We start from the raw sequence: 56,813 nt of genomic DNA, 5'->3' as shown, positions 1-56,813 counted from the left end.
CGATCACCCGTCGACAGGTTTTAGAGGAACTTCAAGACAATAATCGCGGTGATTTGCACACCTTTAGCGATCAAATGATAGCTAATCTGAACCAAGACAAGCATGCCTTTAACTTTGAGGTGGAACCAACCATGATTGATAATTCTGGTAACCTTACCCAAGGTGTTCTTGCGGAGATGGTTAAGGAAGTAGTTTATCGAATCATGGAAAAACAGGCGCAGAAGGGCTTAGTGATTGAAGAGATGATGTTTTACTTTCTTCAAGCGGCTCAGATTGATGATAAGGTAACGATTACCCCGAGTATTATTGCTGAGACCAGACGTAGAGCCCATCTGGACCTTATGGTTACTCATGGGAATCATGCCGTCTGCAAATCAGTTGTTGTGGTTAAGAAAACATAGTAATGAATAAAAAATAAAAGATATAAAGAAAACGGAGAAAACAATGATTACATTAAAATCAGCACGTGAAATTGAAGCAATGGATAAGGCAGGAGATTTTCTTGCCAGCATCCACATTGGTCTACGTGACCTCTTGCAACCAGGAGTGGATATGTGGGAAGTAGAAGAGTATGTGCGTCGTCGCTGTAAAGAAGAAAATGTTCTTCCTCTTCAAATTGGAGTTGAAGGAAGCGTTATGGATTATCCTTATGCTACTTGTTGTTCCCTTAATGATGAAGTAGCACACGCCTTTCCACGTCACTATACTTTAAAAGATGGCGACCTTTTGAAAGTTGATATGGTCTTGTCAGAACCTCTTGACAAATCCATTCTTGATGTATCAAAATTGAACTTTGACAATGTTGCTCAAGTTAAAAAATACACAGAATCTTACACTGGTGGTTTGGCTGACTCATGTTGGGCTTATGCGATTGGGACACCTTCTGATGAAGTTAAAAACCTTATGGAAGTAACTCGTGAGGCTATGTACCTTGGTATTGAACACGCGGTAGTTGGTAACCGTATCGGTGATATCGGTGCAGCTATCCAAGAATATGCTGAAAGTCGTGGTTACGGGGTTGTTCGTGATTTGGTTGGACATGGTGTTGGACCAACAATGCACGAAGAGCCAATGGTTCCTAACTATGGGGTAGCTGGACGTGGTCTCCGCCTTAAAGAAGGAATGGTCTTGACCATCGAGCCAATGATTAACACAGGAACTTGGGAAATTGATACAGACCTTAAAACGGGTTGGGCACATAAAACGCTTGATGGCGGTCTTTCCTGCCAATACGAACACCAATTTGTGATTACCAAAGATGGTCCAGTCATTTTAACTTCTCAAGGCCAAGAAAGAACTTATTAGTATGAAACGACAAGGCATAATGGCCCGTCTCCTAGATAGGCTTCAATGGCGACCTTTGCAGGTTTACCTTAGACATTATCGTAGTGCAGAGATAGATATTTCTACCATTGCCGTGGCTTATTATTTGATTTTGACGGTCTTTCCGCTCATTGTCATTGCAGCCAATGTCTTTCCCTATCTGAATATTGATACCACTGATCTCTTGAATTTTATGAGTGAGCATCTTCCCAAGCAGTTTTATGCTCCTGCAGCCAATGTTGTCAAGGATGTCTTCTCCACACCTTCTGGACAATTATTGGGAGTGGCCTCTTTGACAGGATTTTGGACCATGATTAAGTCCTTATCATCACTTCAAAAGGCCATTAATAAGGTATATGGTGCCTCAGAACACCGAGATGTCTTTATCAGTCATATCATTGGTGGACTCTTGAGTTTGGTTATCTTGTTTTTGCTGACCTTTGCGCTTATGTTATCCACAATTGTTCAGTCGGTCCTTCGAGTTATCAATCAGACCTATCCTATTGGGTCTAATCTGACTCAATTGATTTTGAATAGTATTCAGCCCTTGAGCGTTGCAGTGGTATTTCTGGGAGTCATGGTACTTTATTTCATTCTTCCAAATGTGAAGATTCGAAAAATCCGTTATATCATGCCGGGGACTATTTTTACAACCTTGGTGATTGGGTATTTGAGCAATTTGTTTGGGACCTATGTGATTCGTACGCTGAGTCGATTGGTTGATATCAAGTTATTCGGGTCAATTATGATCTTCGTCTTCATGCTTTGGTTTATCTTTTTAGCAAGGATTTTGATTCTAGGGGCTATTTTTAACGCAACCTATCAGGAACTTAAACAAGGTGAACTACACAGCCGAAGAGGAGATGTGCTTACCATTATTCATAGTTTTTCAGGAGATGGTAATGATAGCACAAAACACAAAAAAGACGAGGACAATTCTTAGATGCTAAAGAGAGCTTGGCGAGGTCCAGGCTCTTTTGGCGGGAATGAGTCCTTGTCAAAGAAAAAATAGAAAGATTGTAGAGGAAAAATGAAACATCAAACTATTCGTGATTTAACTCATATTGCTATTGTGGCAGCACTTTACGTGGTCTTGACCATTGTGCCACCTTTTAATCTGATTTCGTATGGTCCATACCAGTTTCGAATTGCAGAAATGTTTAATCTTTTGGGATTTTATAATCGCAAGTATATCATTGCTGTGACCTTGGGATGTTTGATTGCCAACTTCTTTAGTTTTAACATGATTGATGTGGTCGTTGGTAGTCTCTCAACCTTGGTTTTTGTTGGCTCAGGTGTCCATTTCTTTGACCGCTTTAAGAATCAAGATATTTTTGGAGGCCTTTTTGACAAGGCCCAGATCTATTTTGCCCTTTATTTTTCATTTTTCATGGTGACTATTGCTGCTGAGTTGACCTTGGTGGCTCATGCTCCGTTTTGGGCAACTTGGTTCTCTGTAGCTATGGGAGAATTGGCTTCACTCTTGGTCGGTGCCATTCTTATCAAAAAATTAGCCAAAGTGATTGATTTTGTTTCCTAAATTAACGTCTGTAAAGGCGTTTTTTGTTGCTTTTATGATAAAATGTTCCTATGGAAAAACGAATGAAAGAGCTGGTTGCCAAACTTAACCAGTATGCAAAAGAGTATTATACTGAAGATAATCCCTCGGTATCAGATGCCGAGTATGATAAGCTCTATCGTGAACTTGTAGCTTTAGAGGCTGAGCACCCCGAGCTTGTTCAAGCAGATAGTCCGACTCATCGTGTGGGAGGTTTGGTCCTTGATGGTTTTGAGAAATACCAACATGAGTATCCCCTTTATAGTTTGCAGGATGCTTTTTCTCGAGAAGAACTGGATACCTTTGATAAGAGAGTTAAGGACGAATTTCCTAATGCTGATTATATGGCTGAACTCAAAATCGATGGTCTTTCTATCTCGTTGACCTATGTGAATGGTATTCTACAAGTCGGTGCGACACGTGGTGATGGTTCAGTTGGTGAAAATATCACTGAAAATGTCAAGCGTATCTCAGATATTCCACTGAAGTTGGATCAACCGCTTAATATTACTGTGCGTGGGGAATGTTATTTGCCACGTGCTGAATTTGAACGCATCAATACCCAACGCCAAGAAAATGGTGAGGCAGAATTTGCCAATCCTCGTAACGCTGCTGCAGGAACCCTTCGTCAATTGGATACTAAAGTGGTGGCTAAGCGTCGTTTGGCGACTTTCCTTTATCAGGAAGCCAGTCCGACGGAACGCTTGACGCAAAATGATGTCTTGAATGAGGTAACAGAACTTGGTTTTTCAGTCAATCCACGTCGTATTGTCACTTCATCGATGGATGAGATTTGGGACTTTATTCAAGCTGTCGGTCAGGATCGTGATTACTTGGCCTACGACATTGATGGTGTTGTCATTAAGGTCAATAGTTTGGCCATGCAAGAAGAACTAGGCTTTACAGTTAAGGCACCACGTTGGGCTATTGCTTATAAATTCCCGGCTGAGGAAAAGGAAGCCGAGCTTCTTTCTGTGGACTGGCAAGTGGGTCGAACGGGTGTGGTAACGCCGACGGCTAATTTGACGCCGGTACAATTGGCAGGGACCACAGTTAGTCGAGCCACCCTTCACAATGTGGATTATATTGCTGAAAAAGATATTCGTATCGGTGATACCGTTATTGTCTACAAGGCAGGTGATATTATCCCTGCTGTACTCCGTGTAGTAGAAAGTAAGCGTACGACACAGGAGCCGATGGAAGTGCCGACGCAATGTCCATCTTGTGGCAGTGGTCTCTTGCATTTTGAAGATGAAGTTGCCCTTCGTTGTATCAATCCTTCTTGTCCTGCTCAGATCAAAGAAGGCCTGATTCATTTTGCCTCCCGTGATGCCATGAACATCGCAGGTATGGGACCTTCAGTGGTTGAAAAGCTCTTTCAAGCTGAATTGGTAAAGGATGTGGCTGATATCTATGGATTGAACAGCCAGGATTTCCTCCAGCTAGAAGGCTTCAAGGAAAAATCTGCCGAGAAACTTTATGCTGCCATTCAAACGTCAAAAGAAAACTCTGCTGAGAAATTACTCTATGGTTTGGGCATTCGTCATGTCGGTGCTAAAGTAAGTAAGCAGTTGCTGGAAGCTTTTGAAACGATCAAGGATTTGGCAAGCGCTGATGTTGAGGCCATTGCAGCTGTCGATGGATTAGGGGAGGTTATCGCCAAGTCTATTCAACGTTATTTCGTCAAGGAGGAGGTTAAAGTTCTTTTGAAAGAACTAGAATCCTATGGCATTAATATGGCCTATCTTGGGCAAAAAGTTGCAGACAATGCCATTTTGTCTGGAAAGACGGTTGTTTTGACAGGTAAATTGGAACATCTTAAACGTAGCGAAGCAAAAGCAAAACTAGAGGCCTTAGGTGCCAAGGTGACAGGATCTGTCTCTAAGAAAACAGATTTAGTGGTTGCCGGTAGTGATGCTGGAAGTAAGTTGGAAAAAGCACAAAGCCTAGGCATTGATGTAGTGGATGAGGCTTGGTTGCTGAATTTATAGGAGTTCAATATGAAACAAAAACGTGCCCGCTTAATTTATAATCCAACATCTGGGCAAGAAATTATGAAGAAAAATGTTGCTGAGGTATTGGATATTTTGGAAGGTGCTGGTTTTGAAACGTCAGCTTTTCAAACAACACCAGATGAAAACTCAGCCAAAAATGAGGCCACTCGTGCCGCTAAAGCAGGTTTCGACTTGGTTATTGCTGCCGGTGGTGATGGAACGATTAACGAAGTGGTTTCTGGGATTGCTCCGCTCAAAATGCGCCCACAAATGGCAGTGATTCCAACAGGAACAACGAATGACTTTGCGCGTGCTTTGAAGATTCCAAGAGGGAATCCTGTTGAAGCAGCCAAAGTCATTGCCAAAAAACAAACCCTGCAGATGGACATTGGTCGTGCCTATGATGATAAATACTTCATCAACATTGCGGCTGCAGGTTCCTTTACCGAATTAACCTATAGTGTGCCTAGTCGATTGAAGACGGTTCTTGGTTACTTGGCTTATCTGGTTAAAGGAGCTGAGCTCTTGCCTCAAGTTAAGAAGGTTCCAGTTCGCATTACACATGATGAGGGCGTCTTTGAAGGGGGCATTTCTATGATTTTCGTTGCCCTGACTAATTCGGTCGGTGGTTTTGAAACGATTGCTCCGGATGCTAAACTGGATGATGGTAAATTTACCCTAATCATGGTTAAAACAGCCAACCTTTTTGAGCTGGTTGACCTTATTCGACAGGTTCTTCAAGGTGGAAAACACATCTATGATAAGAGAGTTGCTTATATCAAAACCAGTTCGCTAGATATCGAGCCCTTAGGTGAAGATCGTATGATGATTAATCTCGATGGAGAATATGGTGGAGACGCCCCTATTCATCTGCAAAATCTTAAGAATCACATTGAATTCTATGCAAATATTGATGAAATCTCTGACGATGCCATCACGCTTCCTGACACCGATGAATTGGCTCTCGAAGCCATCGCACAAAAATTCAGTAGCGAAGCTGAAAAAATTGAAAATGATTAAATGACAGACAGAATTTCGGTTTATGCTAACTTCGATTGTAAAGCAAGGATTTATTGCAAATCATGTGTCGCCTTCTTAGTTTTTGACACATTTAAATCGTCTGTCTACCTTCTAAAGCAACCTGCTTCAGGTTGCTTTTTTAGTATTTCTATAGAAAATAACGTTTTCATTTGTTACAATAGTAAAAACCAGTAAATTTTTCTGGAGTGTATCTTGGGGAGGGGTGAGAAGCTTAATAAGGAAAAGGACAGTCATTTCAATGATAATGACATAATAAAGAGTGAGAATTCTTTTGAGTCGGCTTTTAGTGACAAAGGACCTGAGTTCGAGTCTGCTTTTCAGGAGGAAAAAGCTGAAAAGCGGTATGTCTTTCTCACTTTTGTTTCTCCAATGATACTTTTACTCGTAAGCTTGGTATCAGCTATTTTATCTTGAAAGCATCAGCCAGTAATCTTGTATTTAGCTGTGATTATTGCCTGCTTCGTGCTTTCTATCATTATCCTCAGGCTAGGGCTAAAACTGAGAAGGTTTCTCTGGGCGTCCATTGTTCTTGCATTGATTGGGCTAATATTCATTGCCACTTTGGGCTGTTCTATTTATCGAGAAACCATGAAAAAATACAGGGTGATTCAGCAGGCATCTCAGTCGGAGAATAAAGCTGATAGTGATGATCCTCAGGATTACGAGGATGCGTCTGCAGCTTATAACTGGACTGAAGAAGACTTTGAGAATTTGAAGCCTAAGAAAGATACACTGTGCTCAATTATTAAACGCCACGGAAAGCCAAAATATGTCGTGCTGGAGTCCAGTGGTTTAAAGGGAGAATATAGCCGGGGAGATGAAAAAGAGTATATTGATCTCACTTTTGTCAAAAATAAAGAAGGTCAATATGTTTATGATGGTGGGACAGCGACTTATCCACCTGATGGCGTCACGGTAGTTGATAATTATAGTAGTGACTGGACAAAAGAACAGCTTAACCGGTTACGCACTAAAGACCAAGAAATTTTTGGGCCAGCAACACCCTTGTCTGAGGTAGTGAGGGAACACCCTCAGGCAGACAGTGCACAGAGGCGCATAAGCGTGCATTCTTCAGGAGCTATGCATAAGACAGTTGATCTTGATTATACTGATCAGAATAGCTCTATTGAGAAAGCAAAATTTTCAAGACTATCTTTTGAGTACAATGAGGAGAAGAAGGATTATTATCTGAGTTATAATTCTGCTTCTCGTTACTCTTGGTGAAGGACTTATGATAATGAAATAATTATTCATTAGACAGCAATTTTTTTAGTAATAAGAGATTCAATTATAAAGGGGGATTTTATAATGACAGCATCAAAAACCAAACGTCTCTTGTATTTTATGTCCGAATTGGAAAAGGGAAATGACATTTCAAAAACGGACTATCTGGCTCGCTTTGGCATTAGCGAGCGTACACTTAAAGAGGATGTTAGCGAACTTAAGGACAATTTGTCAGAGCTACGTCCTAATATGAAAGTAAAATATTCTAGGAAATATGGTTCCTACCATGCCCAATATGAGCAAGGATATGGTAATCTGAAATATAATCAAGCAGTTATCTTGTCTAAAATTCTTTTGGAGAGTCGTGCCCTTCGAAAAGATGAGGTATCAGAAATTATTAACATCTTTGTTGAGAGGGCTGTAGATGACAAGGAACGCAGACGTATCAAGCAATTGACTGAGTTAGAGCTAGATAGTTATCAAGAATTGAAGATTTATCAAAATCAAGATAAGTCACTCTTACCAGCTATTTCAGCGATTTTTGATGCCATTGTGGACCAACGGCCCTTGGCTTTCAGTTATCGTAAACCTGGAGAAAAAGTGGAGGAATATAAGGTCTTTCCGATTTCTGTTATCTTCGACAACCACTATTTTTACTGTATTTCCTATAAATTGGATGATAACTTTACCTGTGATTATCAGTTCTCTGAAATCCGTTATTTCCGTGTGGATCGTTTCCAGACTATTCATAAATCGGAAAATAAGGTCGCATTCACGCTTAGTCCAGAGCAAGAGGATCGTTTGATTACAGACGAGCAAGTGCGCTATCAGGCTTTCTCAATGCTTTCGGGAAATGAATGGGTTCGCATTACTTTTGAATATACGGGTCTCTACCGTGATGTCTTGGAGTCTGATATTCCCAAACTAAATCTTCTTGAAGAGACGACTAATGACGGTGTTGACAAGGTTCGCTATGAGATTGAAACCTTTAGTTTATTGGGTTTCCAAAAGTATATCCAACGTTTTGATGGAGATTTCGTTTTTCTAAAGATTGAAACAATAGATAACAAGTGAAAAAGGTTTTCAGGCGACTGAAAGCCTTTTTGTTTAGGACAAGGAGATTCTATTTGTGTTAAAATAGATTTGTGGAAACGCTATCATTTTCATAAGGAGGGAAAGTATGAAAGAAAAGAAAAAAGAAATGCAAAGACAGGTTATGACTCTCTTGGGGATTTTGATTTTTGCCTTTGTCAATGTGTTTATCTTTGATGATAAGATGGGCGCTGGATTTTCTGCCTTTTCAACCATTACCCTGATGAGTATCGGACTATTGTCTAAGCGCACCAGCCTGCGAGTTTTGGCCATTATTTCCTATCTTATCAATGTTGTTGCGGCTATTTTTGGTTTCAATTATGTTGGTTTTCTAACAGCCGTTCAGGCTATTGAACTTATTTTCGTCATTTGGTATCTTTACCCACGTGACAGTTTTTTAGGACGGGATATAATGGATAAGTACACCTACCGTTTTCGTTGGATTCACCTGCTTCTCACTATTTTAGTGTCGATTGGAGGCTATATTGTCTTTGCGGTTGTCTCTAGTATTTGGAATGGTTCTTTCTTGGAATATGGTGGGAACACAGCCCTTATCTTTGCCATGCAATATTTGCTTTTTATAAGTATCACTAAGTCACGGCAGGACGAACCGACTAAGATTGCTCATTATTTTCAGAAGGAGCGCCGTACGAGGGAAATGAAGGTGGCAATAGAAGCTGAACGTTTGGCCAAAGAGAGAGCTCTTGCAAGGGCTTTTGAGGTACCTCTGAAGGCTCCTAGTCAAACAGCTGAAAAATTTGGTAGTAACATAATCAAATTCGCTTCCGTTTGGCTTTTGGTGATGGATATGTCCATTTTGGCTTATTTCTTCCGTCCCAATGATGTTGGTTTCGGTTTTGGTGCTTTCTTTGTTCTCTTGACCATTGTCTTGTCTTTGATTTTCAAATCGGAGGAAGACAAGGAGGATGTTTTCTCTATCATCTACCACAAGATTCGTCCTATCCAACCTATTTTCTTTATTCTGCTCTTGATTGCTCACGCTCATAAGTTTAGCTACGGTGCTGCTTACGCTCTCTTGTTCTCAGCTGCTTATTTCTTCTGGGCAATCAATAAGATTAATATGAAGACCCTCTTGACCTTTACGGTTGTCATTTATTTCTTCCCAGTCTTTGGTTACCTTTCTAACCCTTACCGACTCGGTGCTGAAAACCTTAAGATGGTGGGTGAATTGGTGACAGATCGTAATAAGTCCAATACCTTTTATGTTGGCTATTATTGGTCACTTCTAGGATTGCAGGATGATGGTGAGTATGAAGGTGTGCCTCTGTCTTGGCAGGCTGCTAAGTTTGTAAATACTGAGATTTTATCTGGTAATGAGAGTAAAACCTCAGGTTTTTTCTATGAAAATAATCATGGCGACTATATCTATGATTTACACCTAGCCAATAACAAGGGGATAATTAAGGTAACAACGGGCTCTGGAAAGGCTAAAAAAGAATTCCAATTCATGGACTTTAGCAGAACCTATTATAAGTATGAAAAATTGAAAAAATCGGATAACCAAAAGCGTTACAAAAATTTTTATGAGGTGGGGACTGTTACAACTGAGTTGGGAACCTATAATCTTTATCTCGAAATGGACCAAGATTGGGTTGATGACTATCAAAAAGACCCGACTAATGTTGACTACCGTTTACTTATCTTCGGCGACAAACTCACACCAAAAGAAGCTTACGAAAGAGCATATCATTACTAAAAACAAAAATATCTCTGCACATTGCAGAGATATTTTTGTTAGTCTTTGTATCCACGTTTGGATAACTCTCTTACAAGGACAGCTCCCAAGATTGCTGGTACTAATTGTCCTAGGAGGAGATTGAAAACGAGAGCAAGATAAGGAAGTTTGAGCAAGGCACTAAGCCAGATTGGCACCACTAAGGATGGAACGAGTAGGATTGGGAGAATGATAAACCAGCTAGACAGCTTAGTTTTACGGATGAGATAGATGCTACCAGTTGCCAGAAAGCTGGCACAGAATCCCCCGACAACATCAATCAATCCTAGACCACCAAATGAGTTAGCAATAGCATTTGCGAGACTGAGTGGGACAACCAAAAATGGGAAAATATAGGTTAATCCATATAAAGCCGTGGCCAGACGCATTTGGACAGCACCAAAGGAAATGGCTTGTGACACAAAGAGAATAGCGATGTAAAGAGCCATGATAATAGCTGACAGAACGAGTTTTTGAGTGGTATTCAGTTTAGTTTTCATTAGTTCTCCTTAATTGGGTATAGTAAAAGAGTAGTAGTTCTACTCTTTTTAGGGATTTAGGTCTAGAGTTATTTTATAAGTCAATCTCTAAGACAATAGGCGTGTGGTCTTGGCGATCACCAGAGTCAATCATGTCTGATTTTGTGACCTTATCGGCAATACGGTTTGAAGTTAACCAGTAGTCGATTCTCCAGCCTGTATTGTTGATTTTAGATGTTTTGCTACGTTGGGCCCACCATGTATAGGCTCCTGTAACGTCGCCATTGAGGTGACGGTAGGTATCTGTGAAACCTTTGGTAAGGAGGTTGGTGAAGCCAGTACGTTCTTCATCTGTAAATCCTGGTGAACGACGATTACTTGAAGGATTGGCCAAGTCGATTTCCTTGTGGGCAACATTATAGTCGCCAGTCGCAAGGACTGGTTTCTGAGCGTCCAATTCAGCTAGGTAATCCGCATATTTTTCATCCCAGATTTGACGTTCAAGCAGACGTTTGAGGCCATCGCCAGCGTTTGGTGTGTAGACCTGTGTCACAAAGAAATTGTCAAATTCGAGAGTGATGATGCGCCCTTCACAGTCCATAGTTGAAGGCGCCCCGATTTCAGGATAAGTAATGACTGGTGTCAATTCTTTTTTATACAAGAACATGGTTCCAGCATAACCTTTACGGGCGGGTTCAACAGATGAACGCCAAGTATTGTCATAGTCAGGGAAGTAGTCTTCCAAGATTTGCAGATGCTTTTTGGTAGGACCTTTAGCAGATAATTTTGTCTCTTGAATAGCAATGATGTCTGCATTTTCAGCGACCAAGGTATCGATGACTTTGCGTGATAATTGAGCGCGTGCAGAATCGCTAGTAAGAGCGGCATTTAGGGAATCAATATTCCAAGAAATTAATTTCATGTGTACAGTTTCCTTCTTTGGATTTTTCTTATCTATTGTAGCAGAAAATAAGATGTCAGGCGAGTTATGGGATTGTTAAGAACAACTTGGAGGAGTATAATTTATCTTATATTGAGAGGTGACAATCAATGAAAAAACAAACACGCATTTATTATTTATTTTGGGTTCTCTTTTTGCTGCAAATCATCCTTACAATCATGATTTGGTGGTCACAGGGGCTAGTGCTTCCTCTGGTCGTTTTTCCGGGGGTGAGTTTCTGCTTCCTGCTTTATTTAAGGTACCTCTTAGGCTACAGCCTTAATCAGTCTCCTTCAGAACCCTTATTTGTCCTCCGTAGGATTGGCCTTGGGACCGGTTTAAATCCTAGGAATCCACTAGGCTATAAGATTAGTATCCTACTAGTCATGGGTATTTTGATTTTCCTCTTTTGTCTGGATTTGTTCGCTCTTCTAAATCCTTAATCGTCTTGTTAACAGCAAGTTTCATATCCTTAACACTATTGTCATCAAAGGCATTCTATGATAGGATGAAAGGTGAAATGATAAAGAGAAGAGGAAAATCATGCGAAAGCTGTCAGAAGCAGAATGGATAAGCCGTTTTGAGCAAGTTCAGGGACGTAAGCCAAAACCTGATGAACTACAACTGGCTTATCAGTCTGGACTTATTGAAGTCTCGAAAAATTACAATTATATCTATATTCTTCTGGGCTCTCTATTAGCAATCGTTGTTGCCATAGGAATTAGTCTGATTTCAGGGACAACACATCAACATTCTGAGGGACCTTCTACAATGGCTAGCACGCTTTTCGCATCAACGGGAATATCAAGTGACAATTCTAGTGCTTCGGCGAGTGAAAATCCACGTTGGACCAATGATAAAGGAAGTCGTCTTGCTAATTTAATGGTTTCTTGGGGTAACCAGATGAATCAACCTGGTTATCAGGAAATTACCAAAGAAGCCTCCACTATTCCTATCCATTGGGGGTCAGACCGTGATCAGGTTGTGGACGCAACCTATGCTGCAAATGGGAATAGCAGTTCTGAGTACACTATTGTTTCAGTATATGAGCGTTGGCAGGGTACGACCGTTCACCGTTATTTCTTCTCCATAAAAAGAGATGGAACACCAGTTGTTCTTTATTCATCAACTACTAATGGTAGCATTTACTACGTCAAAGAAACAGGAAATGAAAATCTCAAATCAGCATACGCCGATATTGTCAGCAACTAAAAACTAGATTTCCAATTGGAAACCTAGTTTTTTAGTGTGAAGAAAGGCAAGATGAGAAAACTCTATGTACCACCTGCCTAGTTAGAGTTACATATCTTTGATATTCACTTTTCTAAGTAGTGTGTTATTTAACCTTTTTAGCCAACATAGTCGCAAATTGAAGGGCAATTGGATTACCATATTCATCTAAGCGGTGAAGGTGACCAATATTTTCATTGTATTTGACAAGCTCCCAGTCGCTATAGTAGTTTTTCAATTCGCCTTCTTCAAAGGTAAATGGGAAAGGCATGGTACAAGGGTGCTCCTCAGTATTCATGGCGCAGACAATTAAATTGTAACCACCAAGGGCAGTACGCTCTTGCATATTCTTGATGATAGCCGGAATTTGGTCAGGATTAAGGAACATGAAGACCACTGTTGAGAGAATAAAATCAAAGGTTTCTGATTCTGGAAGAGCAGCAAGGTTGATATCGTAGTAACCAGCTCTAACATTGTAATTTTCCTCATCAGCGATCATCTGGATACGTTGGGTAGCTTCATTATTAATGTCAACAGCAGTGACATCATGTCCAAGTGACGCTAAATAAAGAGCGTTACGACCATGACCACAACCAAGGTCTAGAGTGCGACCAGGTTTGATATAGCCAGATTGCACGGCCTCAAGAACCTCAGAGTGGGCCTTAGTATCATACTTTTTAGCCATGTAGTCTTCAGGTTTGCAATAAAAAGACAGGTAGCATTCTAAATCCTCTGAAGCAGCAGCGATGCGGTGCCAAGCCTGAGGTTCTACAAAAGGAATATCTGTTTCAGGTGTGAAGAGATGTTCCGCAGTAACCTGTCCTTCTTCATCTAATTCGTAAAAATGAAGAGCCCCAGACAGGATGGTCAGTTTAGCCCATGTTCCTACCTTCGTATTATGTTTTTGAGTCACCATTTCTGGAAGAGTAGTGGCTGTCCAGTTTGGGAGACGTTTATAGCAAAGAAGTTGCTGATCTATAGTCATTTTGTGAGTTCCTTTCAATAGGTATGGTTCTATTATAGCAAAAGTTTGGAAAAGAAAAAAAGTCTAGCTGGGGGAGCTAGACGCTTTTATTGTGAGAGAACTGATAATCTAGGAATGGGGAAAAGTGTTTGGGGAAGATAGGTATAAATGTTAAGAAGGGTTCCTAGACTATCAAAAAACGTTCATGAGAACAATAAGTTTTAAATGATAAAATATTTATCTCAAACTCATTCGTTCTCTCTTTACGCTATCTATTCTACCAAAAAAATCAGCAAAATACTTACATAACACTAAAAAGCGTAAGAAAATATCACGAACAGTCAATTAATGGTCTTGAATGGTAGCTTTGTACAATCTATTTTGAGTGATTACTATTACAGTATCCTAAGAAATGTATTTATGGAAAGTAGATAAAAGAAAAAACGTCTAACTAAAGCAGCTAGACGTTAATTATAGGAGAGATCTGGAAATCTAGGAATGGGGGAAAAGTGTTTGGGGAAGATAGGTATAAATGTTAAGAAGGGTTCCTAGACTATATTTTATTCTGTTTATGAGAATAGTGAGTAAAAACTTATAAAAATAACTTTTTGCCTCATCCGGTCTCTCTTTACATTTTCTATTTTACCAGAAATATGGAATACAACTTTACATATTCTTAAAAAGTGTAAGAAAAAATCATGAACAGTCAATTAATAGTCTTGAATGGTCATCTCACTTTATTAAAAAAGCAGATCCCTCAGGTTCTGCTTGTAAATGATAATAATGGTTTAATACCTTAAACAATCTTACCATAGAGCTTCTTAACATTGTTAATATCAATAGGTTGGATACTTGTTTTTCCACCCTTAGGTTCCATAACAGAGGCAACTGCACTATTATGATCAAGTCCAATCGCATGTCCCAGTTCGTGTTGGGCAGTGTTAAGGAGTTTACCACCATTTTGTTGGTAGTAGTTGTTTTTAACATGGAAGCTATTCAGGTAAACGGTAGCATTGTTATATTGCTTGGTTGGGACATAATAAGTAGAGTAGGTAACACCAAGAGGAGATGCTACATTTTCTTCATAACGTTCATCAGCAATAATGTTAGCTTTTAGTTTATCGTCGGTAAGTAGGAAGTTAAAGGCTCCAGTATTGTTCCAAGAGGTAATAGCTTCCTTGTAAGCAGTCACAATCTCTGGCGTTTTAGCTTTGATGAAGATGGTTGCTTCATTACTTGACCAATGAGGTGTGTTGTAATTTTCTTTGACAAGAACGTTGTTCTTTTGCCATACTTGCGCCACTCGGTCAACTGGTTTAGTAGCTTGGCCTGAAGCCGTGGGCTTATTTTCGGTAGTCACAGGCTTCTTAGGCTGAATAGTTGCAGTTGTTGAAGGCTTGTTTGCAACTGTAGCTGGTTTCTTGGGTTGGTTAGCCGTAGAACTTGATGTTTTAGGTTTAGAAGTTCCAGTAGTCGTTGGTTTTGTCGTGTCTGTTAATGGTTTTGGAAAATAGGTAGACAAAATTTTATGAACATTGCCATTGTCAATTGTCGTTGAAACCCATGTAGCACCATCTTTTGACCAGGTTTGTGCTTGTGCGACAGTTTCGGTCTTTGATGTTGCTTTATTTTCTTGAGATTGAGAATGACTTTCTGAACTTGTCGGAATCTTAGTCTCATAGGTTCTGACTCCGGTCTGACGATTAACAGTGCTACTTGCTGTTTGACTATTTTGAGCTAATTCGTCAAAAGTTGGAGTAGTTGAGGTAGATTGATTAAAATCATTTTCATATGTATGTTGGTCATCCACAGAGGTGTGTGAGATTGTGGTGACGGTAGCAGGTGCTTCAGAAGCAATAGCAGAATGTGTTTGAGTGCCAGTACCAGGATTTGTACTTGTCTCAAGTTCAGCAAAGGTCAGTGCCTGAGTGGAATCTGAGACATAAGTCTGATCAGCAGAAGCTGTCTGAGAATGTCCCAAAAGAAAAACACTCATGATACCAACAGTTGCAAGGGTTAACAAGGTCTTCGAATGGAATCCTTGCCTTTCAGTAAAACGTAACATAACTTTCTCCTTTTTAATATAAAACAAAAACAGCCCTAATGATACCATCTGAAAATGAATATAAAGTGACAACAATATAACAATTGTTATATAAATAAAAACTTGGTCGTTAAAAAAAGACTTTATACAGAAAAAAAGAATAATATCCGCTTAAATATGATAAAATGACAAGTAGGTATGCTAAGTGCATTAGAAAGAAAGAGGGAAATAAGATGCTTTCTATTATCATCCTGGAAGATGATGCCTTACAGCGTCACCGTGTTGGTCGCTTATTGGACGAAGCGGTCGAGGAGTCTAAGGCTGTTGTTAATGACATCACATTCTTTGAGAATGGTCAGGAATTGTTAGATGCTGACAGAGGTTCAGGTAAATCCATGATTTACCTTCTGGATATTGACCTCAAAAATCAGACCAAGCAGGGACTAGATATTGGTTTGGAGATTCGAAAAGAAGATTTGAAAGCACAAATTGCTTTTGTAACAGCCTACTCGGAGTTTATGCCCTTAACTTTTCGTTATAAGATTCAGGCCCTTGATTTTGTGGATAAATCCATGGAAGATATGGATCTCAAGAGAGCTTTGGTAGAGCTTTTGGATTTTGCCCAGTCACAGGTTGAGCAAGAAACGAAGACACAGAGTCTCACTGTTAAAACGGATAAAAATGATGTCAGTATTCCTTATAATGACATTTTGTATATTGAGACAGCTCCTGTTCCACATAAGTTGATTGCCCATACCAAGACAAACCTGGTTGAATTTTATGGGAAAATTGCAGAGGTGGCAAAACTGGATGATATATTCTTCCAAACCCACCGCTCTTTCGTCGTTAATGTCAGCAATGTGACAAGTGTGGATCGTACAGCTAATATGGTTTTCTTTGATGACGATGAGTCTTGCCTCCTTTCGCGAACACGTAAAAAAGAACTTTTGGAACGATTGAAAAATCGTTAAAGTATCTAGCCTATCCTTCTTCTCTAATGGTTATTAAAAATTTTCTGAAAACCGAGATGATTATTCAGTTTTATCTCATCTATTGACGGGAATTGTGATAAAATAGTAGCGTGGCTTTTATCATATACCTATCATGACTAGAAGGAGGTGGCTAACTATCATATGATGATTGATTTTCAAATTGCATTAGAGTATCTTTTGCATTTTATCGTCATACAATGGATTTATGAACAGACCAGTTTGGTTAGAGTTCCCCGACTGATTCTCCCCTTGGCTTTCTTAGTAGAATTCCTAGGAGGATTACTCGGTTCCTCTTTCGGGGTCGGCTTGTCCTTTATGACGCCTTTCTATCTTCTTTTCTATGCCTATTTCTTTGGCAAGGAAAGAACGGCCAATATGTTGGCCTTCTATGCCTTCTACCCTTTAGTCATTTATCTGTTGATATTTAATGGTTATTCTTATTTCTTGATGCCAGCCTTTAATATCACTTCAGATTTTCTCAACAAGAGTTACCTTTATTTTATTTTCTTTGACCTTCTAATTGTTCCAACCTTTGTTGCTCTTTCCAAGCTCCTTAATATTGACTTTAAATCTTTAAGGGTCTTGGAGAGAGACCGTAAGTTTAGTCGAATTATGTTTTTCACTAACTTTATCTTGATTAGTTATGTGATTTTTAACTATGCTGTGGTTGTAGCTTCGCAATTCTTTTCACTCTACTATGCTGGTCCTATCGTAACCTTAGTTGGTTTTGCATCTATCCTTTTTGCTGTATATAGTGTCAATAAGTATGCAGATGAGTACTTTGAAAATCAGCGTCGAAAAGAAAATCGTCGTCACTTGGATGATTTAGAAAAGTATTCTGAGCAAGTTGAGAGCCTTTATGAAACACTACGTGGTTTTCGTCATGATTATACCAATGTTCTGATTTCGCTTAGTGAGGCGATACAGATGAGAGATATTGACCAGATCAAGATGATTTATGACACTGTCCTTAAAGATTCAGCATCAGATTTGAAGCAACAGAAATTTGATTTGGCGAAACTAACACATGTAACCAATATGCCACTCAAGAGCCTGTTATCTTCTAAACTGGCTGAGGCGTTTGATAAGGGAATTCATTGTCATGTTGAGGTCGAAGAAGGTGTTTTCTTCACAGATATGCGTGTCTTGGACTTGATTACTATTACATCAATCCTCTGCGATAATGCTATTGAGGCAGCTGTTCTGTCAGAAACACCAAAGTTGTCTATTGCTATCTTTAAGATGGAGGGGCAGTCGGTAATTGCTGTTGAAAATTCCACTAAGGAAGCTTCTATTGACATAGCTCCTTTGAAGCAAAGAGGATTTTCGACCAAGGGAACAGGTCGTGGTTTAGGCTTAGCGAATATTGAAGAAATTCTCTTCAGATATGACAATGTGTCACTCGAAACGGAGTCAGCACAGCACCGTTTTGTGCAGTTATTGTCCGTTACACCAAAACAAGATTAATTGGGGATTTAATAAGAGTTTTTAGAATTCTTGTTAGTCCCTATTTTTATGTTTTGAAATATGTTAAAATAGTAACGTTAATCATGTGTTTTTTAATTTAGGGGGATTTATTATGTTGAAAGACGAATGGTTAGAATACTTCGAGGCTGTCAATGGGCGAAAGCCGAGGCCTATTGATTTTAAAGAGGCTCTAGAAAGAGGAGAGTTTATCCTCTCTGAGGAGTCAGACTCAAGCCAAGTAACTAATCAAGCACCGTCTGATCAAGGACAAGCATCGCCTGATCAATCATTAGATGGAGAAACTGCAACTGCAAAAGCACTAGCCCAGTCTCAAAAAGAGCGTAACGGCGCACAAGAGGCCCTAGCTAATGCGGCTCAAGAAAAGAGAAAAGCGCTATCCCAAGAAAGTGCTCTCCAAGTGAAGACGCTTCAATCAGGTCGTGAAGCTGAGGTTCTTCAAAAAGAAGAAGAACAGCGTCAACGTGTCGCTGAAGCTAAAGAACGGTTGGCTAGTTATGCGCCAACACGTCCAGATTCAGTAAGCCATTCAGCAAGTGCTGCGAGTGCAACTATTCAGGATATTCCAGTGTTCAGCAATGAATCACAATATCATGACAGTTCTGAGGACTTGAAAAAAGCCAACCGAAAAGAAGAAAAAGAGGCCAAGAAAATTGCTCGTCAGGCTGCTCGTGATAAGAAAAAGGCCGAAAAGCTTGCTGATAAAGTCAAGTCCAAAGAAGATCAGACTGTAATCAAACTAGAAAAGAAATTGGAAAGTCAGATTCGTCTTCTAGAAAGTGTTCAGAACATTGACAAAAAATCACAGAAGGCAAAAAGTTGGGGTAAAGGGGCCTTGATTTCTAGCCTTATTGCTGTTGTTTTGATGCTGTTGATTGGTGGTGTTTATGGCTTTTGGCGTAACGCTTCAGGTAACATTGAGGGGACTTGGGAATTAAAAACGTCAAAAGTCTTGGATGAAAATTCTGGCAAGTTAACCAATGCTCTTAAGGAGCATGAAAACAATAATGAAATTTATGTCTCTTTCCTTAAGGTTGACCATTCCAATAATCTACAGACACATTCTTACTTCTATACTAAGGGTAAGGAGGACCAGCCTACTTTTACGGCTTCAGATTATCTGAAGGAGTATCAAGTTGTTGATCAGTGGAATAAGTCTATTACCTATACCAAGGAAGTCTCAGAATTTAAGCGTGAGTTGACTCGGGTGGTCTCAGAACTTTATCCAAATGCCGATAAGAACTTAGTGGATTACTATATTTCGGATAATGTAGATAACTATAGACTTTATCGCAAAGGAAAACGAACCAAGTCGTATACTGTTAATAAGGATACCTTGGTTGTTTCTACCTATAATGAAGATGGTAAACTGACTAGCCGTGATACTTATGAGAAGGTCTCAAAAGCGACAGCTAAAGGCTTAGAAGCTGAATATGCTGAAGCAAAAGTGGCTTACGAAAAAAATCATAAGACTACAAGCAAAAAGTAGGTAAAAAGTGAGTTAGAGGTTGTCTCTAACTTTTTTTGTTGAAAATTTGAGTCTGTCAAGTTTTTTTCTTGACACATAAAAATGTTATGGTATACTAGATAAGGTCGAGAGGTGATTAATGCCTCCACCATAATAAAAAACTAAAGAAAAGAGATATTACAAAATGGCAGTAAAAATCCGTTTGACTCGTATGGGTTCTAAGAAAAAACCTTTCTACCGTATTAACGTTGCAGATTCACGTGCTCCACGTGATGGACGTTTCATCGAAACAGTTGGTACTTACAACCCACTCGTTGAAGAAAACCAAGTAACAATCAAAGAAGATCGTATTCTTGAATGGTTGTCTAAAGGTGCACAACCTTCAGATACAGTTCGTAACATCCTTTCAAAAGAAGGCGTTATGAAGAAATTCCACGAATCAAAATTCTCAAAATAATTTTTTAGCCTATGGATACCATTGAAAATCTTATTATCGCTATCGTTAAACCTTTAATTGCTTCACCAGATCAGTTGACCATTAAAATTATTGATGGCTCTGAGTTTTTGGAGTACCATCTTGACCTCGACCCAGCAGACATTGGGCGTGTTATCGGGAAAAAAGGACGTACTATTACGGCGATAAGAGCGATTGTCTATTCGGTACCTACTCAAGGTAAGAAGGTTCGTCTTGTTATTGACGAAAAAGAGAATGCTTAAGAGACGACCTTAGGGTTGTCTTTTTTGCATTTTTTGGTTAACCCTTTAAGTCCTTTGTATAATGTGAGGGTTAAACATAATGCCTAAATCAAAGATTAATCTGAAAGAAGGAGCAAGAATGACTTATCAAGAAGCGTTAGAGTGGATTCACGGTCAGTTGAAGTTTGGCATTAAGCCAGGTTTGGAACGTATGGCCTGGATGCTTGAAGAACTAGGAAACCCACAAGACAATTTGAAGGCTGTGCATATCGTTGGAACTAATGGAAAAGGGTCTACGGTAAATGCCCTACAAACGATTTTTAGTCAAGCAGGTTATGAAGTTGGAACCTTTACCTCGCCTTACATTATTGATTTTAAGGAACGGATTTCTGTCAATGGTCGTATGATTTCAGAAGAGGATTTGCTTAGCTTGGTTGAACGTGTTAAGCCTGTAGTTGAGCGTCTACCAAAAGAGACAGAGCATGAAAATGCGACAGAGTTTGAGATTATCACAGTTTTGATGTTTCTCTACTTTGGACAAGTCCATCCTGTGGATATTGCATTTATAGAGGCTGGAATGGGCGGCTTGCATGATTCGACTAATCTATTTAGTCCTCTAGCGGTCATTTGTCCATCTATTGGTCTGGATCATCAGGCGGTTTTGGGAAATACTCATGCTGAAATTGCGGCCGAAAAGGCTGGTGTTTTGAAAAATGGAGCTCCCTTTATTTTTGCGACTGAGCGAGATGATGTTCGAGCAGTCTTTGAAAAGAAAGCGCATGAAGAAGGGGCTAAGACCTACGAGTTAGGAAAAGATTTCACAGCTAACGGAACAAGTCATTCCTTTGATTTTGCTTACGAGGAACAAAAGCTAGAAAATATCTCATTGGCTATGGCTGGTCAGCATCAGGTGGCTAATGCTAGTTTGGCCATCATGACTTCTTTGCTACTTCAAAAAGATTATCCAGAAGTGACTCCTGACCTCATTAAGGCTGCCTTAGCTCATGCAAGTTGGCTAGGCCGAACAGAGTTTTTGATGCCTAATCTCATGATAGATGGTGCTCATAATAACGAGAGTGTTAAGGTATTGATTGATTTGTTAAAATCAGAATATGCGGATAAGGATATTGAATTGCTTTTTGCAGCTATTGATACCAAGCCTATTGATAGTATGTTGGCTCAGTTAGAGTCGGTCGGTGATTTGACAGTAACCAGCTTTGAGTATCCAAATAGTGTCAAATTGGACAAGTACCCAGCTGCTTACAAAAAGGTTCCAGACTTCCAAACTTGGATCAAGAATCATGTATCAGCGGATAAGGACAAATTATATGTGATTACAGGATCTCTTTATTTTATTTCTCAAGTTCGAAAATGGCTTTTAGAGCGAAAAAGTAACGTTTAGACTTGAAAGATAAGACTTAGGGGCGTATAATACCCCATATGTTTTAAAAGTAAGGAGAAAAAAATGCTTCAACGTCTGAAAAACATTTTAATAGGTGAACCCTTGACCCAGGATAATAGCAGTGATGATCACTTATTATCTAAGGTTCAAGCATTAGCCATGTTGTCGAGTGATGCTCTATCATCTATCGCATATGGTCCTGAACAGGTCGTATTGGTGTTGATGGCTGTATCAAGCGCTGCTATTTGGTGGTCTATCCCTATTGGGGTTTTGGTTCTAGTCCTTTTGGCTAGCCTTACTATTTCTTACAGACAGGTCATTAAGGCCTATCCACAGGGTGGTGGCGCCTACATGGTAACTTCGGAAAATCTGTCACCTAAGTTTGGTTTGATAGCTGGAGGTAGCCTCTTAGTCGACTATATGTTGACAGTAGCCGTTTCAGTTGCCTCAGGTGCGGATGCCATTACCTCAGCTATTCCTTTACTTCATCCCTATAATCTGGAAATCTCAATGATTTTGGTGCTTGTTTTGATGGTGATGAACCTCAGGGGAATGCGTGAATCGGCGAAATCTTTGATGATTCCTGTTTATCTCTTTATTGTCTCAACGATGTTCTTATTAGGATTTGGTTTCTTACAGATCTTAACGGGTCATATGCCTTATGCGGCTACGGCACATTTAGGTCAACCGATTACAGGTGTGTCAGTGATTCTTATTTTAAGGGCCTTTACTTCAGGTTCGGCTTCATTGACAGGGGTGGAAGCTATTTCTAATGCGGTGCCTTTCTTTAAGAAACCTAAGCCTAAAAATGCTGCATCAACCCTCTTTATCATGTCAAGCATTTTGGGGATTATGTTTGCAGGAATTACCTTCCTTAACTGGTGGACTGGTATTACACCTCATTCAGGTGTGACGATTTTGGCGCAGATGGCTAGAGAAATTCTTGGCTATTCATGGATTGGCAGTATCTTATTCTATATCTTCCAGTTCTCAACTGCTATGATTCTTGCAGTGGCAGCAAATACTGGTTTTTCAGCCTTTCCGATGTTGTCCTTTAATATGGCCAAGAATAAATACATGCCTCATATGTATCTTGAAAAAGGTGCACGTATGGGATACTCTAACGGTATCTTGACGCTGGCTATTGGGGCCATTACCCTCTTATTCATTTTCCGAGGAAATACAGAACGTTTGATTCCTCTTTATACTATTGGGGTGTTCATTCCTTTTGCACTTTCTCAAACGGGTATGGTTGTCCATTGGATTCGTGAATATGGTAAGGGATTCTGGAAACACTCTTTAGCTAATATTTTAGGTGCCCTAATTTGTTATGCCATCGTTCTCATTCTCTTCCTTTTCCGTCTAGGAGATATTTGGCCATTCTTCCCTATTATTGCGATTTTGATGTGGATGTTCCTTAAGATCAAGAAACATTATAATGGGGTTGCTCAACAGTTGCGTATTGATGGTCAAGTCAAAGAACATCATTATCAAGGCAATATTGTCCTTATCTTGGTGGGGAATGTTACAAAAGCTAATATTGGTGCTATTTCTTATGCACGTTCTATTGGTGATAAGGTTATCGCTATGCATGTGTCTACTAAAGATACAGAGAATAAGGACAAGGAAACCGAACAAGAGTTTAAAAAATATTTCCCAGAAATCGAGATGGTTCATATCCAATCACCTTACAGTTCAATTACGCAGTCAACTATTCAATATGTAGACGAAGTAGCTACTCAGGCTGAAAAGGAGAATGCGACTCTGACTGTTATGATTCCACAGTTTGTTCCGAAAAAATCATGGCAAACCATGCTTCACAACCAGATGAGTTTACGATTGAAATATTATCTCAAATGGCGTGAGAATATTGTCATTTCATCATATTCTTACCACTTGAAAGATTAAATAAAGACAAGCGAAGATAGTCCCCATGTGATGGGGAGTCTTCGCTTTTTTTAGTTAGAATTCAGCTAGGCAATTTTATTTTTTGCAAGAAAAATCGAGCAAAATGAGTTATAATAGATAGTACTATAACGTTTCAGGAGGAAATTATGGCAAATCAAGAAAAAGTAGAACAAGCAGTCTATCAATTATTGGAAGCTTTGGGTGAGAATCCTGAGCGTGAAGGTCTTTTGGATACGCCAAAACGTGTGGCTAAGATGTATGCTGAGATGTTTTCAGGTTTAAATGAAGACCCTAAAGATCAGTTTACAGCAGTCTTCTCAGAAGTACATGACGAAGTTGTCCTTGTCAAGGATATTCCTTTTTACTCTATGTGTGAGCATCATTTGGTTCCCTTTTATGGAAAGGCTCATGTAGCTTATCTGCCAAGTGGGGATAAAGTGACTGGACTGTCAAAATTAGCACGTGCTGTTGAAGTGGCGGCCCGTCGTCCACAATTGCAAGAACGTCTGACAGATCAAGTCGCTACAGCGCTTGAAGAAGCCCTTAATCCTCGAGGTGTTTTTGTCATGGTGGAAGCAGAACACATGTGTATGACCATGCGTGGTATTAAGAAACCAGGAAGTAAGACCATCACAACAGTTGCTAAAGGCCTTTATAAAGAAGACCGTGAAGAACGTAAGGAAATTCTTTCTTTGATGCGTGATTTTTAGGAGTTAAAATGTTTATTGGTAAACATGAAATTGCAGGTAAGGCCTGCATTATGGGAATCTTGAATGTCACCCCTGATTCTTTCTCAGATGGTGGCGATTTTGACACTGTAGAGGATGCGTTAGCTCAGGTTGAGCGTATGATTGCCCAGGGAGCAGCCGTTATCGATGTAGGTGGCGAATCTACAGGACCAGGAGCAGAATTTGTGACTGAGGAAGAAGAGATTGCTCGTATCGTGCCAGTTATTCAGGCTATCAAGGCAAAATATGATGTGCTCATCAGTATTGATACCTATAAGACAGCTACTGCCAGAGCTGCTCTTGAAGCAGGGGCAGATATTCTAAATGACGTCTGGGCTGGACTCTATGATGGTCAGATGCTAGCTTTAGCAGCTGAAAAGAATGTGCCGATTATTCTCATGCATAATCAAAAAGAAGAAGTATACAATGATGTCACAGAAGATGTCTGTACATTCCTCAGTCAACGTGCCCAGGCCGCCTTGGAAGCAGGTGTGGCCAAGGACAATATCTGGATTGATCCAGGCTTTGGCTTTGCGAAAAATGTCCAACACAATATTGACCTGCTAAAAGGCTTGGACAAGGTCGTTGCCTTGGGCTATCCTGTTCTTTTTGGGATTTCTCGTAAGCGTGTTGTGAACTACCTACTAGGTGGAAATACCCAAGCTAAGGACCGCGATCAGGGAACGGCTGCTCTATCTGGCTATGCTGTTAGCAAGGGCTGTCAGATTGTTCGTGTGCATAATGTTGATGCCAATCGTGATATCGTTAAGACTATTTCAGGAATTTTATGATACTAAAAAAAGCTCAGTACAAATTGAGCTTTTTTTCTTAGTCTTGAATTGTCCAAACGCTGACAGATTTTTCAGAAACCGGGAAGTCTCCCCATCCGTCTTCGTCAATGGTTACAGTATCAGAGCAGTTTCCAAGAATGTCATAGAAGGCTTGTCCAGCCCAATCACTACCAATTTCCATAGACTTGCTGTTAGCAGCATCATTAGAAATCGTTACAGCTAATGGAGCCCCATCTTCGTTGCCAGAGCGTGTCCACCCGATACAGTTTGGATCATCAAAGTAGTCTGTTTGCTCACCGTAAGCTAGGTCTTTACGAGCGTAGAGCAAGGTATCTAGGCTCTCTTGGAAATTTTCTTGGGCAAATTCACCCTCAATACCATAGTAGTCACCATAAAATAGGCAAGGAAGACCGTCTTCACGGAGAAGGATGAGAGCGTAAGCAGCTGGTTTAAACCATTCTTCAACAGTAGATTCTAGAGCTTGTCCGCGTTGAGTGTCGTGGTTGTCTACAAAGGTCACGGCATGTTCAGGATGATTTTTGACCAAGGAATGATCGAAAATTGTTGTTAAATCATAATCAGCTCCCGCTGTGCTAGCGTTGTGTAGATTGTTGTGGAGGGAAACATCGACAAGGTCAAAACGTTTTTCAATCTTTTCAAGATAGGTATTGTTATCCTCCTCGTTACCATTCCAAAATTCACCAAAGACATAGAAATCCTGACCTTGTTTTTCTTTGACATCGCGAATAAAATTACGCATAAAGAAAGAATCAATGTGCTTAACGGCATCCATTCGGAACCCTTGAACGCCTGTTGTTTCAACGAACCAGTCTGCCCATTCGTAAATATTTTCAATAACTTCAGGGTGTTTATAGTCTAGGTTGGCATACATAAGGTAGTCGAAGTTACCATTTTCGTTGTCAACCAAGTCGTTGTCTGCCCAGCCTTTGTTGTCACCTTGGATAAGATAGATACCACTTTTATTACGTTTGGCATCGAAGTCGGTTCCGTTAAAGTGGTACCAGTGCCATTCAAAATCGTCGTAGGCTTTATTACGTCCGTCAAAGGTGAAATGTGTCCAGCCTTCGATTTCAAATGGTTCGCTGATCTCTTGGGTACGGTCTTCTGGGTCAACTTCGACCACTTCGAAGGTCTCAAGTTTATCTGCTGCCGCCTTGTGATTAAGCACAACGTCGGCCATAGGTACAATACCAACTTCTTTGAGGCGATTAATAGCATTGAGATATTCATCTTTGAAACCGTACTTAGTGCGAATAGTTCCTTTTTGGTCGAATTCTCCAAGGTCAAAGAGGTCATAGACTCCGTAACCAACATCATCTTTGTTTGTAGCTTTAAAAGCGGGTGGCATCCAAACGTGGCTGATGCCTAGGTCTGCTAAATGTTGGGCATCTTCAGCCAAATTGTTCCAGTGTTGACCGTCACTTGGGAGATACCATTCAAAATATTGCATTGCGGTTTGATTTGTCATAGTTAATTCCTTGTTCATTGAGAAAGTCATAGATGTTGTAGCAGTAGGTTATTTAACCTCTGCACCTTTATTTTATCAAATAAGAATAATTGTGCAAGCGTTCGCATTGAATAAAGTGACAAAAGTCTCTGTTTTGTCTAAAAAATCATACGAATTAGAGCGTAACTTTTTAGCTGTTTTATGCTAGAATAAGGGTAAGTTTAGTCGTCTAAAGGAGAGTAAATGGATAAAATAATTTTGAATGGTTGCCGTTTCTATGGCTATCATGGTGCTTTTGCTGAAGAACAAACCCTAGGACAGATTTTTGTGGTGGATTTGGAATTGGCAGTTGATTTGGCCAAAGCCTCACGAAGTGATGAACTAGTAGATACGGTTCATTATGGCTTGGTTTTTGAGGCTGTGAAGAGACAGGTGGAAGAAGTAAAGTATAGCTTAATTGAGCGTTTAGCTGGTGCTATTTGCGAAGATTTATTTGCTCAATTTGGCCCTATCCAAGCCATTAAGATTCGTATTTATAAGGAGAATCCACCTATTAACGGACATTACAAGAGTGTGGGAATTGAGTTGGAGCGTAGCCGATGACAAAAGTTTACTTGAGTTTGGGGTCTAACATGGGCGACCGCCAAGGCTATCTCCAAAGAGCTGTGGAAGCCTTGAAGCAGTTGACTGATACTGAGGTTGAAACCGTGTCCTCTTATTATGAAACAGCCGCTTGGGGGCTAACAGATCAGGCTGATTTTTTAAACCTCGCCTTGGCATTAGAAACGCAGTTGCCAGCTGAAAGCCTACTCAGTGCTTGTCAGGCCATTGAGAAAGACTTGGATCGCGTTCGCCATGAGCATTGGGGACCCCGGACCGTGGATATTGATATTCTTCTCTATGGACAGGAAATTTGGGAGACTGAGCATCTGATAGTACCACATCCTTTCATGACTCAGAGAGCCTTTGTTTTGGTTCCTCTGCTAGAAATTGCAAAGGACTTAGTTGAGCCTCAAACTGGTCAAACCTACGAAAATTATTTGAGTCAATTAGACACTAATGATGTTCACAAATTCGTGACTTCGGACTAGTTTTTACTAAAATTCCTTGTCGTCAAGATGGGGATTTTTTGCTATAATTAATCTTGGCTTTTGCTGTATTTTTCCTCGATGTTCGAGGGGAAAATAGTAACACATTTGTAGGTTCTGCCTTTAATGATAGGGAAGCCTATCACAATGCCTACGAAGAAATAAAAAGAATAGAAAAGTATGGAAAAAATATGCTTGATGAATTAAAAAAAGATTTAGTGGGAATTGATATTCGTTTCAATGAACCCTTAAAACGTTACACCTATACCAAGGTTGGTGGACCAGCAGATTATTTGGCCTTTCCACGTAATCGTTATGAGCTTTCTCGTATTGTCAAATTTGCTAATAAGCAAGGGATTCCCTGGATGGTTCTTGGAAATGCTAGTAATTTGATTGTCCGTGATGGCGGTATCCGAGGCTTTGTGATTATGTTTGACAAGCTTAACGGTATTGCAGTAAACGGTTATCAAATTGAAGCAGAAGCGGGTGCTAATTTGATTGCGACAACAAAGGTGGCTCGTTTCCAAAGCTTGACTGGTTTTGAATTTGCAGCAGGCATCCCAGGTAGTGTTGGTGGTGCTGTATTCATGAATGCTGGGGCCTATGGCGGAGAGATTGCTCATATCTTGGTTTCTGCTCAGGTTTTGACAAAAGACGGTGATATTCGTACCATTGCGGCACGTGACATGCGTTTTGGTTACCGTCGCTCGGTTCTTCAGGAGACTGGTGAAGTTGTTATTTCAGCTAAGTTTAATCTCCATCCAGGTGACTATCATCAAATTAAGAATGAAATGAATCGCCTCAATCACTTACGTGAACTTAAGCAACCTCTCGAATACCCTTCATGTGGTTCTGTTTTTAAACGCCCACCAGGCCACTTTGCTGGTCAGCTTATTACGGAAGCTAATCTTAAAGGACATCGTATCGGTGGTGTTGAAGTTTCAACCAAGCATGCTGGTTTCATGGTCAATGTGGATCAAGGAACAGCTAAAGATTATGAGGATCTTATCGCCGATGTCATTGCCAAGGTTAAGGAAAATTCTGGAGTTACCTTAGAACCTGAAGTTCGTATCATTGGTGATAAGCTTAACTAAATCAACCCCTATCTTATATTTAATTTTTATGGAGGACTTATGACAATTGACTAATCCGATTATTGCCTTTCAAAACGTCTCAAAAGTGTTTGAAGACAGTGGCACACAAGTTTTAAAAGACATCAACTTCGAACTAGAAGAAGGAAAATTCTATACTCTTCTTGGAGCTTCTGGCTCTGGGAAATCAACCATTTTGAATATCATTGCTGGCCTCTTGGATGCGACCAGTGGTGACGTCCTTTTAGATGGAAAACGTATCAATGATATCCCTATCAATAAAAGGGATGTCCACACCGTTTTCCAATCTTATGCCCTCTTCCCACATATGAATGTCTTTGACAATGTGGCCTTTGCGCTTAAGTTAAAAAAGGTCCCTAAAAAGGAGATTGAAGAGCGTGTAGAAGAAGCCTTGAAAATGGTTCAACTAGATGGTTATCAAAAGCGCTCAATTCAAAAATTATCTGGTGGACAACGTCAACGGGTGGCCATTGCCCGTGCGATTATCAACCAACCACGAGTGGTCCTTTTAGATGAGCCTCTGTCAGCACTGGATTTGAAGCTACGTACTGAAATGCAATACGAGTTGCGTGAATTGCAGCAGCGACTAGGGATTACCTTTGTCTTTGTTACCCACGACCAAGAAGAAGCCCTGGCTATGTCGGATTGGATTTTTGTTATGAATGATGGGGAAATTGTTCAGTCAGGAACCCCTGTTGATATCTATGATGAGCCTATCAACCACTTTGTAGCTACTTTTATTGGAGAATCCAACATTCTTCCTGGCGTGATGATTGAGGATTATCTGGTTGAGTTCAATGGAAAACGCTTCGAATCTGTTGATGGAGGAATGCGTCCTAACGAACCTGTTGAAGTGGTTATCCGTCCTGAAGATTTACAAATCACGCTTCCTGAAGAAGGGAAGCTGCAAGTTCGAGTGGAAACGCAACTCTTTCGTGGGGTTCACTATGAAATTATTGCCTATGACAATCTTGGCAATGAATGGATGATCCACTCGACCCGTAAGGCGATTGAGGGTGAGATTATCGGTCTTGATTTTACGCCTGAGGATATTCATATCATGCGTCTTAATGAGACAGAAGAAGAATTCGATGCCCGTATTGAAGAATATGTGGAAGTGGAAGAGCATGAAGATGGCTTGATTAATGCCATTGAGGAGGAGCGCCATGAAGAAAACAGCTAGCCTCTTCTCGGTTCCTTACCTCCTTTGGCTCCTACTCTTCGTGGTTGCTCCAGTGCTCATGCTCTTGTATCAGTCTTTCTTTGATATCAGTGGCAACTTTACTTTAGATAATTACGGGACCTTCTTTTCCAGTTGGACCTACTTGAGGATGAGCTTCAACTCGGTTCTTTATGCGGCTATTATTACTATAGTCACTCTCCTCATTTCCTATCCTACGGCTTATCTTTTGACGAGACTCAAGCATAAACAGCTTTGGTTAATGCTTGTCATTTTGCCGACCTGGGTCAATCTTCTTCTTAAAGCTTATGCCTTTATGGGGATTTTTGGTCAACAAGGTGGGATTAACGCCTTTCTTGGTTTCTTTGGTATTGCACCTATGCAAATCCTTTTTACGGATTTCTCCTTTATTTTTGTAGCCAGCTACATCGAAATACCATTTATGATTCTGCCGATTTATAATGCTCTAGATGATTTGGATGAAAATATCGTTAATGCGAGCAAGGATTTGGGTGCTAATGATTGGCAGACCTTTACTAAGGTTATCTTTCCTTTGTCGCTTAATGGGGTTCGTTCAGGTGTGCAATCAGTCTTCATCCCTAGTCTCAGTCTCTTTATGTTGACACGCTTGATTGGTGGTAACCGAGTGATTACACTAGGAACGGCTATTGAACAGCACTTCCTCACAACGCAAAATTGGGGGATGGGGGCAACCATTGGGGTTGTTCTCATTGCTGCTATGATTGCGACTATGTGGTTAACGAAGGAGAGACGTCAATGAAAAAATTTGCAAATCTCTATCTCGTTTTTGTCTTTGTTATCCTCTATTTGCCTATCTTTTATTTAATCGCCTATTCTTTCAATAGTGGTGGCGATATGAATCATTTCAAAGGCTTTACGCTGGATAATTATCAGAGTATGTTTTCAGATAGTCGACTCATGTTGATTTTGGCTCAAACCTTCTTCTTAGCCTTTCTTAGTGCTCTCTTAGCGACACTCATTGGTACCTTCGGGTCTATCTTTATCTATGAGAGCAAACAGAGGCAGCAAACGGGGATTTTATCTCTAAATAACGTGCTCATGGTTGCACCTGACGTTATGATTGGTGCCAGTTTCTTAATTCTATTTACCTTAATTGGCTTTCAGCTCGGTTTCGTCTCTGTTTTGCTAAGCCACATCGCCTTTTCAATTCCAATTGTGGTTCTCATGGTTTTACCACGTCTCAAGGAAATGAATCGTGATATGGTAAATGCGGCCTATGACTTGGGTGCGACCCAGTGGCAGATGTTGCAAGAGGTAATGCTACCATACTTGACACCTGGAATTATCGCTGGTTATTTTATGGCCTTTACTTATTCTTTGGATGACTTTGCCGTGACCTTCTTCGTTACAGGTAATGGTTTTTCAACACTTGCTGTGGAGATTTACTCACGTGCTCGTAAGGGAATTTCTTTGGAAATCAATGCCCTCTCAACCGTTGTTTTCCTATTCTCTATCCTTTTGGTTATTGGCTATTACTTGATTACCAAGGAGAAAAAGGAGGAGCAAGATGCGTAGACTCTATGAATTTTTACTAGGGATTGTAGCCATTATACTTGTCCTTTGGGGAATTTCTGCCTATATGCAAAGTCACACAGGAAGTGCCTCTGATAAATTAGTGATTTATAACTGGGGGGACTATATTGATCCTGATCTCTTGACCAAGTTCACCAAGGAAACAGGCATCAAAGTTCAGTATGAAACTTTTGATTCCAATGAGGCCATGTATACCAAGATTAAGCAGGGGGGGACTACCTACGACATTGCTGTACCGTCAGACTATACCATTGATAAAATGGTTAAGGAAAACCTGTTGGTGAAATTGGATAAATCTAAAATCCATGGCTTTGATCAAATTGGCTCAAGCTTCAAGGGACTTAGTTTCGACCCTCACAATGATTATTCCATTCCTTATTTTTGGGGGACTGTTGGCATTGTCTATAATACAAAATTGGTAAAAAAAGCTCCTCAGCATTGGAATGATCTCTGGTCGCCTGATTACAAAGACCAAATTATGCTAGTTGATGGGGCACGTGAAGTCATTGGCTTTTCACTTAATAGCTTGGGATACAGTCTGAACACCAAGAACATGACGGAATTGCGTTTGGCGGAGACCAAGCTCAATAGCTTAACCCCTAATATCAAAGCTATTGTAGGCGATGAAATGAAGGGCTACATGATTCAAGGTGATGCTGCTATCGGAGTAACCTTCTCAGGGGAAGCTAGTGAGATGCTTGATAAAAATGAGAATCTTCGTTATGTTGTTCCTTCTGAGGGCTCAAATCTTTGGTTTGATAATCTGGTTATCCCGAAGACAGTTAAGCACAAAAAAGAGGCCTATGCCTTTATCAATTTCATGCTTAAGCCAGAAAATGCAGCTCAAAATGCCGAATACATCGGCTATGCAACACCTAACGATGCAGCCAAAGCCTTGCTTCCAAAGCGGATTACTGATGATAAAGCCTTTTATCCATCAGAGTCAACAATCAAAAACCTAGAAGTCTATGATAATCTAGGCCAAAAATGGCTAGGCATCTATAACGATATTTACCTTCAAGTTAAGATGTATCGTAAATAAGCCTTCTAAGTTTAAGTGCTAGATTCAAAGTAAAACAATGCTTCAAATGCTTTTATTTCAAAAATAATCATAACCACCCGTCTAATGATATGCCCCCTGTCAAGTAGACAGGTTAAATATCTAAAAAAGTGTCTGTTTTTGAAGGTCAGTCGTACAAAATAAATGTACGGCTGTTTTTTTATGCAGACCACTTAGACTTGTACTGTTCAATTTTGTTATTCTTAGCGATTGGGTATGACAAAGGATGTTTTGATGTTAAGGCAGCGTTTCTTACTTCCCAAGGCGTTTTACAGTCGTATCTACTCTGTGGTCGCTCATGACTATAAAATCGAATATAGTCTTTGATGGCATATCGGAGGGAGGTCTCATCAGAAATATCATACATCTGATACATTTCTGATTTTATAATTCCCCAAAAACCTTCTATTGGCCCGTTATCAATACAATGGCCTACTCTTGACATGGATTGAATCATATCAGTATCTTTCAGCTTTTTTTGAAAGCTCTTATTGGTATATTGAAACCCTCTATCGCTGTGAAATATAGGCTTAGCTGTAGGATTTTTTCAATGGCTTTGTCAAATGTTTTGAAGACCAACCGATTATCATTTCGACCACTTATGACAAAAGCAATAGGATAACGATCATATAAATCAAGTATGGCACTAAGATAGAGTTTCTTATGAGAGTTAGGGATCTTAAACTCTGTAACATCTGTTACCCATTTTTTGTTCGGAGCAGTTGTATAGAAGTTTCTTGCCAACTTATTTTCTGCGGATTCTTCAGGCTTGGCAGTCTTGTATTTTTTCTTTTTCTTACGGATAAGGGCGTGAATATCGAGTTTTTTCATAATTCGGTGAATTCTCTTTCTCGAGTAATTCGTATGATTGAAATGATTGATCCAATCGGTCATTCTTCGGTATCCCAAGATATGTGAATAACGTTCGTCATATTCTTTAATTAATTCCGCAATTTCGCTGTTTAATTGTTCTTGTTCTGGGACTATTCGATGTTTCCATTTATAAAATGCAGACCTTGTAATGCCGAGCTGATGACACATCCAACTAATGTTCCACCCTTTATTTGTGTTGAAGTCTTCAATCGCTAAGTATTTTGATTCATTTCGCTGTTTACCTAGCCTCACATCCTTCCGAATTCTTTCACTTTTTTTAAGAGCTCAACAGCCATATCCTTTTCTTCCAACTGACGTTTTAAGCGCACATTTTCTCTTCGTAAACGTTCTAATTCATCAACCTCATCATCTAGTTTGTGATGACCCCTTTTGTCAATTAAACCTTCTTCACCATCATTATCATACTTTTTCACCCACGAGTACACTTGGCTATAAGAAACATCATAGAGCACCGCCGTTTCCTTATAATTGCGATTGTGTTCAATACAATAGTTGACAATCTCTTTGCGTTCATCAATAGTGGTTTTGCGTCTTGCTTTTGCCATATAGACCTCCTGTTTTGGATTGTAATCCTTAAGTTCTATATTGGCATTATACATCCTAATCCACTTTCTTAAAAGTCCTGAAGAAATATCATACTGATGACCTAAATCAATAGATGAAGCCTCACCACTAATACATTTTTCTACAAGTTCCATTTTAAATTCTTTTGTATAGGAACTGTTTTTTGTTTTCTTTGTGAATCCTAAAATCCCATATTTTTTATAGATAGCAGCCCAATCTTGAATCGTACTTGTGGAAATATGGAGACAGTTACATATCTCAGCACTGGAACAATTACCATTAATATAATCGAGACAAGCTTGTTCTTTCTCGTATGGGGTGAATCTTTCTCTTCTAGACATAAAAATACCTCTTAAGTAGATTTTAGGTATTTACCTTGTCTACTTAAGAGGTATCATATCATCTAACGGGTGGTTATGATTTTTCATATTCTTGAATCCATCGATAAAGACTATTGGGATGAATTTTTAAAGTTGAACTAATCATTTTGACAGGATGAGGTTTACAGCAGAGAGTTTGAAGGCTTTATCAAAGGTTTTTCTTGGCATAATGACTTTTCCTCGTTTCCACTTAATTTTGTGTCTACTTTATTATACCAAGTCCACCCTTAAGTTAGATAATAAATCTAACTTAAGGAAGCTAGAAGGATGAGAATCCAGGTGGTCAAGAGTCCCAAACTTAAGCAGATGGGGACACCCAGAATAATTTGCTTTTTGAAGGCAAGGTCGCGTTCCTCTGTATTGGGAAATGAGAGTTGAATGAGAGAACCAGCTGATGAAAAGGGTGAGATATTAGTAGATAGAGAGCCAATAACGGTGGCTGTTGTGAGTAAGTGAATATCAATCTGAGGATTTTGAGCACTGATGATAGCAATGATGGGAAAGAGGGCTGGAACTACAACGGATAGGGTGGAACTAAAGAGTGACATCACTCCGGCTATCACACAAAAGAACAGAGGTAACCAGAAATGAGGAATGGTTGTTGTCATGAGGTGCCCTATCAGTGTGACTAAACCTGACTTGACCGCTAGAGACATTAGTAAGCTCATGCCGCAGAGCATGATAATTGTAGCCCAGGGAACCTTAGCTAAAATGGCTTCTTGCTTCCCTAATTTGAGCCTTAAGGCGAGGCAGACCATGAGTATTGAGACAAAGCCAATATCAAATGTTTTTCGATAAGTAGCTATCCAGGCGATGTTTGGGAAAATGAGATGCAACAAGGGAAAAAGCCAAACCAAAACCAAGCTGCTGATCATGAGCAAGGTGGTTTGTCTTTGAACCTTGCTGAGGAGTGGTGGTTGGTCAATAGTCAAGGATGAGTTTGTTCTTCCCTTACTATAGTGGCTGTAACAGGATAATAAAAGCAAGACGATGAATGGGTAGATAATGCTGACGATAAAGATATGATTGCCAAGTGAAAAAGCTTGCTCTTCCCATCCCATTTGCTTAAACAGGCCTTGAAAGACAATGCCTGAGCTACTGGTTATCAAATTAGCCCCTCCTGAAGCTCCCCAATTGACGGCTTGAGCTCCAATCAAAGGGTGTTTGTCCGCTTTTTGACAGAGGGTAATCGCTAGAGGACAGCAAACGGCCATAGTAGTGAAAAATCCAGCACCTAAAGCAGACAAAAGGGTTGCCATCAGGTATAAAATTATGTAGAGGGCGTTAGGGTGGGTGCGTGTGCGGTAGAGAATGTGTTGAGCCAAAACATCAAGAGTACCGTTAGTTGTTGCAACGTTATAAAAGAGAGAGACGCTAAAAATGGTAAAAAAGAGTGAGGTTGGCCAAAAATGAAGAAGTTTTTCGGGGCTTAATCCCATGAGAGTGGTTGCGATGAGGTAAGAAAAAGCAATAGCCAGCAGGCCAATATTGATTTTGGTGCGGTAACCAATTCCAATGGCTAGAGCAATGGCGCTAATCATTATTAAATGAATCATTGAATTGTCCTTTCAGTTAGAATATGGAAATAGGTTGGCAATTTTGACGCTCAAAAGACCACCTGTTTCCTATTGGTACTTGACTATTATACACAAAAAAATACAATTGTCTTGACAATTGTATATACACTTGCTAGAATTAAAAATGAGGTATTCAGGTTTGTGATTTCCTATGGAAGTTAATAGTGATTGCCTCTAGTGCTTACAAGTGATATTAAAAATAGAGGACTTAGTGATGTCAATCATTTCAACTGATTTAACCCCTTTTCAAATAGATGATACATTGAAAGCAGCCTTGCGAGAAGATGTTCATTCCGAAGATTACAGTACCAATGCCATTTTTGATCATCATGGCCAAGCCAAGGTGTCGCTTTTTGCCAAGGAAGCTGGTGTTTTAGCGGGACTAACCGTTTTTCAAAGGGTTTTTACCCTATTTGATGCCGAGGTGACCTTCCAGAATCCTCATCAATTTAAGGATGGGGATCGTTTGACTAGTGGCGATTTGGTTTTAGAAATCATAGGCTCGGTGAGAAGTCTCTTAACATGTGAACGCGTTGCCTTGAATTTTTTACAACATTTATCAGGGATTGCTTCGATGACAGCTGCTTATGTAGAAGCCTTAGGCGATGATTGCATTAAGGTATTTGATACTCGAAAAACTACTCCTAATTTACGTCTTTTTGAGAAATATGCCGTGAGAGTTGGCGGTGGCTATAATCATCGCTTTAATTTATCAGATGCTATCATGCTAAAAGACAATCACATTGCGGCAGTAGGTAGTGTTCAAAAGGCAATTGCTCAAGCGCGTGCCTATGCCCCTTTTGTGAAAATAGTCGAGGTGGAAGTGGAAAGCCTTGCTGCTGCCGAAGAAGCTGCGGCGGCGGGTGCTGATATTATCATGTTGGATAATATGTCATTGGAACAGATTGAACAGGCCATTACCCTAATTGCAGGACGTTCTCGGATTGAATGTTCTGGAAATATTGATATGACCACTATTAGCCGTTTTCGTGGTTTAGCGATTGATTACGTCTCCAGTGGTAGTTTAACCCATAGTGCTAAGAGTCTTGATTTTTCCATGAAGGGGTTAACCTACCTTGATGTCTAAGTTGCAAAATAAACTAACTTTTTAAAGGATGTCTTTCCTCTAGAACGAGTTTTATGTCAGATAGTTTAAACGCCTTTTCAAATATAGTAAAATGAACCAAAAACAGTACACAATGTGGTATAATCTTTTTATGGCATATTCAATAGATTTTCGTAAAAAAAATACCAGATGAGGTGTTTTTTTTTTAGCATGCCCATTTATGGATCAAAAGTGTTAAAAATAAGACAGTAACCTCAGAATAGCTACTGTCTTATCTCTTTTTTTTACTTAAAGCCTTGATAGACTTGACAAATGGTAGAAAAGAGCCCCTTTTATGATATGGTACTTGACTTGGAAAGCTCTCAAAGATCCTTTCTCAAGAGGTTTTTGATGGAAGCAATGATTCAGCAACTGTCATTTGGTTTCCTATCGAGCAGATTATCGCAGAAACAGCCTCACTCTTAGTATTGAAGGTGAAGGTAGAGTTAGTTGGATTTCCAGAATTAGAACTGACAAGCTATATAAATTGGAATACAAAAGAAGGAGAACAAATGAAACCTCAAGAAATGTGGAATGCCTACAAGCAAATTAACCCCTCGATCGGAGATGAAATCGATGCTTGGGCTTTTGGAGTAGAAGCCGATCTCTTAGCAGATTTGGTGTTAAAAGGTGAAAAGACGGCAACTGCATCAGCCTATGATCTTTATGCAGTTGATAACGACCCCCTGCCACAAGAAGGGACCTTTGATGTTATTTTAGACAGTCAAGATCAGGCTGTCTGCATTGTCGAAGTCACAAGGGTTTCTGTTCAGCCTTTCCATCAAGTGTCAGCCGACCATGCCTACAAAGAAGGTGAGGGTGATAAATCTCTGGCCTATTGGCGTCAGGTTCATGAGGAGGTTTTCACCGAGTGGATGAGCGAGGCCGGACTGACTTTTACACCTGACAGCAAGGTTGTTTTGGAAGAATTTCGTAAGGTTTATCCATTATAGAACACCCTCTCCTTCTTGGAGAGTTTTTTGATATGGATCTTATTTTCCAAAAGGGTTAAAAAATGATGTAATGTAAGCGATATTATACAGAAGCACAGGAACAGTACGACCGCAGGGCTAAACAAAAAGGTCGGAAGTCTTGTTTGAAGTTGATGAACACGCCTGAGAGTATGATACTAAGCGAGATATTCTCTATCTCGTCTTAGGGCCTGAAGTTCAGTAGAAAGTTAAGATACGTATTTAATACGTGGCTTTTTTAAAAGGGGATATACCAGATGCGTTTTAATTCTAAAAGTGACAGAGATTTGGCTTTTGAACAGGCTCTTTTGAGGTACCATATCATAAAAAAGAGCTACTTAAGTTTTCGAAATAACAGCTGTCATCGGCACAAGAGACAACTCTAGAAGAGTTGGATGATATAGCATTACATTGGGAATTTATCCAAACCTAAGCGGATGTTTACTGATAGTAGAAAACAAATAGGCACTTAAAGTTTTTAAACTTTAAGTCACATAATGAGAGGCTGAAACACTATCGTTTCAGCCTCTTTACTAATGCCAATAAATATCGCTTATTAATCCTCATTTCCATAAGAATCATAGGGGCTTTGGCTAATGTCTATGAAGGGAGCAAAAAGAAGATTTGTTTTTCTTGAATAATTGTATTGCTGTGCTATAATAAGGCAAAGGAATTTATAATGTTTATTTTGGAGGACTTAACATGCAAGCAGCACTTCTCTTTTTACTGATCTCCTTCCTAATTCTCATGGGAATTCTCATCAGTATGCTTTATGTCGTTCGTCAGCAGTCAGTAGCTATTGTTGAACGTTTTGGACGCTATCAAAAAATTGCAACGAGTGGTATCCATATGCGTCTGCCATTTGGTATCGATAAAATTGCCGCACGTATTCAATTACGCTTGCTTCAAAGCGAGATTGTAGTGGAAACTAAGACCAAAGACAATGTCTTTGTCATGATGAATGTTGCTACACAGTACCGTGTTAATGAGCAAAATGTGACCGATGCATACTACAAACTCATGCGTCCAGAGGCTCAAATTAAGTCATATATTGAGGATGCCCTTCGTTCATCCGTTCCTAAATTGACACTTGATGAGCTTTTTGAGAAGAAAGATGAAATTGCCCTTGAAGTACAACACCAAGTGGCTGAAGAAATGACAACCTACGGTTATATCATTGTGAAGACTTTGATTACTAAGGTTGAACCTGATGCTGAAGTTAAACAGTCTATGAATGAAATCAATGCTGCCCAACGTAAGCGTGTAGCAGCCCAAGAATTGGCAGAAGCGGATAAAATCAAGATTGTCACAGCAGCCGAAGCCGAAGCTGAAAAAGACCGCCTTCATGGGGTAGGTATTGCCCAACAACGTAAGGCCATCGTTGATGGTTTGGCTGAATCTATTGCTGAATTGAAAGAAGCTAATGTGGGTATGTCTGAAGAGCAGATTATGTCTATTCTCTTGACCAACCAATATTTAGATACCCTTAATACCTTTGCTGTTAAAGGTAATCAAACCTTATTCTTACCGAATAATCCAAATGGAGTAGATGATATTCGTACCCAAATTCTGTCAGCCTTGAAGACAGATAAATAGTAAGCAAACAAAGAAGCCAGATTTGAGATAATCTGACTTTTTTTGTTTATTTTTCTAAGAACTGAGCCAAGCGGATAACTTCAATCTTATAGCCATCTGGATCAGTGATAAAATAGTACATTTTTGGTTTACCAGGAAGACCTGAGAGATCAGTGACAGTGTAGCCAGCTTCTTTGTGGGCTTGGTGTGTAGCTTCTAGGTCATCAACACCAACAGCGATGTGTCCATAACCATTTCCAAGGTCGTAAGCTTCATGATCGTAATTGTATGTTAATTCCAACTCGTAATCAGGATCGTCTTCGAGTTGCATGTAGACAAGCGTGAATTTATATTCTGGAAAATCATTACGACGGACTTCTTTGAAACCAAGAGCGTCTTGGTAAAAGTTTAGTGAAGCTTCTAGGTCCTTAACACGAACACAAGTGTGTAGGAATTTAGTCATGTGAGAGACTCCTTTTATCTAATTTTGTATTCTCATAGTAGCATTTTGGGACCGTTTTTTCTAGTCTTAGCTACATGTGATATAATGGCGAAAAAGAATCTGAGGAGGTATCTATGACTATTTTAGCGATTGATTTTGGCGGAACTCAGGTCAAGTCTGCCCTTGTTTCGGAGGAGTTTGCCCTTGAAAAGAGTCTACCAACGCAATCATCTCCACAAACCTTGAATCAAACCCTTGATGTGATTGACTATTTGGTAACGTCGGTTAAAGTAGCCTTAACGGGCATTGCTATCAGTGTTCCTGGGACAGTAGATACTGATGAGGGTGTTATTTATCACGGAGGCTTGTTGCGATTCTTCCACGGTTTTCGTATCAAAGACATCCTTGAAGCCAAGTATCATTTACCAGTCACGGCTCTTAATGATGGGAAAGCAGCAGCTTTAGGCGAGCTGGCGATGGGGCATTTACAGGGAGTGACCAACGGTGCAGCCCTTGTTTTGGGTTCAGGTCTAGGTGGTGGTCTTATTATTAATGGTAAACTTTTTCAAGGAAGTCACTTTCAAGCGGCTGAGTTAACATTTCTTCTTCCAGTTCAAATGGAAAAAGTTAATCCTTCACAAATGCGAGGAACAACTCTTTCAGCTGTTGGTTTCATTACTAGGGTTAATGAAGTGTTGGGTAATGCTGATTTAAAAGATGGTCGTGAAGCTTTTAAGGCAATCAATGCTAGAGATGAAGCTGTTTATCCAATTTTTGAGGCCTATTGTCGAAGCTTAGCCATTACTATTCTAAATCTTCAATCCATCTTTGATATGGAAATCTTTGTTCTTGGAGGTGGTATTTCAGCTCAGCCGGTTCTGATTGAGGAGGTCAACCGCCAGTTTGATAAGGTTCGCCATGAGATAGACTTTATCGGAAAAATTATTAAACGACCTAAAATTGTCGCCTGCCATCACCATAATGGTGCTAATTTGATTGGTGCGGCTTATTTCCTTAAACAGAGATAACGGATACTAAAATAAAATGGCAGCAAAAATATACATAAAATACCTAACTTTTTTGTGACGAGCGGGCAATTCCGTTCGTTTTTTGCTCTTAGGACTTTACAATATTCAGAAAATTCGCTATAATGGGACCATTAAAATTTTGGAGGTGTCTTTATGACAATTTATAATTTCTCAGCAGGACCTGCTACATTACCAAAACCAGTGCTTGAAAAAGCGCAAGCTGAATTGCTTAACTACCAAGATTCCGGTATGTCCGTGCTAGAAATGTCCCACCGTTCTCCAGAATTTGACAAAATCGTTAAAGATGCGGAAGCGACACTTCGTGAGCTTATGGCTATTCCTGATAACTATAAGGTTATTTTCTTGCAAGGTGGCGGCTCTACACAATTCTCAATGCTACCACTGAACCTCGCTCAAGGTAAGAAAGCTTACTACCTTGTAGGTGGTTCATGGGGTAAAAAAGCTTATACAGAAGCTGTTAAACTTTCAAAAACCATTCCTTTTGAACCAATTCTTTTGGCGTCATCTGAGGATACTGTTTACGATCATATTCCAAGTTTTGATCCTTCAACGATTGATCCAGAAGCTGCCTATGTTCACTTGACTACTAACAATACCATTGAAGGAACAGCTATCTATGATTTGCCTGATACCAATGGTGTGCCAATTGTAGCTGATATGTCTTCAAATATTTTGGCTGCTCGCTATAACGTTGAAGATTTTGCCCTTATCTATGCTGGTGCTCAGAAAAATATTGGACCTGCTGGTGTGACAGTGGTTATCGTCCGTGAAGACTTCCTTAACGACCAACCACAATTGTCTGCTATGTTGGACTACCGTATTCAAGCTGAAGCAGGATCACTTTACAATACACCACCATGTTTCAGTATTTATATTTCAAAACTCGTCTTTGACTGGGTTAAAAATGAAATTGGTGGCGTAGATAAGATGGCGGAAATTCAACGTGAAAAATCAGGTCTTCTTTATGATTATATCGAGTCATCTGATTTTTACACCAATCCTGTTAAAGATGCCAAGGATCGTTCTGTCTGCAACATTCCATTTGTCACGCCAAGTAAAGACTTGGATGCTAAATTTGTAGCAGAAGCAGATGCTCTTGGCTTCAAGAATATCAAGGGTCACCGTTCAGTTGGTGGTATGCGTGCCAGTGTTTATAACGCCTTTCCACGCCAAGGTGTCCTTGATTTGATCGACTTTATGAAGAAATTTGAAGCTGAAAATAAGTAATTAGGTAAAGAGATGGAAATTAGACAAGCCTTTCCAAATGAAATTAAGCCCATCATGACGGTTATTGAGAGTGCCAGAGCTGCTCTAGCAGAAGCTGGCAGTTCCCAATGGCAAGGGGCTGATGGTTACCCTACTGAAGAAACCATCTTTGATGATGTCCTCAAAGGACAAGCTTATGTCGGTATCATTGACGGTCAAATTGTTTCTTATGCTGCGGTGGTTACTGATGGAGACCCTGCTTACGACAAAATCTATGACGGTGATTGGAAGCATCACAATAAGCGATACATTACTTTTCATAGGATTGCCGTTTTGACTGAGGTTACAGGTCAAAGGGTCGCTCAAACCTTTATTCAAGGTCTTATCGAGGGAACTGACGCTCATGATTTTCGTTGCGACACGCATGAAAAGAACCTTGTCATGCAGCATATTTTGGAGAAACTAGGTTATGTCTATTGTGGCAAGGTTCCTATTGACGGGGAACGATTTGCCTATCAGAAAATCAAAACCAAGAGGGAAAAGGCCTTCTATCAAGAAGTTGATGAGGCAACCCATCATGGTATACATTGATTTAAGAGGAATAAAATTATGGTATTTAGTGTAAAAACGTATAACAATATTAACCAGATTGGTTTGAAGGAACTTGGAAATCATTTTCAAATCGATGGTGATTTAGCGAAAAATCCGGATGCTTACATCATTCGTAGTCAAAATCTCCATGATACAGTTTTCCCTGAAAATTTGAAAGCCATTGCTCGTGCAGGTGCCGGTACTAACAATATCCCAGTTGCTGAAGCCACTCAAAAAGGAATTGTTGTCTTCAATACTCCAGGAGCTAATGCTAATGCAGTTAAAGAAGCTGTTTTGGCTTCTATCTTGCTCTCAGCACGTGACTATATTGCGGCCAATGCTTGGGTTAATACGCTTAGTGGTGACGATGTGCCTAAACAAATCGAAGCAGGTAAGAAACAGTTTGCAGGTAGTGAGATTGCTGGTAAAACACTTGGTGTTATCGGACTTGGTGCCATTGGTGCCCGTATTGCCAATGATGCTTACCGTTTGGGAATGAAGGTCTATGGTTATGACCCATATGTTTCTATTGAAGCTGCCTGGAATATCTCTCACCATGTCAGACGTGTTTCTGATCTCAAAGAAATCTTTGAAAACTGTGACTATATCACCGTTCACGTTCCGTTGACACCTGATACGAAAGGTACTTTCAATGCGGACGCCTTTAACCTCATGCAAAAAGGAACAACAATCATCAACTTTGCCCGTGCAGAATTGGTAGAGAATGATGCGCTCTTTGATGCTTTGGAAACAGGTGTAGTAAAACGTTATATCACGGACTTTGGGACAGAAGAACTGCTTAACAAGCCTAATGTGACAGTCTTCCCGCATGTGGGTGGTTCAACAGGTGAAGCAGAACTCAACTGTGCGATTATGGCTGGTCAAACCATCCGTCGCTTCATGGAAACAGGTGAAATTGTCAATTCTGTTAACTTCCCACGTGTACAACAAGCTTTGAGCGCTCCATATCGTATCACCTTGATTAATAAAAACGTGCCTAACATTGTGGCTCGTATCTCAACAGCGGTCTCTGATTTTAATATCAATATTGACAATATCATCAACCGTTCAAAGGGAGAGTATGCTTATACCCTTCTTGACCTTGATGAAACAGACAAGTCTAAGATTGATGAATTGGTCGCTAAGTTCGAGGCTAGTGACAATATCGTACGAGTACGTTTGATTAAAGGTAAATAATTCAAAATAAGCTGACAGGGACATGTGTTTCCTGTCTTTTTGTTATAATGAACCTATGTTTTATCGTCAGTATTATGTATCTCCCCTTGGTCGCCTGTCCTTGGTGGCTAGTGAGGAAGCCCTCTATGGTATATGGTTAGAAGGACAAAATCATTTTCAAGCTGGTCTTGAGGAAGAAAAGTTAGTAGACACCTCAAATCCTATTTTAGAAGTGACAAAGAAGTGGTTGCAGGCCTATTTTGAAGGTGAAAATCCAAGCCCAAATATCCTTCCATTAGCTGAACGAGGAACAGACTTCCAACAAAAAGTTTGGTCGGCTTTAAGAGCGATTCCGTATGGACAAAGCAGATCATATGGTCAGATTGGTAAGCAGCTTTCTTGTCATTCAGCTCAGGCTGTTGGAACCGCTGTTGGGAAGAATCCCTGGTTGATACTTATTCCTTGTCACCGTGTCCTACCTAACACCGGTCATATAGGAAATTATGCTGCTGGAGAGGCTGCCAAGCGTTTCTTACTCCATTTGGAAGGGCTTAGGTTTGACAAGATGTAGAAACATGCTTATGCTATAGAAAAGGAGAAAAACATGTATACTTTTTATGAATATCCAAAATGCAGCACTTGTCGTAAGGCTAAAGCTGAACTCAATCAATTAGGTATTGAGGTTGAGTCCATCAACATTAAGGAAAATCCACCTTCAGCTCAATTTCTAAAAGAGCTTCTAGAGGGGTCAGATTTAGAGCTCAAGAAATTCTTTAATACGAGTGGACAATCCTACCGTTCTTTAGGATTGAAGGACAAGCTTCCAACCTTATCGGTAGATGAAGCTGTAAAACTCTTAGCTTCAGATGGTATGCTGATTAAACGTCCTATCTTGATTAAGGATGGTAAGGTTTTACAAATTGGCTACCGTACGCCTTACCAAGACTTAAATTTATAAAAAATAAGCAAAATGTCTTGCCACGGTAAACAGTGATATGGTAAGATAGAAACAGTTGCCGCTATAGTTAAATGGTATAATAGAGCAATGGTAATGCTCCGTTCCGAGTTCAATTCTCGGTGGTGGCATCTGTGATTTACTCCAGCTTAGAGCTGGAGTTTTTTCTTGTTCAAAGGGAGCCCGTGGACGGTAGGGATTTTTCAAAAGAATTTACTGAAAACTCTTGAAATCCAAGAAAAAAGGAGTAGACTATTAGGTGATTAAACCTAGGAGGCAACTCGTGAAATACTACGTTCAATTCATGTTGATTTGTTTGTTTGCCGTTATCGGCGAAGCCATTTCAACTTTTTTTAAACTACCCATACCTGGAAGTATTATTGGTCTATTCTTGCTTTTGATTGCTCTGCAGCTCAAGTGGATTCGTTTGCGTCATATTCATGCAGTCGCAGAATTTTTAATAGCCAATATGACCATTCTATTTTTGCCAGCAGGTGTCGGTATAATGGAACGATGGGATGCTATTTCTGATAACATTGTCCCTATTATTTTGATTATTATGGGTGCCTTGGTTCTTAATATTGTAGTGATTGCAGTAGTTGTTGGTTTTATCAAGAAACACTTCGAAGGTGACTACAAGGAGGTTAAACGTGGCTAATTTTTATAATACACCCTTGTTTGGCTTAACCCTTTCTGTGTTGGCCTATACAATCGGGCTTTTGATTTACCGTCGTTTTCCTAATCCATTGACAACACCTCTTCTTGTATCTACTGCCTTGATTATCTTGATTTTGCACTATACAGGAATTTCATATAAGGATTACTATGTGGGTGGGTCATACCTTAATAGCTTGATTATTCCGTCAACGGTTGCCCTAGCTGTTCCTTTTTATAAGAATCTCCACCTCATGCGTCACCATTATAAGAGTATCTTGATTGGTTCGACTTTGGCCTGTGTTCTCAATACAAGTTACACGGCCTTGATTGCTAAGCTTTTTGGGATGGATTATTTCCTAGCGATTTCCCTCTTTCCGAAGTCTGTAACAACGGCCATGGCTGTGGGAATCTCTGAGAAAATGCAAGGGATTACGACCGTTACCCTAGTAGTCGTTGTCATTACGGGAATTTTAACCTCTGTCCTAGGTCCTGTTTTTCTCAAAATAATGGGAATCAAGGACCCGGTAGCTATTGGACTTGCTCTTGGAGGAACTGGACATGCCGTAGGTACTGGAGCTGCCTTTAGATATGGCCAAGTAGCAGGTGCCATGGGTGGATTATCTATAGCTGTGACAGGGATTTTATACGTCTTTATCAGCCCTATTGTGGCTAGTTTGATTTTAAGCTAAAAAATTAAGGTTTGGACTGGTTTTCCAAGCCTTTTTAGCTGTGAAAAACAAGCAAAATCTGACCTTTTATGTTATAATTAAGGTTATGAATTATGGAGATTATATCTGGGATTTGGGTGGTACCTTACTAGATAATTATCAGGTGTCAACCCAAGCCTTTCAAGCAACTTTGAAACAATTTAACCGTACGGCGGAATTTCAAGCAGTCTATGATGCTCTTAAGGTGTCAACCAGTACTGCTATTGGAATGTTTGCACCTGATATAGCTGATTTTCGCACCCTATATAAGCAGGAAGAGGCTAAGCATTTGCAAGAACCTGTGCTTTTTGAAGGAGCTAAGGCGATTCTGGCTAAGATTGTAGCTGAAGGTGGGCGTAACTTTTTGGTTAGCCACCGTAACCATCTAGTGCTAGACATCCTGGATAAAGCAGAGATAACTCCTTACTTTACAGAGATTGTAACTTCGGAAAATGGTTTTGCGAGAAAGCCTAGTCCTGAGAGTTTCCTTTATTTAATAAAAAAATACGATATTAAACACGGCTTGGTCATTGGTGACCGCCAGATAGATATTGAGGCTGGAAAAGCGGCAGGTATGGACACCTTACTTGTTGATGGCCATAAATCATTATTGGAGATAGTGACATAGATGACTGATGAATTAAAAAATTTCGAAGAAAAAGCACAAGAATATGATGCTAGTCAGATTCAAGTTCTAGAAGGACTTGAAGCGGTGCGTATGCGCCCAGGGATGTATATTGGCTCAACCTCTAAAGAGGGCTTGCATCATTTGGTATGGGAAATAGTTGATAACTCTATTGATGAGGCGCTGGCTGGTTTTGCCACTCATATTCAAGTTTTTATTGAGCCTGACAATTCCATTACGGTTGTCGATGACGGTCGTGGCATCCCAGTAGGTATCCAAGAGAAAACGGGCCGTCCAGCGGTTGAAACAGTCTTTACGGTCCTTCACGCTGGTGGTAAATTTGGCGGTGGCGGCTACAAGGTCTCTGGTGGTTTGCACGGAGTTGGTTCTTCGGTCGTCAATGCCCTCTCAACCCAACTGGATGTTAAGGTCTATAAAAATGGCCATATTCACTTCCAAGAGTATAAACGTGGTGTTGTGGTAGACGATTTAGCGATTATTGGTGATACAGAGAAACACGGAACAACCGTTCACTTTACTCCGGATCCAGAAATTTTCCAAGAAACAACGGAGTTTGACTTTGGAAAATTAGCTAAACGTATCCAAGAATTGGCCTTCTTGAACAAGGGGCTACGCATTTCGATCACCGATAAACGTGAGGGTCTTGAGCAAGAGAAACATTATCACTATGAGGGTGGTATCACCTCTTATGTCAAATACATCAATGAAAACAAAGATGTCATCTTTGACGAACCTATTTACACGGATGGTGAAATGGATGGTATTTCAGTCGAAGTTGCTATGCAGTATACGACTGGCTACCATGAAACTGTCATGAGTTTTGCCAACAACATCCACACCCATGAAGGTGGTACTCACGAGCAAGGCTTCCGTACGGCCTTAACACGTGTCATTAATGATTATGCACGTCAAAATAAGATTCTTAAGGATAAAGATGATAATTTGACTGGGGACGATGTTCGTGAAGGTCTTACAGCCATTATCTCTGTTAAGCATCCCAACCCGCAATTTGAAGGTCAAACCAAGACCAAGCTAGGGAACTCTGAAGTGGTTAAGATTACTAACCGTCTTTTCAGCGAAGCCCTTAGTCGTTTCCTTTTGGAAAATCCAGCTATCGCTAAAAAGATTGTTGAAAAAGGAATTTTGGCTTCTAAGGCTCGTATTGCAGCCAAGCGTGCGCGTGAAGTGACCCGTAAGAAGTCAGGCCTTGAAATCTCTAACCTTCCAGGTAAGTTGGCGGATTGTTCGTCAAACAATGCCGAAATGAATGAGCTCTTCATTGTCGAAGGGGATTCAGCTGGTGGTTCTGCTAAGTCAGGTCGTAACCGTGAATTCCAAGCCATCCTACCTATTCGTGGTAAGATTTTGAATGTTGAAAAGGCAAGCATGGATAAGATTTTGGCTAATGAAGAAATTCGTTCCCTGTTCACAGCTATGGGTACAGGATTTGGTGCAGAGTTTGATGTCAGCAAGGCTCGTTACCACAAATTGGTTATCATGACCGATGCCGATGTTGATGGAGCTCACATTCGTACCTTGCTCTTGACCTTGATTTATCGCTTTATGCGTCCAATCTTGGAAGCGGGTTATGTTTACATTGCTCAACCTCCAATTTATGGGGTTAAGGTTGGCTCTGAAATCAAAGAGTACATCCAACCAGGTGTAAATCAGGAAGAAAAATTACGTGCTGCTCTTGAAAATTACAGTGTGGGACGTTCAAAACCTACAGTACAACGTTACAAAGGTTTAGGTGAAATGGATGATCACCAACTTTGGGAAACAACCATGGATCCTGTAAATCGTTTGATGGCACGAGTTTCTGTGGATGATGCTGCAGAAGCAGATAAGATTTTTGATATGTTGATGGGGGATAAGGTTGAACCTCGCCGCGAATTTATCGAAGAAAATGCCGTTTACAGTACTCTAGATATCTAATATTCTTTTAGAAAAGGGTGCAATGCTAGGATAACTATGATATAATCGTAATGTTATTCTACATTTATGAACATAATAGACGATTAAGGAGAAACTATGTCTAGCGGAATTGTTTTACTGATTGTAGTGGTAGTTATACTTGTAATTGTCGCTTACTTAGTCGGTATTCTTATTAGAAAACGAAATGATTCGCGGATTGCAAATCTTGAAGAACGCAAGCAAGGCTTGTTTGACTTGCCGATAAATGAAGAAATTGAAGAAGTCAAAAAGCTTCACTTGATTGGGCAAAGTCAGACAACCTTCCGTGAATGGAATCAGAAATGGGTAGATATCTCGACAAATTCATTTGCAGATATTGAAAATCATATTTTCGAAGCTGAAAATATGAACGATACCTTCCATTTTTTCAAGGCTAGTGGTGAAATTAATAATATCGAGAGTCAGTTGGATCTTGTGGAAGAAGACATTAAGTCTATCCGTGAGGCTCTCTCAACCTTGAAAGAACAAGAAGAAAAGAACAGTGCTCGTGTGAAGCATGCTCTTGACTTGTATGAAGAGTTGCAAAACTCTATTGAAGAAAATTCTGATAACTTTGGCTCTACCATGAGTGAAATCAATAAACAGCTTAAAAATATTGAAGCTGAGTTTTCAGAATTCGTGACTCTCAACTCATCGGGTGACCCTGTTGAAGCATCAAGTATTTTGGATCGTGCAGAAGAGCACACGATTGCTTTGGGTCAAATTTCAGAGAAGATTCCAGCCATTGTCGCTAAGTTGGAAGACGACTTCCCAGATCAGTTGGATGATTTGGAATCTGGCTATCGTAAGCTGATTGAGCAAAATTATCACTTCCCTGAAAAAAATATCGAACGTCGTTTCCAAGAGATTCGTGAAGCTATCCGTTCAAATTCAAGTGAGTTGGTTTCTCTTGACTTGGATCGTGCGGAAGAAGAAAATGTTGAGATTCAAGATAAGATTAACAACTTGTATAGCATTTTTGAACGTGAAATTGCATCTTACAAAGTTGTTATGCGTCACAAGAAAGTCTTGCCAGACTATCTCAATCATGCTAAGAATAATAATAAGCAACTTCAAGAAGAACTTGAACGTCTCATGTTAACCTACATCTTCGATGAAACTTATGCTGCGGATGTTCGTAGCTTTGCTTCTGATATTTCAGGTGTGGAAACAGCTGTTCTCCCAACTCTTGAAAACTTTGATACTCAGGTTAAACCTTTCTCAGAGCTCGAGAAAACATTTGAAAAGAGTCTCAACACCCTGTCTGCTGTTGAAAATGGACAGGTAGAGGTCTTTGGAAACCTTCAGGCTATTGAGAAAAATGAAGCTAAGGCACGTGAAGCACTTGATGTGTATGTTAATAAATTGCATGTTATCAAGCGTTTCATGGAAAAACGTAACCTTCCAGGAATTCCTCAGTCCTTCTTGAGTGTTTTCTTCTCAACAAGCGCTCAGATTGAGGCTCTCATGGATGAGCTTAGCCGTGGACGTATTAATATTGATGCGGTAATGCGCTTGACTGAAACCTCTAAAAATGCCATCGATCATTTGGAAGAGACAGCTTACTTGGTTGTTCAAAATGCAACCTTGACAGAACAGCTTTTGCAGTACTCAAACCGTTACCGTTCTTTCGAACCTGCTGTTCAAAGTAGCTTTGAACACGCCCTAAAATTGTTCGAAGTTGACCACGATTATGATGCATCTTTAGAAGAAATTTCTTACGCCTTGGAAACAGTAGAACCTGGTGTAACAGAGCGTTTTGTATCATCTTATGAGAAAACACGAGAACTTATTCGTATGTAAGTAAAAGATTCTGGACCTTGGTCCAGGATTTTTTGTAAGAAGCATTTATTATTTTACAGTTAAACGCCAACCTAGTTAAAAATAAAATAGGTATTTAAAAAAGAGAGGTAATTATGTCACAAGTTAAAGGGTTATTGGTCATGGACGTAGACTCAACTCTTGTCCAAGAAGAAGTCATTGATTTACTGGGAGAAGAGGCAGGTGTCGGCCAACAAGTCGCTGAAATCACAGAGCGTGCCATGCGTGGCGAATTGGATTTTAGACAGGCTCTCAATGAGCGTGTAGCAACCTTAAAAGGATTACCAGAAAGTATCTTTGACAAGGTCTATGCTCGCATTCATTTTAATAAGGGAGCTAAGGAACTTGTGGATGAACTTCATTCACGTGGCTACAAGGTAGGTTTGGTTTCTGGAGGCTTCCACGAGACGGTTGACAGACTAGCCTCGGAGGCAGGCATTGACTATGTTATGGCTAACCACCTAGAGGTGGTAGATGGTGTTTTGACGGGTAAGGTTTATGGTGAAATCGTCACCAAAGATGTCAAGGTAGCCAAACTCAAGGATTGGGCAGCAGAAAATGGCCTCGACCTCTCGCAAACTATTGCTATGGGTGACGGTGCCAATGATTTGCCGATGATTCAGACTGCTGGCATCGGTATCGCTTTTTGTGCCAAGCCAATCGTCCGTGAACAAGCTCCATACCAAATCACAGAACCAGATTTGTATAAGGTCATTGAGATCTTGGATGAGGTTGGAAAATAGTAGAGATAAAAAGAGTCCTTTGGAAGATTTCAAGGGACTCTTTGTGCATAAAAAAAGCACCGAATCGGTGCCACTTTCTCAAGTTGAATACGGACTAAGCCTTATTTTAACTCGCTGTCTTGTTTCGAATGGTTTCAAAATCTATAGGTTTATTCTATTCCTTCAGATCTTGACTGATGAAAAAACTCTCGGAAATTATTTTCCGAGAGTTTTAGTTTAGTTCCCAATTGAAACGGTTCCGTCTGATCCGACTTTGACATTTGTTCCGTCTTGGCTATTGACCTCAACTGAACCATCCTGGCTCACTGTTCCATTATTGCCATTGTTGTCATTGGCTTCGACAGTGTTATTTCCGTTTGTTTTTGCTGAGTTACCGTTTCCGTCACTCACTTCAGTTGAACCGTCTTTGTTGACTTTTACTGAAGCACTTGAGTTACTTGAAGAAGATTTTTGGGTCACCTTACTGGATGATGTTGATGAAGATGACGAGTCAGTTTTGTCTTTAGAGTTGCCACATGCTGCTAAGGTCAACAAGGCAAGAACTGAGACAGAGGCTAAAGTTAGTTTAGAAAATGTTTTCATAATAGTCTCCCTTTTTTCTTAATACATCCATTGTAAAGGAAAAATTGGAAATTCGAAAGCGCTCTCAGGCGATTTTATCTAACTGTAATCCCTCAGTAATAGTGGTGTTGTGCTAGGCTAATCTATTGGAAAATAAGAGGTTAGCTCCTTAACGCTTTCCATCATAATGACAGACAGTTCAAGTCGTTAAGCTCGGTAGGTCAGCTTCTCTTTGTTATAATAAGAGTAAAACGTAATGAGGTGACTAAGATGTATCAAACAACTATTAAGGGTGACAAACCTTATCATTCCCTTTCAGAGGGTTACGGGGCACCTGTGGAACTTTTTGGCTACACTGAGGACGGGGAAACACCCATGAGTTTGGTGAATATTGCTTTGGCTTCTTGTGTGACCATGTGTTTACAGAGTTATTTTGCAAAGTTTCAGGGAAAGGAGGAGCTTGCTATTCGGGTTGATTCTAGCTATGAAGAGGGTTATTTCAAGCTTAAGATTCATTTGCCCGAGAACTTGGCTATCGAAAATGAGGATAAATTGCTGGCTTTTGTGGATGAGTTTTGTCGTGTCAAGAAGCTCTTTCGTGAAGATATAGTGGTTGATATCAGCTTAGCTCCATAAGCTGATTATCCTTTACCAAGTTCGTGTTATACTAGTAAGTAAAGATAAGCTATTTGCTTTAAAGTGGAATAGACAATGATAGGAGGGCTTGCTATGCAAGACAAACTACATGAAATTCGAGTATTTGAGAATTTTCGAGAAGAACTGTTTGAAACTGGTCATGTCATCGTGACGACAAAGGTGGTTGAGAAGTCTCTAAATTATTTTGGCAACGCACATGGTGGTTATTTATTCACGCTTTGTGATCAGGTGGCTGGACTGGTGGCCATCTCAACAGGTGATTATGCAGTGACACTTCAGTCTAATATCAATTATCTAAAGGCTGGACATCTGTCTGATGACCTAAAGATTGAAGGGCTTTGTGTCCATAATGGTAAGTCTACCAAGGTGGTGGATGTCCTCGTCACTAACCAGGAGGAGAAAATCCTAACTAGGGCAACATTTACCATGTATGTGACAGGTGCAGTAGAAGATTAGAGAGGAAGAGCTTATGTCAGATTTTCAAACCATGGACGATTTTGCGGTCTTTGTCAATGACTACCTGACACCAGAACAAGTGATTGTACAAGCTTATTCTTATGCTGCTGATCAGCAAGAACTGTCTCTTCTCGTGACTATTGATGACTATGAGATGATGTGTCGTTGGCATGTTGTTTGGACCTTCTCTGGCTTACACCAGGCCTTCTTTCAGTCTATGATGGATTCTGATAACGGTTTTTTCATTGATGCGAATAGCTTGGCGATGAAGGTACGTCTCAAGGATCAGGAACTCTTGTTCCAAGCAAGTGCACTGGAAATGGTGGTTGTCGATTACCCAGATCCCCTCTATCGTTTGGCTGAAGTATCTTTTAACCAAGGCGGTCAGCGTTACACTTATCTTTGTGAAGATAAAAGCGTGGAGGTAGAGGATTGGGTGCTTGTTCCTATAGGTTCTGGTAATAAGGAAAAGCAAGCCTTTGTGGAAAAAATCTCCTATGCCTTAGCTGATGAGACACCGATTCAGCCAACAGAGATGAAACAGGTTATTCAAAAACTTCATCTGGTGACTGTTCGTTATGATATGGAAATTGTTAAAAAAGGCTTTTTGACGTTTTCAGGTCTGACTTTTGAGGGTGGAGAAATTGGCAAGCCGACAGAGCCTCTCTGGATTCCTTTTCTTGCAGAGCGAGACGATTTGGCCCTTACTACTTATGGGATTCGCATCACTGACGGAAGTCGAAAAACTTATGTCACTGCCTTGGCTGGTGAGGACGATGCCTTGGAGATGATTGCCCTTGCACCGGCGAATTATGCAGTTTTTAAACTTAAGGGGCCGGCGACAGCAGCGGTCTGGGAGAGTTTTCAGCATGCTAAGAAACATTTTGACATTATTAACCAGCCCATGGTAGAGGTCTATCCACCAGGTAATCGTCAGGCAGAAGATTATGAGATGGAAGTTTGGATTCCGATAAAGGAGGATGTGTAGATGCGTCTGGACAAGTTTTTGGTTGACTGTGGTCTTGGCAGTCGTAGTCAAGTCAAGATCTATCTTAAGAAAAAGCAGGTGACCGTCAATGGTCAGGTGGAAACGTCTCCTAAGACTCAGATTGATGAGAAGAAGGACCAGATTGCTTATCAAAGTCAGGAACTAACACATGAGACCTTTGTTTACTATCTCTTGAATAAGCCAAAAGGTGTGATTTCGGCAACAGAAGATGCTCGTCATAAGACGGTTTTAGATTTACTGGATGAGACAGCTCGTCACAAGCAGGTTTTTCCGGTTGGTCGGTTGGATATTGATACTCATGGCCTGCTTCTATTGACCAACAATGGTGATTTGGCTCACGCTATGTTATCACCTAGAAAACATGTGGACAAGATTTATCAAGCTAAGGTAGCAGGTGTCATGGACGAAGCAGATATGCAAGCTTTTGAAAAGGGAATTGAGCTAAAAGACCACACTTGCCAACCAGCTAAATTAGAGATTTTGTCAGTAGATCAGGCAGTTAAAACGAGTACAGTTCAGGTTACCATTGCCGAAGGTAAATTCCACCAAGTCAAGCGAATGGTAGCTGCTTGTGGTAAGGAAGTGACAGACTTGCAACGTTTGAGTATGGGATCTTTAGTTTTGCCAGATGATTTAGAAATTGGCACTTGGCGTCGATTGACTCAAGAGGAGTTAGACGGATTAAGCGTTTTTGGAATTCCTTTGGCTTAAGCTTAACAAACAGTTGCGAAATAGGTAGATTTTTGTTACCATTAAAATGATATACTAGAAGAAAAAAGAGGTAAATTCAAGTGGCATTTGGAGATAACGGACCACGTAAGAAATCATTCTTTGAACGTCTGACAATAGTTGTCGTTTTAATTATGTTATTAGTAACAGTTGGGGCATTGATTTTCCAAGCAGTCGCAGCTGTCCTTTAAGACGCTATTAAGCGTTTTTTTGTGTATGTCGGAAACTCATTGCTTTAAGATGAAATGAGGGCATGCAACATGTGTCAGAAAGAGAGAAAATAATAGATGAGTATGTTTTTAGATACGGCCAAGATCAGCGTCAAAGCTGGTCGTGGTGGCGATGGGATGGTTGCCTTCCGTCGTGAAAAATATGTGCCGAATGGCGGTCCTTGGGGCGGTGACGGCGGAAAGGGTGGCTCAGTCATTTTCAAGGTTGACGAAGGCTTGCGTACCCTTATGGATTTCCGTTATAACCGTAAGTTCAAGGCCAAGAACGGTGAAAAAGGGATGACCAAGGGAATGCATGGTCGTGGTGCCGAAGACCTGATTGTGAGTATTCCGCCAGGTACAACAGTGCGTGATGCTGAAACGGGCAAGGTTATTACTGACCTAGTCGAAGAAGGTCAAGAGTTTGTCATTGCTCATGGCGGTCGTGGCGGTCGTGGAAATATCCGTTTTGCGACGCCTCGTAATCCTGCACCTGAAATCGCTGAGAATGGTGAACCAGGTGAAGAACGTGAACTTCAGTTGGAACTGAAGATTTTGGCTGATGTTGGTTTGGTTGGTTTTCCATCTGTTGGTAAATCAACAATTCTTAGTGTGGTAACGGCAGCCAAGCCAAAGATTGGTGCCTACCACTTTACGACGATTGTTCCTAACTTGGGAATGGTTCGTACTAAGTCAGGTGAGAGCTTTGCCATGGCTGACCTTCCGGGCTTGATTGAAGGGGCTAGTCAGGGTGTTGGATTGGGGACACAGTTCCTTCGCCACATTGAGCGTACCCGTGTTATCCTTCATGTGATTGATATGTCGGGAAGTGAGGGGCGTGATCCTTACGAAGATTACCTTCAAATTAACAAGGAATTGGAAACTTACAACCTGCGCTTGATGGAACGTCCGCAAATTATTGTTGCTAATAAGATGGACATGCCTGAGGCTGAGGAAAACTTGAAAGAGTTTAAGGAAAAATTGGCTGCTAATTACGATGAATTCGAAGAGTTACCACAAATTTTCCCAATTTCAAGTTTGGCTCATCAAGGTCTAGAGAACCTTTTGGAAGCGACCGCAGAACTTCTTGATCAAACAGATGAATTCTTACTTTATAGTGAAGAAGATATGGAACAAGAAGAAGTATACTATGGCTTTAACGAGGATGAACGTCCATTTGAAATTAGCCGTGATGACGATGCTTCATGGGTACTTTCTGGTGAAAAACTTGAAAAACTCTTTATCATGACAAATATGGAACGTGACGAATCAATTATGAAATTTGCACGTCAATTGCGTGGAATGGGAGTTGACGAAGCACTCCGTGAACGTGGGGCTAAGGATGGCGACATTGTTCGTATTGGTAACTTCGAATTTGAGTTTGTGGATTGACGTTGAAAGACTCTCTAAGTGCTAAAGCACTTGATAGTCTACGGCAGTCGCTATGGCGAACTGCCTATCAACCTCACTAACTACGTTAAGTCGGTAAAAATCGACCGACTAACCTTCGTGTCGTGACCGTGCATGACTCTCTAAGTTCCAAGCACTTGATAGTATACGGCAGTCGCTATGGCGAACTGCCTATCAACCTCACTAACTGAGT

General features: G+C 40.3%; 58 protein-coding genes, 1 tRNA gene and 1 pseudogene (1 of these 60 only partly in view). 48 read left to right on the top strand and 12 right to left on the bottom strand.

All coding sequences use genetic code 11. From position 1 onward, the window contains the following. The 9 genes from spxR to HMPREF0848_RS05875 all read left to right on the top strand — a co-directional run. On the top strand, positions 1–401 hold the final stretch of the coding sequence (gene spxR / locus HMPREF0848_RS05920; protein WP_008535301.1) for a CBS-HotDog domain-containing transcription factor SpxR. 880 nt of this gene lie to the left of the window's left edge; the window shows 401 of its 1,281 coding nt (coding positions 881–1,281); its start codon lies off the left edge, out of view; the stop codon is at positions 399–401. 43 nt (positions 402–444) lie between these two features. After that, on the top strand, positions 445–1,305 hold the full coding sequence (locus HMPREF0848_RS05915; RefSeq protein WP_008535300.1) for a methionyl aminopeptidase: 861 nt from the start codon (positions 445–447) through the stop codon (positions 1,303–1,305). Position 1,306: 1 nt separating this feature from the next. After that, positions 1,307–2,266: a YihY/virulence factor BrkB family protein gene (locus tag HMPREF0848_RS05910; RefSeq protein ID WP_008535299.1), complete on the top strand. Its 960-nt coding sequence runs from the start codon at positions 1,307–1,309 to the stop codon at positions 2,264–2,266. Between the two features lie 87 nt (positions 2,267–2,353). After that, complete coding sequence (locus tag HMPREF0848_RS05905; protein WP_008535298.1) at positions 2,354–2,863, top strand: QueT transporter family protein; 510 nt, start codon at positions 2,354–2,356, stop codon at positions 2,861–2,863. Positions 2,864–2,913: 50 nt separating this feature from the next. Beyond that, positions 2,914–4,872: an NAD-dependent DNA ligase LigA gene (gene ligA / locus HMPREF0848_RS05900; protein WP_008535296.1), complete on the top strand. Its 1,959-nt coding sequence runs from the start codon at positions 2,914–2,916 to the stop codon at positions 4,870–4,872. 9 nt (positions 4,873–4,881) lie between these two features. Further along, complete coding sequence (locus HMPREF0848_RS05895; protein ID WP_008535295.1) at positions 4,882–5,895, top strand: diacylglycerol kinase; 1,014 nt, start codon at positions 4,882–4,884, stop codon at positions 5,893–5,895. Between the two features lie 609 nt (positions 5,896–6,504). After that, positions 6,505–7,140 carry a hypothetical protein gene (locus HMPREF0848_RS05885; RefSeq protein WP_008535291.1) on the top strand — a complete coding sequence of 212 codons (636 nt, stop codon included), beginning with the start codon at positions 6,505–6,507 and terminating at the stop codon, positions 7,138–7,140. An 84-nt stretch (positions 7,141–7,224) separates the two neighbouring features. Then, positions 7,225–8,214 carry a helix-turn-helix transcriptional regulator gene (locus tag HMPREF0848_RS05880; RefSeq protein ID WP_008535290.1) on the top strand — a complete coding sequence of 330 codons (990 nt, stop codon included), beginning with the start codon at positions 7,225–7,227 and terminating at the stop codon, positions 8,212–8,214. Between the two features lie 106 nt (positions 8,215–8,320). Continuing rightward, entirely contained in the window at positions 8,321–9,949 is a 1,629-nt protein-coding gene (locus tag HMPREF0848_RS05875; protein ID WP_008535289.1) for a hypothetical protein, read from the top strand. Between the two features lie 38 nt (positions 9,950–9,987). Here the strand turns inward: HMPREF0848_RS05875 and HMPREF0848_RS05870 are convergent, their stop codons facing one another. Both HMPREF0848_RS05870 and HMPREF0848_RS05865 read right to left on the bottom strand, forming a co-directional pair. Further along, on the bottom strand, positions 9,988–10,467 hold the full coding sequence (locus HMPREF0848_RS05870) for a QueT transporter family protein (protein ID WP_008535288.1): 480 nt from the start codon (positions 10,465–10,467) through the stop codon (positions 9,988–9,990). 73 nt (positions 10,468–10,540) lie between these two features. Next, complete coding sequence (locus tag HMPREF0848_RS05865) at positions 10,541–11,368, bottom strand: exodeoxyribonuclease III (protein ID WP_008535287.1); 828 nt, start codon at positions 11,366–11,368, stop codon at positions 10,541–10,543. 561 nt (positions 11,369–11,929) lie between these two features. Between HMPREF0848_RS05865 and HMPREF0848_RS05855 the strand changes: the two genes are divergently transcribed. Next, positions 11,930–12,598 (top strand): DUF4767 domain-containing protein, encoded by a 669-nt coding sequence (locus tag HMPREF0848_RS05855; protein ID WP_008535285.1) that lies wholly within the window; start codon positions 11,930–11,932, stop codon positions 12,596–12,598. A 124-nt stretch (positions 12,599–12,722) separates the two neighbouring features. Here the strand turns inward: HMPREF0848_RS05855 and tehB are convergent, their stop codons facing one another. Beyond that, a complete protein-coding gene (tehB, locus tag HMPREF0848_RS05850) occupies positions 12,723–13,601 on the bottom strand; it encodes an SAM-dependent methyltransferase TehB (RefSeq protein ID WP_008535284.1) in 879 nt (292 codons plus the stop codon). A gap of 775 nt (positions 13,602–14,376) precedes the next feature. Continuing rightward, positions 14,377–15,645: a matrixin family metalloprotease gene (locus tag HMPREF0848_RS05845; RefSeq protein WP_037609019.1), complete on the bottom strand. Its 1,269-nt coding sequence runs from the start codon at positions 15,643–15,645 to the stop codon at positions 14,377–14,379. 212 nt (positions 15,646–15,857) lie between these two features. Here HMPREF0848_RS05845 and HMPREF0848_RS05840 point away from each other — a divergent pair, with 212 nt between their 5' ends. The 9 genes from HMPREF0848_RS05840 to folP all read left to right on the top strand — a co-directional run bounded on the left by HMPREF0848_RS05840 (position 15,858) and on the right by folP (position 25,094). After that, complete coding sequence (locus HMPREF0848_RS05840; RefSeq protein ID WP_008535280.1) at positions 15,858–16,595, top strand: LytR/AlgR family response regulator transcription factor; 738 nt, start codon at positions 15,858–15,860, stop codon at positions 16,593–16,595. Between the two features lie 162 nt (positions 16,596–16,757). Then, the gene (locus HMPREF0848_RS05835) at positions 16,758–18,083 is read left to right on the top strand and encodes a sensor histidine kinase (protein WP_198003208.1); all 1,326 of its coding nucleotides are present in this window, start codon (positions 16,758–16,760) and stop codon (positions 18,081–18,083) included. Positions 18,084–18,195: 112 nt separating this feature from the next. Beyond that, on the top strand, positions 18,196–19,590 hold the full coding sequence (locus HMPREF0848_RS05830; RefSeq protein ID WP_037609017.1) for a hypothetical protein: 1,395 nt from the start codon (positions 18,196–18,198) through the stop codon (positions 19,588–19,590). 163 nt (positions 19,591–19,753) lie between these two features. Then, positions 19,754–20,026 (top strand): 30S ribosomal protein S16, encoded by a 273-nt coding sequence (rpsP, locus tag HMPREF0848_RS05825; protein WP_008535277.1) that lies wholly within the window; start codon positions 19,754–19,756, stop codon positions 20,024–20,026. A gap of 11 nt (positions 20,027–20,037) precedes the next feature. Continuing rightward, a complete protein-coding gene (locus HMPREF0848_RS05820) occupies positions 20,038–20,286 on the top strand; it encodes a KH domain-containing protein (protein ID WP_008535276.1) in 249 nt (82 codons plus the stop codon). 118 nt (positions 20,287–20,404) lie between these two features. Beyond that, positions 20,405–21,667, top strand: coding sequence for a bifunctional folylpolyglutamate synthase/dihydrofolate synthase (locus tag HMPREF0848_RS05815; protein WP_008535275.1), 1,263 nt, complete (start codon positions 20,405–20,407; stop codon positions 21,665–21,667). 63 nt (positions 21,668–21,730) lie between these two features. Beyond that, the gene (locus HMPREF0848_RS05810) at positions 21,731–23,575 is read left to right on the top strand and encodes an APC family permease (RefSeq protein WP_008535274.1); all 1,845 of its coding nucleotides are present in this window, start codon (positions 21,731–21,733) and stop codon (positions 23,573–23,575) included. A 146-nt stretch (positions 23,576–23,721) separates the two neighbouring features. Beyond that, positions 23,722–24,285 carry a GTP cyclohydrolase I FolE gene (gene folE, locus HMPREF0848_RS05805; RefSeq protein ID WP_002884345.1) on the top strand — a complete coding sequence of 188 codons (564 nt, stop codon included), beginning with the start codon at positions 23,722–23,724 and terminating at the stop codon, positions 24,283–24,285. An 8-nt stretch (positions 24,286–24,293) separates the two neighbouring features. Further along, on the top strand, positions 24,294–25,094 hold the full coding sequence (folP, locus tag HMPREF0848_RS05800) for a dihydropteroate synthase (RefSeq protein WP_008535271.1): 801 nt from the start codon (positions 24,294–24,296) through the stop codon (positions 25,092–25,094). Between the two features lie 37 nt (positions 25,095–25,131). Here the strand turns inward: folP and HMPREF0848_RS05795 are convergent, their stop codons facing one another. After that, positions 25,132–26,583: an alpha-amylase gene (locus HMPREF0848_RS05795; RefSeq protein WP_037609015.1), complete on the bottom strand. Its 1,452-nt coding sequence runs from the start codon at positions 26,581–26,583 to the stop codon at positions 25,132–25,134. A 222-nt stretch (positions 26,584–26,805) separates the two neighbouring features. Here HMPREF0848_RS05795 and folB point away from each other — a divergent pair, with 222 nt between their 5' ends. The 7 genes from folB (at position 26,806) to HMPREF0848_RS05760 (ending at position 32,559) form a co-directional block, all read left to right on the top strand. After that, positions 26,806–27,165, top strand: coding sequence for a dihydroneopterin aldolase (gene folB / locus HMPREF0848_RS05790; protein ID WP_008535266.1), 360 nt, complete (start codon positions 26,806–26,808; stop codon positions 27,163–27,165). Continuing rightward, the gene (gene folK, locus HMPREF0848_RS05785; protein ID WP_008535265.1) at positions 27,162–27,653 is read left to right on the top strand and encodes a 2-amino-4-hydroxy-6-hydroxymethyldihydropteridine diphosphokinase; all 492 of its coding nucleotides are present in this window, start codon (positions 27,162–27,164) and stop codon (positions 27,651–27,653) included. The genes folB and folK overlap by 4 nt, the downstream gene beginning before the upstream one ends. Positions 27,654–27,841: 188 nt before the next feature. Next, on the top strand, positions 27,842–28,744 hold the full coding sequence (gene murB / locus HMPREF0848_RS05780; protein ID WP_008535264.1) for a UDP-N-acetylmuramate dehydrogenase: 903 nt from the start codon (positions 27,842–27,844) through the stop codon (positions 28,742–28,744). A 46-nt stretch (positions 28,745–28,790) separates the two neighbouring features. Next, the gene (locus HMPREF0848_RS05775) at positions 28,791–29,945 is read left to right on the top strand and encodes an ABC transporter ATP-binding protein (protein ID WP_008535263.1); all 1,155 of its coding nucleotides are present in this window, start codon (positions 28,791–28,793) and stop codon (positions 29,943–29,945) included. After that, positions 29,929–30,723: an ABC transporter permease gene (locus tag HMPREF0848_RS05770; RefSeq protein ID WP_021146283.1), complete on the top strand. Its 795-nt coding sequence runs from the start codon at positions 29,929–29,931 to the stop codon at positions 30,721–30,723. The genes HMPREF0848_RS05775 and HMPREF0848_RS05770 overlap by 17 nt, the downstream gene beginning before the upstream one ends. Further along, the gene (locus tag HMPREF0848_RS05765) at positions 30,720–31,499 is read left to right on the top strand and encodes an ABC transporter permease (RefSeq protein ID WP_037609012.1); all 780 of its coding nucleotides are present in this window, start codon (positions 30,720–30,722) and stop codon (positions 31,497–31,499) included. Before HMPREF0848_RS05770 ends, HMPREF0848_RS05765 begins: the two co-directional genes overlap by 4 nt. Continuing rightward, complete coding sequence (locus HMPREF0848_RS05760; RefSeq protein ID WP_008535261.1) at positions 31,492–32,559, top strand: ABC transporter substrate-binding protein; 1,068 nt, start codon at positions 31,492–31,494, stop codon at positions 32,557–32,559. The genes HMPREF0848_RS05765 and HMPREF0848_RS05760 overlap by 8 nt, the downstream gene beginning before the upstream one ends. 178 nt (positions 32,560–32,737) lie before the next feature. On the opposite strand, the gene HMPREF0848_RS10670 is transcribed toward HMPREF0848_RS05760, so the two are convergent. The 5 genes and pseudogenes from HMPREF0848_RS10670 to HMPREF0848_RS05745 form a co-directional block, all read right to left on the bottom strand. Continuing rightward, positions 32,738–33,034, bottom strand: a complete 297-nt coding sequence (locus HMPREF0848_RS10670; protein WP_198003207.1) for an IS3 family transposase — start codon at positions 33,032–33,034, stop codon at positions 32,738–32,740. Positions 33,035–33,045: 11 nt separating this feature from the next. After that, complete coding sequence (locus HMPREF0848_RS10935) at positions 33,046–33,618, bottom strand: DDE-type integrase/transposase/recombinase (protein ID WP_269479159.1); 573 nt, start codon at positions 33,616–33,618, stop codon at positions 33,046–33,048. An 80-nt stretch (positions 33,619–33,698) separates the two neighbouring features. Then, positions 33,699–34,376: a helix-turn-helix domain-containing protein gene (locus HMPREF0848_RS05750; protein ID WP_008535259.1), complete on the bottom strand. Its 678-nt coding sequence runs from the start codon at positions 34,374–34,376 to the stop codon at positions 33,699–33,701. A 79-nt stretch (positions 34,377–34,455) separates the two neighbouring features. Then, positions 34,456–34,583: pseudogene (locus HMPREF0848_RS10990) on the bottom strand (transposase); the annotation flags it as partial. A gap of 77 nt (positions 34,584–34,660) precedes the next feature. Next, the gene (locus HMPREF0848_RS05745; RefSeq protein WP_008535256.1) at positions 34,661–35,971 is read right to left on the bottom strand and encodes an SLC13 family permease; all 1,311 of its coding nucleotides are present in this window, start codon (positions 35,969–35,971) and stop codon (positions 34,661–34,663) included. Positions 35,972–36,206: 235 nt separating this feature from the next. On the opposite strand from HMPREF0848_RS05745, the gene nadC reads away from it, so the two are divergent. The 3 genes from nadC to HMPREF0848_RS05730 all read left to right on the top strand — a co-directional run bounded on the left by nadC (position 36,207) and on the right by HMPREF0848_RS05730 (position 39,664). Further along, positions 36,207–37,079, top strand: a complete 873-nt coding sequence (gene nadC / locus HMPREF0848_RS05740) for a carboxylating nicotinate-nucleotide diphosphorylase (protein WP_037609010.1) — start codon at positions 36,207–36,209, stop codon at positions 37,077–37,079. 530 nt (positions 37,080–37,609) lie between these two features. Continuing rightward, positions 37,610–38,050, top strand: coding sequence for an ASCH domain-containing protein (locus HMPREF0848_RS05735; RefSeq protein ID WP_008535252.1), 441 nt, complete (start codon positions 37,610–37,612; stop codon positions 38,048–38,050). Between the two features lie 720 nt (positions 38,051–38,770). Further along, positions 38,771–39,664, top strand: a complete 894-nt coding sequence (locus HMPREF0848_RS05730) for an SPFH domain-containing protein (RefSeq protein ID WP_008535250.1) — start codon at positions 38,771–38,773, stop codon at positions 39,662–39,664. A 46-nt stretch (positions 39,665–39,710) separates the two neighbouring features. On the opposite strand, the gene gloA is transcribed toward HMPREF0848_RS05730, so the two are convergent. Further along, complete coding sequence (gene gloA, locus HMPREF0848_RS05725; RefSeq protein ID WP_008535248.1) at positions 39,711–40,106, bottom strand: lactoylglutathione lyase; 396 nt, start codon at positions 40,104–40,106, stop codon at positions 39,711–39,713. 113 nt (positions 40,107–40,219) lie between these two features. On the opposite strand from gloA, the gene HMPREF0848_RS05720 reads away from it, so the two are divergent. From HMPREF0848_RS05720 to serB, 13 genes are all read left to right on the top strand, one after another. Continuing rightward, on the top strand, positions 40,220–41,113 hold the full coding sequence (locus HMPREF0848_RS05720) for an ROK family protein (RefSeq protein ID WP_021152401.1): 894 nt from the start codon (positions 40,220–40,222) through the stop codon (positions 41,111–41,113). A 153-nt stretch (positions 41,114–41,266) separates the two neighbouring features. Beyond that, complete coding sequence (gene serC, locus HMPREF0848_RS05715; protein ID WP_002887682.1) at positions 41,267–42,361, top strand: 3-phosphoserine/phosphohydroxythreonine transaminase; 1,095 nt, start codon at positions 41,267–41,269, stop codon at positions 42,359–42,361. Positions 42,362–42,373: 12 nt separating this feature from the next. Then, complete coding sequence (locus HMPREF0848_RS05710) at positions 42,374–42,931, top strand: GNAT family acetyltransferase (RefSeq protein WP_008535244.1); 558 nt, start codon at positions 42,374–42,376, stop codon at positions 42,929–42,931. An 18-nt stretch (positions 42,932–42,949) separates the two neighbouring features. Beyond that, positions 42,950–44,128 (top strand): 3-phosphoglycerate dehydrogenase family protein, encoded by a 1,179-nt coding sequence (locus HMPREF0848_RS05705; protein WP_008535241.1) that lies wholly within the window; start codon positions 42,950–42,952, stop codon positions 44,126–44,128. Between the two features lie 55 nt (positions 44,129–44,183). Beyond that, on the top strand, positions 44,184–44,678 hold the full coding sequence (locus HMPREF0848_RS05700; protein ID WP_021146275.1) for a methylated-DNA--[protein]-cysteine S-methyltransferase: 495 nt from the start codon (positions 44,184–44,186) through the stop codon (positions 44,676–44,678). Positions 44,679–44,711: 33 nt separating this feature from the next. Beyond that, positions 44,712–45,065 carry an arsenate reductase family protein gene (locus HMPREF0848_RS05695; RefSeq protein ID WP_008535237.1) on the top strand — a complete coding sequence of 118 codons (354 nt, stop codon included), beginning with the start codon at positions 44,712–44,714 and terminating at the stop codon, positions 45,063–45,065. A 57-nt stretch (positions 45,066–45,122) separates the two neighbouring features. Then, positions 45,123–45,193, top strand: a tRNA-Thr gene (locus HMPREF0848_RS05690). Between the two features lie 152 nt (positions 45,194–45,345). Next, positions 45,346–45,720, top strand: a complete 375-nt coding sequence (locus HMPREF0848_RS05685) for a CidA/LrgA family protein (protein WP_021146274.1) — start codon at positions 45,346–45,348, stop codon at positions 45,718–45,720. Continuing rightward, positions 45,713–46,408: an LrgB family protein gene (locus HMPREF0848_RS05680; RefSeq protein ID WP_021146273.1), complete on the top strand. Its 696-nt coding sequence runs from the start codon at positions 45,713–45,715 to the stop codon at positions 46,406–46,408. Before HMPREF0848_RS05685 ends, HMPREF0848_RS05680 begins: the two co-directional genes overlap by 8 nt. Positions 46,409–46,493: 85 nt before the next feature. Beyond that, positions 46,494–47,054, top strand: a complete 561-nt coding sequence (locus HMPREF0848_RS05675; RefSeq protein ID WP_021152398.1) for an HAD-IA family hydrolase — start codon at positions 46,494–46,496, stop codon at positions 47,052–47,054. Continuing rightward, positions 47,055–49,007: a DNA topoisomerase (ATP-hydrolyzing) subunit B gene (gyrB, locus tag HMPREF0848_RS05670; RefSeq protein WP_008535234.1), complete on the top strand. Its 1,953-nt coding sequence runs from the start codon at positions 47,055–47,057 to the stop codon at positions 49,005–49,007. Positions 49,008–49,103: 96 nt separating this feature from the next. Next, positions 49,104–50,828 carry a septation ring formation regulator EzrA gene (ezrA, locus tag HMPREF0848_RS05665; protein ID WP_037609008.1) on the top strand — a complete coding sequence of 575 codons (1,725 nt, stop codon included), beginning with the start codon at positions 49,104–49,106 and terminating at the stop codon, positions 50,826–50,828. A gap of 113 nt (positions 50,829–50,941) precedes the next feature. Further along, the gene (gene serB, locus HMPREF0848_RS05660; protein WP_008535232.1) at positions 50,942–51,589 is read left to right on the top strand and encodes a phosphoserine phosphatase SerB; all 648 of its coding nucleotides are present in this window, start codon (positions 50,942–50,944) and stop codon (positions 51,587–51,589) included. A gap of 216 nt (positions 51,590–51,805) precedes the next feature. Here the strand turns inward: serB and HMPREF0848_RS05650 are convergent, their stop codons facing one another. After that, positions 51,806–52,171 (bottom strand): hypothetical protein, encoded by a 366-nt coding sequence (locus tag HMPREF0848_RS05650; protein ID WP_008535230.1) that lies wholly within the window; start codon positions 52,169–52,171, stop codon positions 51,806–51,808. 249 nt (positions 52,172–52,420) lie between these two features. On the opposite strand from HMPREF0848_RS05650, the gene HMPREF0848_RS05645 reads away from it, so the two are divergent. The 6 genes from HMPREF0848_RS05645 (at position 52,421) to obgE (ending at position 56,602) form a co-directional block, all read left to right on the top strand. Further along, complete coding sequence (locus tag HMPREF0848_RS05645) at positions 52,421–52,786, top strand: OsmC family protein (RefSeq protein WP_037609006.1); 366 nt, start codon at positions 52,421–52,423, stop codon at positions 52,784–52,786. Between the two features lie 93 nt (positions 52,787–52,879). Next, positions 52,880–53,263, top strand: a complete 384-nt coding sequence (locus tag HMPREF0848_RS05640) for a PaaI family thioesterase (RefSeq protein ID WP_008535228.1) — start codon at positions 52,880–52,882, stop codon at positions 53,261–53,263. Between the two features lie 13 nt (positions 53,264–53,276). Continuing rightward, on the top strand, positions 53,277–54,251 hold the full coding sequence (locus tag HMPREF0848_RS05635; protein WP_008535227.1) for a GyrI-like domain-containing protein: 975 nt from the start codon (positions 53,277–53,279) through the stop codon (positions 54,249–54,251). Continuing rightward, positions 54,252–54,983, top strand: coding sequence for a pseudouridine synthase (locus HMPREF0848_RS05630; RefSeq protein WP_008535225.1), 732 nt, complete (start codon positions 54,252–54,254; stop codon positions 54,981–54,983). It abuts the gene before it with no gap. A gap of 80 nt (positions 54,984–55,063) precedes the next feature. Further along, entirely contained in the window at positions 55,064–55,192 is a 129-nt protein-coding gene (locus tag HMPREF0848_RS10460) for a DUF4044 domain-containing protein (RefSeq protein WP_021146256.1), read from the top strand. A gap of 96 nt (positions 55,193–55,288) precedes the next feature. Then, a complete protein-coding gene (gene obgE, locus HMPREF0848_RS05625; protein ID WP_008535223.1) occupies positions 55,289–56,602 on the top strand; it encodes a GTPase ObgE in 1,314 nt (437 codons plus the stop codon). The last annotated feature ends 211 nt before the right edge of the window (positions 56,603–56,813 follow it).

The sequence above is a fragment of the Streptococcus sp. C150 genome, assembly GCF_000187445.1.
Taxonomy (GTDB): Bacteria; Bacillota; Bacilli; order Lactobacillales; family Streptococcaceae; genus Streptococcus; species Streptococcus raffinosi.
The sequence above is the reverse complement of the archived record's forward strand: the minus strand, read 5'-3'. Positions and strand labels throughout refer to the sequence as shown.

Excerpts from the sequence above, each read along its gene's own strand:
- HMPREF0848_RS05865 (WP_008535287.1), bottom strand. The coding sequence starts at position 11,368 with ATGAAATTAATTTCTTGGAATATTGATTCCCTAAATGCCGCTCTTACT.
- ligA (WP_008535296.1), top strand. The coding sequence starts at position 2,914 with ATGGAAAAACGAATGAAAGAGCTGGTTGCCAAACTTAACCAGTATGCA.
- HMPREF0848_RS05710 (WP_008535244.1), top strand. The coding sequence starts at position 42,374 with ATGGAAATTAGACAAGCCTTTCCAAATGAAATTAAGCCCATCATGACG.
- HMPREF0848_RS05855 (WP_008535285.1), top strand. The coding sequence starts at position 11,930 with ATGCGAAAGCTGTCAGAAGCAGAATGGATAAGCCGTTTTGAGCAAGTT.
- HMPREF0848_RS05730 (WP_008535250.1), top strand. The coding sequence starts at position 38,771 with ATGCAAGCAGCACTTCTCTTTTTACTGATCTCCTTCCTAATTCTCATG.
- HMPREF0848_RS05640 (WP_008535228.1), top strand. The coding sequence starts at position 52,880 with ATGCAAGACAAACTACATGAAATTCGAGTATTTGAGAATTTTCGAGAA.
- folP (WP_008535271.1), top strand. The coding sequence starts at position 24,294 with ATGTTTATTGGTAAACATGAAATTGCAGGTAAGGCCTGCATTATGGGA.
- HMPREF0848_RS05815 (WP_008535275.1), top strand. The coding sequence starts at position 20,405 with ATGACTTATCAAGAAGCGTTAGAGTGGATTCACGGTCAGTTGAAGTTT.
- ezrA (WP_037609008.1), top strand. The coding sequence starts at position 49,104 with ATGTCTAGCGGAATTGTTTTACTGATTGTAGTGGTAGTTATACTTGTA.
- HMPREF0848_RS05760 (WP_008535261.1), top strand. The coding sequence starts at position 31,492 with ATGCGTAGACTCTATGAATTTTTACTAGGGATTGTAGCCATTATACTT.
- gyrB (WP_008535234.1), top strand. The coding sequence starts at position 47,055 with ATGACTGATGAATTAAAAAATTTCGAAGAAAAAGCACAAGAATATGAT.
- HMPREF0848_RS05870 (WP_008535288.1), bottom strand. The coding sequence starts at position 10,467 with ATGAAAACTAAACTGAATACCACTCAAAAACTCGTTCTGTCAGCTATT.
- HMPREF0848_RS05700 (WP_021146275.1), top strand. The coding sequence starts at position 44,184 with ATGTTTTATCGTCAGTATTATGTATCTCCCCTTGGTCGCCTGTCCTTG.
- HMPREF0848_RS05765 (WP_037609012.1), top strand. The coding sequence starts at position 30,720 with ATGAAAAAATTTGCAAATCTCTATCTCGTTTTTGTCTTTGTTATCCTC.
- HMPREF0848_RS05840 (WP_008535280.1), top strand. The coding sequence starts at position 15,858 with ATGCTTTCTATTATCATCCTGGAAGATGATGCCTTACAGCGTCACCGT.
- HMPREF0848_RS05645 (WP_037609006.1), top strand. The coding sequence starts at position 52,421 with ATGTATCAAACAACTATTAAGGGTGACAAACCTTATCATTCCCTTTCA.
- HMPREF0848_RS05885 (WP_008535291.1), top strand. The coding sequence starts at position 6,505 with ATGAAAAAATACAGGGTGATTCAGCAGGCATCTCAGTCGGAGAATAAA.
- HMPREF0848_RS05705 (WP_008535241.1), top strand. The coding sequence starts at position 42,950 with ATGGTATTTAGTGTAAAAACGTATAACAATATTAACCAGATTGGTTTG.
- HMPREF0848_RS05905 (WP_008535298.1), top strand. The coding sequence starts at position 2,354 with ATGAAACATCAAACTATTCGTGATTTAACTCATATTGCTATTGTGGCA.
- HMPREF0848_RS05720 (WP_021152401.1), top strand. The coding sequence starts at position 40,220 with ATGACTATTTTAGCGATTGATTTTGGCGGAACTCAGGTCAAGTCTGCC.
- murB (WP_008535264.1), top strand. The coding sequence starts at position 27,842 with ATGCTTGATGAATTAAAAAAAGATTTAGTGGGAATTGATATTCGTTTC.
- folB (WP_008535266.1), top strand. The coding sequence starts at position 26,806 with ATGGATAAAATAATTTTGAATGGTTGCCGTTTCTATGGCTATCATGGT.
- HMPREF0848_RS05635 (WP_008535227.1), top strand. The coding sequence starts at position 53,277 with ATGTCAGATTTTCAAACCATGGACGATTTTGCGGTCTTTGTCAATGAC.
- HMPREF0848_RS05830 (WP_037609017.1), top strand. The coding sequence starts at position 18,196 with ATGTTGAAAGACGAATGGTTAGAATACTTCGAGGCTGTCAATGGGCGA.
- HMPREF0848_RS05910 (WP_008535299.1), top strand. The coding sequence starts at position 1,307 with ATGAAACGACAAGGCATAATGGCCCGTCTCCTAGATAGGCTTCAATGG.
- HMPREF0848_RS05695 (WP_008535237.1), top strand. The coding sequence starts at position 44,712 with ATGTATACTTTTTATGAATATCCAAAATGCAGCACTTGTCGTAAGGCT.
- HMPREF0848_RS05770 (WP_021146283.1), top strand. The coding sequence starts at position 29,929 with ATGAAGAAAACAGCTAGCCTCTTCTCGGTTCCTTACCTCCTTTGGCTC.
- folK (WP_008535265.1), top strand. The coding sequence starts at position 27,162 with ATGACAAAAGTTTACTTGAGTTTGGGGTCTAACATGGGCGACCGCCAA.
- tehB (WP_008535284.1), bottom strand. The coding sequence starts at position 13,601 with ATGACTATAGATCAGCAACTTCTTTGCTATAAACGTCTCCCAAACTGG.
- HMPREF0848_RS05845 (WP_037609019.1), bottom strand. The coding sequence starts at position 15,645 with ATGTTACGTTTTACTGAAAGGCAAGGATTCCATTCGAAGACCTTGTTA.
- nadC (WP_037609010.1), top strand. The coding sequence starts at position 36,207 with ATGTCAATCATTTCAACTGATTTAACCCCTTTTCAAATAGATGATACA.
- HMPREF0848_RS05835 (WP_198003208.1), top strand. The coding sequence starts at position 16,758 with ATGATGATTGATTTTCAAATTGCATTAGAGTATCTTTTGCATTTTATC.
- HMPREF0848_RS10670 (WP_198003207.1), bottom strand. The coding sequence starts at position 33,034 with ATGATTCAATCCATGTCAAGAGTAGGCCATTGTATTGATAACGGGCCA.
- serB (WP_008535232.1), top strand. The coding sequence starts at position 50,942 with ATGTCACAAGTTAAAGGGTTATTGGTCATGGACGTAGACTCAACTCTT.
- HMPREF0848_RS10935 (WP_269479159.1), bottom strand. The coding sequence starts at position 33,618 with ATGTGTCATCAGCTCGGCATTACAAGGTCTGCATTTTATAAATGGAAA.
- HMPREF0848_RS05820 (WP_008535276.1), top strand. The coding sequence starts at position 20,038 with ATGGATACCATTGAAAATCTTATTATCGCTATCGTTAAACCTTTAATT.
- HMPREF0848_RS05650 (WP_008535230.1), bottom strand. The coding sequence starts at position 52,171 with ATGAAAACATTTTCTAAACTAACTTTAGCCTCTGTCTCAGTTCTTGCC.
- HMPREF0848_RS05810 (WP_008535274.1), top strand. The coding sequence starts at position 21,731 with ATGCTTCAACGTCTGAAAAACATTTTAATAGGTGAACCCTTGACCCAG.
- rpsP (WP_008535277.1), top strand. The coding sequence starts at position 19,754 with ATGGCAGTAAAAATCCGTTTGACTCGTATGGGTTCTAAGAAAAAACCT.
- obgE (WP_008535223.1), top strand. The coding sequence starts at position 55,289 with ATGAGTATGTTTTTAGATACGGCCAAGATCAGCGTCAAAGCTGGTCGT.
- HMPREF0848_RS05675 (WP_021152398.1), top strand. The coding sequence starts at position 46,494 with ATGAATTATGGAGATTATATCTGGGATTTGGGTGGTACCTTACTAGAT.
- HMPREF0848_RS05795 (WP_037609015.1), bottom strand. The coding sequence starts at position 26,583 with ATGACAAATCAAACCGCAATGCAATATTTTGAATGGTATCTCCCAAGT.
- HMPREF0848_RS05915 (WP_008535300.1), top strand. The coding sequence starts at position 445 with ATGATTACATTAAAATCAGCACGTGAAATTGAAGCAATGGATAAGGCA.
- HMPREF0848_RS05895 (WP_008535295.1), top strand. The coding sequence starts at position 4,882 with ATGAAACAAAAACGTGCCCGCTTAATTTATAATCCAACATCTGGGCAA.
- HMPREF0848_RS05735 (WP_008535252.1), top strand. The coding sequence starts at position 37,610 with ATGAAACCTCAAGAAATGTGGAATGCCTACAAGCAAATTAACCCCTCG.
- folE (WP_002884345.1), top strand. The coding sequence starts at position 23,722 with ATGGCAAATCAAGAAAAAGTAGAACAAGCAGTCTATCAATTATTGGAA.
- HMPREF0848_RS05880 (WP_008535290.1), top strand. The coding sequence starts at position 7,225 with ATGACAGCATCAAAAACCAAACGTCTCTTGTATTTTATGTCCGAATTG.
- HMPREF0848_RS05750 (WP_008535259.1), bottom strand. The coding sequence starts at position 34,376 with ATGTCTAGAAGAGAAAGATTCACCCCATACGAGAAAGAACAAGCTTGT.
- HMPREF0848_RS05630 (WP_008535225.1), top strand. The coding sequence starts at position 54,252 with ATGCGTCTGGACAAGTTTTTGGTTGACTGTGGTCTTGGCAGTCGTAGT.
- serC (WP_002887682.1), top strand. The coding sequence starts at position 41,267 with ATGACAATTTATAATTTCTCAGCAGGACCTGCTACATTACCAAAACCA.
- HMPREF0848_RS05875 (WP_008535289.1), top strand. The coding sequence starts at position 8,321 with ATGAAAGAAAAGAAAAAAGAAATGCAAAGACAGGTTATGACTCTCTTG.
- HMPREF0848_RS05745 (WP_008535256.1), bottom strand. The coding sequence starts at position 35,971 with ATGATTCATTTAATAATGATTAGCGCCATTGCTCTAGCCATTGGAATT.
- gloA (WP_008535248.1), bottom strand. The coding sequence starts at position 40,106 with ATGACTAAATTCCTACACACTTGTGTTCGTGTTAAGGACCTAGAAGCT.